At 51.5% G+C, this 46,829-nt stretch carries 39 protein-coding genes (1 of these 39 cut by a window edge); 6 read left to right on the top strand and 33 right to left on the bottom strand.

What is annotated here, in order from left to right; all coding sequences use genetic code 11:
• Positions 1–233: 233 nt before the first annotated feature.
• The 16 genes from ilvD to KM934_RS00585 all read right to left on the bottom strand — a co-directional run bounded on the left by ilvD (position 234) and on the right by KM934_RS00585 (position 22,170).
• A complete protein-coding gene (ilvD, locus tag KM934_RS00660) occupies positions 234–2,036 on the bottom strand; it encodes a dihydroxy-acid dehydratase (RefSeq protein WP_215758642.1) in 1,803 nt (600 codons plus the stop codon).
• 282 nt (positions 2,037–2,318) lie between these two features.
• Positions 2,319–3,413 (bottom strand): OmpA family protein, encoded by a 1,095-nt coding sequence (locus KM934_RS00655; protein ID WP_215758641.1) that lies wholly within the window; start codon positions 3,411–3,413, stop codon positions 2,319–2,321.
• A 1,095-nt stretch (positions 3,414–4,508) separates the two neighbouring features.
• Positions 4,509–7,043, bottom strand: coding sequence for an alpha-L-arabinofuranosidase C-terminal domain-containing protein (locus tag KM934_RS00650; protein ID WP_215758639.1), 2,535 nt, complete (start codon positions 7,041–7,043; stop codon positions 4,509–4,511).
• 299 nt (positions 7,044–7,342) lie between these two features.
• Positions 7,343–7,888: a 2-oxoacid:acceptor oxidoreductase family protein gene (locus KM934_RS00645; RefSeq protein WP_215758638.1), complete on the bottom strand. Its 546-nt coding sequence runs from the start codon at positions 7,886–7,888 to the stop codon at positions 7,343–7,345.
• Positions 7,885–8,652, bottom strand: coding sequence for a thiamine pyrophosphate-dependent enzyme (locus KM934_RS00640; RefSeq protein ID WP_215758636.1), 768 nt, complete (start codon positions 8,650–8,652; stop codon positions 7,885–7,887). Before KM934_RS00640 ends, KM934_RS00645 begins: the two co-directional genes overlap by 4 nt.
• Before the next feature lie 5 nt (positions 8,653–8,657).
• The gene (locus KM934_RS00635) at positions 8,658–9,743 is read right to left on the bottom strand and encodes a 3-methyl-2-oxobutanoate dehydrogenase subunit VorB (protein WP_215758635.1); all 1,086 of its coding nucleotides are present in this window, start codon (positions 9,741–9,743) and stop codon (positions 8,658–8,660) included.
• Positions 9,744–9,747: 4 nt separating this feature from the next.
• The gene (locus KM934_RS00630) at positions 9,748–9,981 is read right to left on the bottom strand and encodes a 4Fe-4S dicluster domain-containing protein (RefSeq protein ID WP_215758634.1); all 234 of its coding nucleotides are present in this window, start codon (positions 9,979–9,981) and stop codon (positions 9,748–9,750) included.
• A 67-nt stretch (positions 9,982–10,048) separates the two neighbouring features.
• Positions 10,049–10,228, bottom strand: coding sequence for a tetratricopeptide repeat protein (locus KM934_RS00625; protein WP_215758632.1), 180 nt, complete (start codon positions 10,226–10,228; stop codon positions 10,049–10,051).
• A gap of 5 nt (positions 10,229–10,233) precedes the next feature.
• A complete protein-coding gene (gene folD / locus KM934_RS00620) occupies positions 10,234–11,115 on the bottom strand; it encodes a bifunctional methylenetetrahydrofolate dehydrogenase/methenyltetrahydrofolate cyclohydrolase FolD (protein WP_215758631.1) in 882 nt (293 codons plus the stop codon).
• Between the two features lie 121 nt (positions 11,116–11,236).
• A complete protein-coding gene (gene ffh / locus KM934_RS00615) occupies positions 11,237–12,592 on the bottom strand; it encodes a signal recognition particle protein (protein WP_215758630.1) in 1,356 nt (451 codons plus the stop codon).
• Between the two features lie 775 nt (positions 12,593–13,367).
• On the bottom strand, positions 13,368–15,383 hold the full coding sequence (locus tag KM934_RS00610) for a CotH kinase family protein (RefSeq protein ID WP_215758629.1): 2,016 nt from the start codon (positions 15,381–15,383) through the stop codon (positions 13,368–13,370).
• An 83-nt stretch (positions 15,384–15,466) separates the two neighbouring features.
• Positions 15,467–16,243, bottom strand: a complete 777-nt coding sequence (locus KM934_RS00605; protein ID WP_215758627.1) for a prephenate dehydrogenase — start codon at positions 16,241–16,243, stop codon at positions 15,467–15,469.
• 12 nt (positions 16,244–16,255) lie between these two features.
• Positions 16,256–17,320, bottom strand: coding sequence for a bifunctional 3-deoxy-7-phosphoheptulonate synthase/chorismate mutase type II (locus KM934_RS00600; protein ID WP_215758658.1), 1,065 nt, complete (start codon positions 17,318–17,320; stop codon positions 16,256–16,258).
• 69 nt (positions 17,321–17,389) lie between these two features.
• Positions 17,390–18,556: a pyridoxal phosphate-dependent aminotransferase gene (locus KM934_RS00595; RefSeq protein ID WP_215758625.1), complete on the bottom strand. Its 1,167-nt coding sequence runs from the start codon at positions 18,554–18,556 to the stop codon at positions 17,390–17,392.
• Positions 18,553–19,398: a prephenate dehydratase gene (locus KM934_RS00590; protein ID WP_215758624.1), complete on the bottom strand. Its 846-nt coding sequence runs from the start codon at positions 19,396–19,398 to the stop codon at positions 18,553–18,555. The genes KM934_RS00595 and KM934_RS00590 overlap by 4 nt, the downstream gene beginning before the upstream one ends.
• A 972-nt stretch (positions 19,399–20,370) precedes the next feature.
• Positions 20,371–22,170: a leucine-rich repeat protein gene (locus tag KM934_RS00585; protein ID WP_215758622.1), complete on the bottom strand. Its 1,800-nt coding sequence runs from the start codon at positions 22,168–22,170 to the stop codon at positions 20,371–20,373.
• A gap of 291 nt (positions 22,171–22,461) precedes the next feature.
• On the opposite strand from KM934_RS00585, the gene KM934_RS00580 reads away from it, so the two are divergent.
• Positions 22,462–23,256 carry a hypothetical protein gene (locus KM934_RS00580; RefSeq protein WP_215758620.1) on the top strand — a complete coding sequence of 265 codons (795 nt, stop codon included), beginning with the start codon at positions 22,462–22,464 and terminating at the stop codon, positions 23,254–23,256.
• A gap of 33 nt (positions 23,257–23,289) precedes the next feature.
• Here KM934_RS00580 and KM934_RS00575 read toward each other — a convergent pair whose 3' ends face one another.
• The 7 genes from KM934_RS00575 to fldA form a co-directional block, all read right to left on the bottom strand.
• Positions 23,290–25,215, bottom strand: coding sequence for a heavy metal translocating P-type ATPase (locus KM934_RS00575; protein ID WP_215758618.1), 1,926 nt, complete (start codon positions 25,213–25,215; stop codon positions 23,290–23,292).
• Positions 25,216–25,221: 6 nt separating this feature from the next.
• The gene (locus KM934_RS00570) at positions 25,222–25,434 is read right to left on the bottom strand and encodes a heavy-metal-associated domain-containing protein (RefSeq protein WP_215758617.1); all 213 of its coding nucleotides are present in this window, start codon (positions 25,432–25,434) and stop codon (positions 25,222–25,224) included.
• A 379-nt stretch (positions 25,435–25,813) separates the two neighbouring features.
• Positions 25,814–26,383: an AraC family transcriptional regulator gene (locus tag KM934_RS00565; protein ID WP_215758614.1), complete on the bottom strand. Its 570-nt coding sequence runs from the start codon at positions 26,381–26,383 to the stop codon at positions 25,814–25,816.
• A 61-nt stretch (positions 26,384–26,444) separates the two neighbouring features.
• A complete protein-coding gene (locus KM934_RS00560) occupies positions 26,445–27,542 on the bottom strand; it encodes a UDP-N-acetyl glucosamine 2-epimerase (RefSeq protein WP_215758613.1) in 1,098 nt (365 codons plus the stop codon).
• Positions 27,543–27,573: 31 nt separating this feature from the next.
• The gene (locus KM934_RS00555; RefSeq protein WP_215758611.1) at positions 27,574–28,518 is read right to left on the bottom strand and encodes a M48 family metallopeptidase; all 945 of its coding nucleotides are present in this window, start codon (positions 28,516–28,518) and stop codon (positions 27,574–27,576) included.
• Between the two features lie 221 nt (positions 28,519–28,739).
• Complete coding sequence (locus KM934_RS00550; protein ID WP_215758610.1) at positions 28,740–29,099, bottom strand: DUF2023 family protein; 360 nt, start codon at positions 29,097–29,099, stop codon at positions 28,740–28,742.
• 56 nt (positions 29,100–29,155) lie between these two features.
• On the bottom strand, positions 29,156–29,644 hold the full coding sequence (gene fldA, locus KM934_RS00545) for a flavodoxin FldA (RefSeq protein ID WP_215758609.1): 489 nt from the start codon (positions 29,642–29,644) through the stop codon (positions 29,156–29,158).
• Positions 29,645–29,833: 189 nt separating this feature from the next.
• Here fldA and KM934_RS00540 point away from each other — a divergent pair, with 189 nt between their 5' ends.
• On the top strand, positions 29,834–30,517 hold the full coding sequence (locus KM934_RS00540; RefSeq protein ID WP_215758607.1) for an FKBP-type peptidyl-prolyl cis-trans isomerase: 684 nt from the start codon (positions 29,834–29,836) through the stop codon (positions 30,515–30,517).
• A 21-nt stretch (positions 30,518–30,538) separates the two neighbouring features.
• Positions 30,539–31,657: a chorismate synthase gene (gene aroC / locus KM934_RS00535; RefSeq protein WP_215758605.1), complete on the top strand. Its 1,119-nt coding sequence runs from the start codon at positions 30,539–30,541 to the stop codon at positions 31,655–31,657.
• Positions 31,658–32,247: 590 nt separating this feature from the next.
• Here the strand turns inward: aroC and KM934_RS00530 are convergent.
• Genes KM934_RS00530 through KM934_RS00520 form a run of 3 tightly spaced genes read right to left on the bottom strand, consistent with a single transcriptional unit; the run spans position 32,248 to position 34,657 of the window.
• Positions 32,248–32,976, bottom strand: a complete 729-nt coding sequence (locus KM934_RS00530) for an SDR family NAD(P)-dependent oxidoreductase (RefSeq protein ID WP_215758604.1) — start codon at positions 32,974–32,976, stop codon at positions 32,248–32,250.
• An 11-nt stretch (positions 32,977–32,987) separates the two neighbouring features.
• The gene (locus KM934_RS00525; RefSeq protein ID WP_215758603.1) at positions 32,988–33,893 is read right to left on the bottom strand and encodes a dihydroorotate dehydrogenase; all 906 of its coding nucleotides are present in this window, start codon (positions 33,891–33,893) and stop codon (positions 32,988–32,990) included.
• Positions 33,887–34,657 carry a dihydroorotate dehydrogenase electron transfer subunit gene (locus tag KM934_RS00520; protein WP_215758602.1) on the bottom strand — a complete coding sequence of 257 codons (771 nt, stop codon included), beginning with the start codon at positions 34,655–34,657 and terminating at the stop codon, positions 33,887–33,889. The genes KM934_RS00525 and KM934_RS00520 overlap by 7 nt, the downstream gene beginning before the upstream one ends.
• 1,211 nt (positions 34,658–35,868) lie before the next feature.
• On the opposite strand from KM934_RS00520, the gene KM934_RS00515 reads away from it, so the two are divergent.
• Positions 35,869–36,243, top strand: a complete 375-nt coding sequence (locus KM934_RS00515; protein ID WP_215758601.1) for a hypothetical protein — start codon at positions 35,869–35,871, stop codon at positions 36,241–36,243.
• Positions 36,244–36,294: 51 nt separating this feature from the next.
• Here the strand turns inward: KM934_RS00515 and KM934_RS00510 are convergent, their stop codons facing one another.
• Positions 36,295–36,747, bottom strand: a complete 453-nt coding sequence (locus KM934_RS00510; RefSeq protein WP_215758600.1) for a helix-turn-helix domain-containing protein — start codon at positions 36,745–36,747, stop codon at positions 36,295–36,297.
• Between the two features lie 788 nt (positions 36,748–37,535).
• Positions 37,536–38,564, bottom strand: a complete 1,029-nt coding sequence (gene holA / locus KM934_RS00505) for a DNA polymerase III subunit delta (protein WP_215758598.1) — start codon at positions 38,562–38,564, stop codon at positions 37,536–37,538.
• Between the two features lie 78 nt (positions 38,565–38,642).
• Here holA and KM934_RS00500 point away from each other — a divergent pair, with 78 nt between their 5' ends.
• A complete protein-coding gene (locus tag KM934_RS00500) occupies positions 38,643–39,092 on the top strand; it encodes a type I restriction enzyme HsdR N-terminal domain-containing protein (protein WP_215758597.1) in 450 nt (149 codons plus the stop codon).
• A gap of 1,018 nt (positions 39,093–40,110) precedes the next feature.
• Here KM934_RS00500 and KM934_RS00495 read toward each other — a convergent pair.
• A complete protein-coding gene (locus KM934_RS00495; protein ID WP_215758596.1) occupies positions 40,111–40,317 on the bottom strand; it encodes a hypothetical protein in 207 nt (68 codons plus the stop codon).
• Between the two features lie 545 nt (positions 40,318–40,862).
• Here KM934_RS00495 and KM934_RS00490 point away from each other — a divergent pair.
• A complete protein-coding gene (locus KM934_RS00490; RefSeq protein WP_215758595.1) occupies positions 40,863–41,690 on the top strand; it encodes a DnaJ domain-containing protein in 828 nt (275 codons plus the stop codon).
• Between the two features lie 1,677 nt (positions 41,691–43,367).
• Here the strand turns inward: KM934_RS00490 and KM934_RS00485 are convergent.
• From KM934_RS00485 to KM934_RS00470, 4 genes are all read right to left on the bottom strand, one after another.
• A complete protein-coding gene (locus KM934_RS00485; protein WP_215758593.1) occupies positions 43,368–44,219 on the bottom strand; it encodes a zinc ribbon domain-containing protein in 852 nt (283 codons plus the stop codon).
• A 5-nt stretch (positions 44,220–44,224) separates the two neighbouring features.
• Entirely contained in the window at positions 44,225–45,013 is a 789-nt protein-coding gene (locus KM934_RS00480; protein WP_215758592.1) for a Nif3-like dinuclear metal center hexameric protein, read from the bottom strand.
• Between the two features lie 819 nt (positions 45,014–45,832).
• Entirely contained in the window at positions 45,833–46,012 is a 180-nt protein-coding gene (locus KM934_RS00475; protein WP_252344822.1) for a hypothetical protein, read from the bottom strand.
• Between the two features lie 54 nt (positions 46,013–46,066).
• Positions 46,067–46,829, bottom strand: the 3' portion of a protein-coding gene (locus tag KM934_RS00470; protein ID WP_215758590.1) for a tetratricopeptide repeat protein. It continues 455 nt past the right edge of the window; only the last 763 of its 1,218 coding nucleotides appear in the window; its start codon lies off the right edge, out of view; it ends in the stop codon at positions 46,067–46,069.

The following is a 46,829-nucleotide window of genomic DNA, read 5'->3' as shown; positions in this document are numbered from 1 at the left end:
CACAGAATGTAGCAAAGGTGATGATGAAGGAAAACGGGATGTCGTATTCCATGGCTTCTTTCAAGGAGATCATGGCATGCACATACATCGCTAAATTAATTTTTGACAAGTGTCGGAGAATACCGAACCGAAAGTTAATTAGTCATACTATCAAAGAACTCTTTGGCTGGCAGCGTAAAACTGCTTAGCCTTTATCTCAAATTTTAACGAACTATTGGTCATAAGTAGTCTGCTTAATCTATGATTCTTACACCGCCCTTGTCGGCTGAGCTAACACTCTGCGCATAAGCCCTCAAGGCCTTGCTCACCTCACGGTGGCGGCGCAACGGCTGCTGCGGGCGAGCCGCCAATTCCTCATCGCTGAGTTTGACGTTGATGGTACGGCTGGGAATGTCGATGACGATGATGTCGCCATCCTTAATTTTTCCAATGTTGCCACCCGACGCCGCCTCGGGCGATATGTGTCCAACGCTCAAGCCGCTGGTGCCGCCCGAGAATCGTCCGTCGGTGATAAGGGCACACTCTTTGCCGAGATGGCGGCTTTTGATGTAGGAGGTGGGATAAAGCATTTCCTGCATGCCCGGACCGCCCTTGGGACCTTCGTGGGTGATGACGACGCAATCGCCCGACTTCACCTTACCTCCGAGAATGCCCTCACAAGCGTCGTCCTGAGAATCGAAGACCACGGCTGGACCTTCGAAATGCCACAGTTCGGGAGCCACACCGGCTGTTTTCACCACACAACCATCTTGGGCGATGTTGCCAAAGAGCACTGCCAAACCACCGTCTTTCGTATAGGCGTGTTCCATATCGCGTATGCATCCCGCAGCACGATCGGTGTCAAGACTGGGCCATTGCTCATTCTGACTGCCCATCTGGGTGGAGAAACGGCGACCGGGGGCACTGTGGTAGATGCGGTCGGCCTCAGCATCGACCGACGCACCAGTGATGTCGTAGCGAGCCATTGCCTCGTCGAGCGTCAGTCCATCAACGCGCTTGGCGTGGCCACGTATCAGTCCGCCCTTGTTCAGCTCGTTCAAAATGCCCAGGATGCCACCAGCTCGGTTGCACTCTTGGACTGAATATTTCTGGGTGTTGGGCGAAAGCTTGCACAGGCATGGCGTCTTTCGGCTCAGCTCATCGATGTCGTTCATATTGAAGTCGGCGCCGCCCTCTTGGGCCACAGCCAACAGATGGAGCACGGTATTGGTGGAACCTCCCATGGCGATATCGAGCGTCATGGCATTGAGGAATGCATCGCGCGTAGCGATGTTACGCGGCAGCACACTCTCGTCGCCATCTTCGTAATAAGCCAAAGCGTTCTTTACGATTTGGCGGGCGGCCTGCTTAAACAGTTCTATACGATTGGCATGTGTGGCAAGAATGGTGCCGTTGCCGGGAAGCGACAGGCCAATGGCTTCGGTAAGCGAGTTCATAGAGTTGGCCGTGAACATACCCGAGCAACTGCCACAACCGGGGCACGCGCATTGCTCAATCTGCTGCAACTCGTCGTCGCTCACCTCACTGTCGGCTCCAGCGATCATGGCCGTAATGAGGTCGGCGTTCTGACCACGCCAACGCCCGGCTTCCATGGGACCGCCCGAGCAGAACACCGTGGGGATGTTGAGGCGCATGGAAGCCATGAGCATACCCGGAGTTACTTTGTCGCAGTTTGAGATGCAAATCATGGCGTCAGCCTTGTGGGCGTTGACCATGTATTCCACTGAGTCGGCAATGATGTCGCGCGATGGTAGGGAGTAAAGCATACCATCGTGACCCATGGCGATTCCGTCGTCGATGGCGATGGTGTTGAATTCTGCTGCATAGCAACCCATCTTTTCGATTTCCTGCTTAACAATCTGTCCAATCTCATGCAAATGTGTGTGGCCGGGTACAAACTGTGTGAATGAGTTGACAACGGCAATAATGGGTTTTCCAAACTGCTCGTGCTTCATTCCTGTGGCAACCCAAAGGGCGCGAGCTCCTGCCATACGTCTGCCTTCCGTGCAGACGGCACTTCTCAATGGATGTTTCATAACTACTTGTTCTCTAAATACGGCTGCAAAGGTAACGACTTTAACTCAATTCTACAACAATCCGTTTTAAAAAAATCATGTTTTTTAATCAAACTGAAAGTAAAAAACACCATTTAAACACAAAATAATAACAAACCAACCTATCCTAACGACTACCATCCATCAACTTGCCTGACTGCAGAATTTGATGGGTTTACCAACAAAAATCCGCTGGCTTCCATGCGGGAAACCAGCGGATTTCATATTTTCAAGGCTCTCTATGCGAAGCCTTATGGGATGCGATTACTTTACGTAAACGATAGCCAGACGGTTAGAAGTGCTGCCCTGAACACCCTTACCTGTAGCCTCGTCAACAATAACGCCCTTGTTGCTCAGGTACTTGGCAACAACCTTGGCACGAGCCTCAGAGAGCTTCTGGTTGAACTTCTTGCTACCCTCAGGAGAAGCTGTAGCGATAACCTTCACGTGGCTACCCTCCTTAACAGCGTCGAGAGCTGCCTTAGAATCTCTGGTCAGAGCGCTCTTGCCCTGTGCGAAAGTAACGATAACAGTGTTGGCGGCGCAGTCGGCGTTAACCTCCTTGACAACCTCCTTGACAACCTCCTTAGGCTTCTTGGCGAGCTCGTTGCGCAGATCATTGATGGTCTGGTTCAGAGCGTCGATCTCGTTCTGGTCGCGGAGCTGGGCAACGGTGAAGTTGTGACGGCCGTCGTGGTTCTGGAACTTGTAAACAACACCAGCGTTGAGCTGGAAGAAAGCGTTGTTGATGTTATAAGCACCCTGGTTGGCGCTAGATGTGGCCTTGTAACCATAGTCGTTATAGTCGCTCTCGCCATTGCAGCCAGGCATACCGTTGAACACCCATGTCACTGCAGGCTCAACATAGAACTGCCACTGCTTCTTGCTGCCGAAGTTGAACTGGAAGTCCAAACCAGCCTTAGAAGTCATACGGTTGATGGCGCGGCCATCCTCCTGGTGCATGAACACGTGACCCCAGCCGATGCCATAAACAGCACCCAGCTCAAATGTGCGAGGGTCGCCCTTGTAACCAGCGAACAGGTTGCTGAGGTTCAGGGTTCCGAGCAAAGAGGTGTTCATTGCGCGAACAGCCAAACGGGTAGAGGCCCAAGGCTTGTTTGAGAAATAAGCGTTGCTCTCAATGGCCAAACCGAAGACCGGGGTGATGTTCTTACCAATGCGCAGGCCAGCGTTGGGGTTCAGACCCTTCATCCAGCTGTGGCCAGTCATCTTGGTGCTAACGCCACCGTTAACTCCAATGTACATGTTGTCAAAAACCTTGCTTCCCTCAACTGTAGTCTGAGCAGAAACAGAAGCGGCAACCAAAGCGGCTGCAAACAAAGTAAATAACTTTTTCATACTCTCTAAAATTTAAATTATTTATGTTTTATTCTATTATCTCTCGTCGTTTCAGAATGCAAAGAAAATGTTTTTTCTTGAAACTTCCAAATATTTCACCCACAAAAAGACACATTTTGCATCAAAAACGTATTTTACATCACTTTTCTACACTAAAAACAGAGAAAAACCAAAGGAAAGGCCACATATTGAATATATTATCCTTTGATTTACATGGTTTCAAAAGTCTGTGCCCGTTAACACACAAGAGGATAAAAGATGGCTATATCAATGGAACAATAGACCATAATCTATCAACGAAAACAGACGTCACCCCACAACCAAAATCACGAAACTTAATGACATTCAGGCAATTCAATAATTATGCGTTACAATTACAATGCTTTAAAACGGGGCTTACCCAATCGAATATCGCACAGGGACGGCCTGCCAACAAACGCAACTTTTTTCAGCAAAGAAACCCAAGGCAAAGACCAATCTATCACACGAGACCATGCTATCATGCCCGACAAAGAACACCCACCTGTAACCAGCAACCATCCTCCACCCCACACCTTATATTATATAGAGATACAATAGTCGGTTGGGTGCGTTTGTAAAAAGCGCGACAAACTATATTGAAAACTACACATTTATTATCCATCGCAGAAATATTTGGCGCAAATACGCCATTCTCAGCGCATTTACGCAATCGTCTGACTATCAGTATCTTATCGCACAAAAACTTCATTCAGCTCTCCACCTCCGTCCTTCAACCTTGCAAAACATGCCTAACCGCAGTGCGAAACATGGCTAACCGAGACTCGAAACATGGCCTTTCGCATCTCAGTTTGGCATGTCTCGCAACTCGAAAGATGCCTAACCGCAGGCGTTTCTGCTATTTCAGCCACCAGATTCTCGCAAAAATAACATTTTCGCACGTTAGTTCACAGGAAACACCCCACTAACTTTTTAGCCAAAAATCAAGACATCGCCCACAGATTCCACGTAGTTGCCAACCTTGCCGTTTGCCAAAGGGAGCTAAAAAAAAGAATGGGCGAGGTTGAAGTCGCCCATTCGTTTCATATCCAATCACTTGTTAGATTGAGGCTGTTTTTAGAATGTGATCACTTTCACAGAATAGGGTTCGAGTTCCACCTTTGGGCCAACCTCAACGCCAGTTGTCTCCACAACGGTACGCTCAAAAGGTTTTCCTGCAAAGCCTTCAACCTTTGCACCTGTGGGGATAGCGAGCCCCTGCAACGACACTGAGAGGCTGGCAGGCAGGGCATTAACCAACTTAACGATGGTCTTGCCCGTCTTGCTATCCCTCACCACGCTTGCTGCCACGCGGTGGCTCAGCTCAGGGCGTACGCTCATCTTCGAGCCCACATACACATCGCCACTATGGGTACCCCATAAACGCTGAGTGTGGTAACTCGGTGTCAGGCAGGTAATGGTGTCGTTGTTGAAGTAAATCATGTCGGGGTTCCAATTGGAATAGCCGTCCTTACACAACAATGGCGCGTAGCTTGTCATCGACACCACATCACCATTGCGCTCCAAGCCACAGAGATACATGGCCTCAGCGAGAGCACTCTCCACCGTGCGGGTGCGCGAGGCGTACTCACCCAAATACACCTTGGGCGCATTGCGGTCGTAGTGGTCGTAGTAGTCTTGATGATGCATAAACCATCCCGGCGACTCATAATAGTGCTCGTCAACAAGATCAAGAATGTCTTTGTGTTCCTTGGCAAACTTCCAGCCCTCCACATAGTCGGCCGACGGGTCATGGAAGGGGCCCACTGTACCTACGACTATCATATTGGGATACTTTGCCTTGATGGCCTTGCAGATCATCTCGTAACGCTCCTCAAACGTGGTGGAGATAATGTCCTCATTGCCGATACCCACATATTTGAGTCCAAATGGTTCGGGGTGGCCGGCCTCGGCGCGCATCTTGGCCCATTTCGACGTGGCGGGGTCGCCATTGGCCCACTCTATCATGTTGAGGATTTCTTGGCAATAGGCGGGCATGTCTTTCATAGGGATACCCCCCTGCTGCCCCCCAAGGCCTTCCTTGTTGGGAACGGAATTTTGACAGGGAACACCTGCTGCCAACACAGGCAACGGCTCAGCCCCAAGGTCTTCGCAAAACTGGAAATACTCGTAGAATCCCAAGCCGCGAGTCTGATGGTAGCCCCAAATGTTCTTATCGGGCTTACGGTCTTGCCAAGGTCCAACGGTATGGTTCCAATGGTAGATGTTGTCGAGGCCCTGTCCGTGACTCATGCAACCGCCTGGGAACCTCACAAACTTTGGATGGAGAGCGGCAATGGCCTCAGCCAAGTCCTTGCGGAGCCCATGCCCCTTGAAGGTCTCATGGGGGAAGAGGCTCACCATATCGATCGCCACATGACCTTCCTTGAGCGGTGTCAGAGCCAAGCGCACCTGTCCCTTCACCGCTTTCTTATCCACTACCAGCGGAAGGGAATAGCGATTCCAGCCTTGGCCCTCGGTCTTGATTTTCTCCTTGGCATACACCTCACCATTCTGACCGATGAGTTGCACCAACACCTGGTTCTTTTCACCATTCTCATTGCGCAGGTAAACAGAAAAGTCGAACGCTTGGTTAGCAGCTGCCGTGATGCCATCCCACCCTATATTATATAAGGTGTCTTTAGCAGCCACCACTGCATAGTGGGCGTTGTTCTTGCTCAGAGGCACATCAGTCTTCACAACAATGGGGCGGTTCGATTGCCATGCGGTGGTTGACGACCATTCGCGTCGATCGGCCGAGGTGTACTCAAAGTCGCGATTTTGCACCAACTCAGCGTACAATCCGCCATCGGCCGCACGACTGATGTCCTCAAAAAACACGCCAATGAGCTTATCGCTAATGGGTTTGGACTTCGAAGCGTCGACGCGGAGGGTGGCGTCGACATGGTTGCCAATGGAGGCAAAACGCTTGGCATCGTCGCGCATCGACTCGCTACTCAGCTCCGCATCGCGACGAACGGCATCGAAATACTGGCAGATGTAATCGAGATGCACCTTGGGCACATCAAACATATTGCCATGACGCAACACGCCATTCACCGTGGCCGTGTCCTTCATCCATGCCGCATCATCAATGGTACTGGGATCGGGCGACTCAGTAAACTTGCGGAAATCCTTCGATGCCTGCACATAATGCTTCGACCCATCCTTAGCCTTATAATAAATGTCGAACGTTCCGTCGTCCATCTGGAACATCACCGGACTGAGCGCTCCCTTCACTGTAGTCTGCGGATAATCTTGCGGACGCCATGTCACAAGATCCTCACTGTAAGCCGCGGCGAAACAAGGAGAATAGTTGTTCACGCTAAACACAAGTCGCCACGAGCCATCCTCCGCATGAATCACACAAGGGTCGTACATGCGTTTCTCGCTTCCCCACTGCGCATAATCAGACGAACACAACTGGCCAACATCCATCCAAGTCTCGTCATCAGTGAAATAAGCCAGGTGAAGACCTGCTTTCTCGCCAGGCGAATAGATAAAAACCTCGCACGTCGTATCATTGTCCAATATCTGATAAGCGGGCAACGTTTGTTGGGCTTTGGCCTGAACTGCCGCACAAGCAGCCAGGACAATCAGCATTTTCTTCATATTTTACGGTTCAAGTTGGTTTGTTTTTGAATTGAACGGATAGGAATAGCAAAAGCCATCAAATCATTCCTCTAAATGGCTGAGTGCAGCCTATCTTATGCAAAGATAGTGCAAACGAATGCCATGAGAACTTGTTATCAATTGGCTGAGTGCAGCCTATCTTATGCAAAGATAATGTTTTCCCAACACAATATGGCTTTGGAAAAGCGAAAAAATAGCCAAAAATAAAAAACAAAAAAGGCAGGTAACATCACTGCCACCTACCTTCCAAAACTAGAGAGTTATAAAAAAATCAAGTATCATACGGTTTGTTCTATAATCTTCATGCCCTCTTCCACAGCCTGCATATTCAGCGGGATGAGGCCATGATGACGTTCAGGCAAACTCTTGAAGAGCGCCTTGTTGAGACCGTCGGTGCTCACCACGGGAGCAACCTTCAGCAATCCACCCAGCACAATCATGTTGAAAACCTTGGAATTCTTCATTTCCGCAGCCTTGTCCATGGCGTTGATGCGATACACGTGGATATCCTTACGGTCTGTAGGGGTCATGATGCCATATCCATCATAGATGAGAATACCGCCAGGTTTCACCTTGGGCGCAAACTTATCCATCGACGGCTGGTTGAGGACGATGGCTACATCATATTTGCTCAGGATGGGCGACGAGATGCGCTCGTCGCTAACAATGACGGTCACATTAGCCGTTCCACCTCGCTGCTCAGGGCCGTAGGCAGGCATCCATGTCACTTCCTTGTTCTCCATCAGGCCCGAATAAGCTAAAATCTTACCCATCGAGAGAACGCCTTGTCCTCCGAAACCTGAAATTATGATTTCTGTTTTCATTCGTCCAACGTATTTTTTAAATCACCCTTGACATATTTCTCAAACATGTGCTCCTCCATCCATTGGTTGGCCTTCACAGGAGAAAGCTTCCAACCGCTGTTGCAGGTAGACACAATTTCCACGAGACTGGAGCCCTTACCCTCCATAGAAGCCGTGAAAGCTTTCTTGATGGCGGCCTTCGCCTTGCGAATAGCGCCTACGTTCTCCACGCTTTGGCGAGTTACGTAGCACGTTCCCTCAAGGTGAGAAGCAAGCTCAGTGATGTTGAGAGGATAGCCATGAATCTTCGGATCACGGCCATAAGGACAGGTGGCAGTCTTCTGACCAATGAGCGTTGTGGGCGCCATCTGTCCACCTGTCATGCCGTAAATGGCATTGTTGATGAAGATCATGGTCAGGTTCTCGCCACGGTTGAGCGCGTGAATGGTCTCGCAGGCTCCGATACAAGCCAAGTCGCCATCACCCTGATAGGTGAAAACGAGGCGGTCAGGCCACAGGCGCTTGATGGCCGTTGCCACGGCAGGTGCACGTCCATGGGCTGCCTCCTGCCAGTCGATGTCAAGATAACGATAGGCGAAAACTGCGCATCCCACAGGGCATACGCCCACCACTTTCTCCGACATGCCCATCTCCTCAATGACCTCAGCCACGAGTTTGTGGACCACTCCATGAGAACATCCCGGGCAATAATGCATGGGGGTGTCGTTCATCAGTTCCGGTTTCTTGTAAACAAGATTCTCCGGTGCAATTATATCGTTTGCCATCTTCCTTACCTCATTAATTTGTCCTTCAAAACGTTGACTATCTCCTCCGGGTCGGGCACGATGCCACCCAAACGACCGAAATGCTCAACTGGCAGAGCGCCATTGACCGCCAACTTGACGTCTTGGATCATCTGACCGGCGTTGATCTCGCTGACGAGAATGCCCTTCTTGCCCTTTGCAGCAGCGGCAATCTCCTTACTCGGGAACGGCCACAGCGTAATGGGGCGGAACAGGCCCACCTTGATGCCCTCTGCACGTGCCAGTTCAACAGCCTTCTCACCAATACGGGCCGCACTTCCGAACGAAACGATTATGTAATCGGCATCGTCGCACTGCTGCGCCTCGTAGCGCACCTCGTTGTCCCGAATAGTTTGGTACTTCTCCTGCAAGTGTATGTTGCGAAGCTCCATGACCTCAGGCTTCAACTCCAACGATGTCAAGATGTTGGGCTCACGGTCTTTCGTGCGTCCCATAGTTGCCCATGGGCACTCTTTCCTCACCTCTTCCTCAGTACGGCGAGGCTTGAATGGAGGCAACACCACCTTCTCCATCATCTGTCCGATGACGCCATCGGAGAGAATCATGGCCGGGTTACGATATTTGAAAGCCAACTCGAAAGCCAAGTCTACAAAGTCGGCCATCTCCTGAACGGAGTTCGGTGCCAGCACAATGACGTTGTAGTCACCATTGCCACCGCCACGTGTGGCCTGGAAATAGTCGCTCTGTGATGGCTGGATGGTTCCCAATCCAGGGCCACCGCGCTGCACATTGACTATGACGCCCGGTATCTCGGCGCCAGCCATATATGATATTCCCTCCTGCATGAGGGCAATTCCTGGCGACGAAGATGTGGTCAGCACACGCTTTCCTGCGCCTGCTCCGCCATACACCATATTGATGGACGACACCTCGCTCTCAGCCTGCACAACCACCATACCAGTGGTTTCCCAGGGCTTTAGCAGCGCCAGGGTTTCAATGATTTCACTCTGTGGGGTAATGGGATAGCCGAAAAAAGCATCGGCGCCACATCGGATGGCAGCGTTGGCAATAGCCTCGTTGCCTTTCATTAACACGACTTCTTGTTCTGCCATGGCTTTAGTCCTCCATCTTTTTCTTATAAACCGTAATGCACCCATCAGGACATACGACACCGCAACTGGCGCAGCCAATGCAGTCGTCTGGTCGAGCAGCCTCCACGTACGGATAACCGTGGACGTTCACCTTTTTCTGAGCCAGCGCGATAACATCCTTCGGGCAAGCCACTATGCACAATTGGCATCCCTTGCATCGATCTGTGTTAACGACAATGGCACCTTTAAATTTAGCCATAGGTATAAGATTTAAACAGGTTTGTTATTTCTTCATACTCTGCGTTTGGCCCACGCGGCTTATCCCATCATGGGTTATACGCATCTTTATTATAGAAATTCAAGATGTCCTCGAGCATCGCCTTTGCCTCCACAGCGGGCGACTCGGGGTCGAGTTCTATCGCCTCCATATAGCAATCGAGCGCATGTTTCCAGTCGCCCTGCTGCCTGTAGGCGTTGCCTTTTTGATACCAGTCGGTTGCGGTCATACCTCTTAATAGTAAGCTTTCTTGCCTGCTGCCAACGTATTCTTCATCAAGGAGCAAATGGTCATGGGCCCCACTCCGCCTGGCACGGGCGTGATAAACGAGCACTTCGGTGCCACCTCGTCGAATTTCACATCGCCATTGAGGCGGAATCCGCTCTTGCGTGTGGCATCGGGAACACGCGTTGTGCCCACATCGATGACTACTGCGCCCTCTTTCACCATGTCGGCCGTCACGAAGTCGGGACGTCCGATGGCAGCGATGATGATATCGGCCTCACGGCATTCCTCCTTCAAAGTCTTAGAGTGAGAGTGGCACACGGTCACTGTGGCGTCGCCATACTGCTTCTGCATCATGAGTTGCGCCATAGGCTTTCCTACGATATTGCTACGGCCAAGGATGACGCATTTCTTGCCAGAGGTCTCCACATGATAGTGTTGGAGCAAGGTCAGGATGCCAAGTGGCGTAGCCGAGATGAAGCACGGCAAGCCAATGCTCATGCGTCCCACATTGATGGGATGGAATCCATCGACATCTTTGCGATAGTCGATAGCCATGATAATTTTTTGCTCATCGATGTGCTTTGGCAGCGGCATCTGGACGATGAATCCGTCGACATCCTCGTCTTTGTTGAGACGGTCGACGCAAGCCAACAACTCCTCCTCCGTGACATCAGCCTCGTAGCGGATGAGTGATGACTTGAAACCGCACTGCTCGCAAGCAATCACCTTGTTCTTCACATAGGTCTCAGAGCCTCCATCATGCCCCACGAGCACGGCGGCCAGGTGCGGTTGCTTACCTCCGCGGGCCACTATGTCCTTCACCTCTTCGGCGATTTGCTGCTTAATGGCAGTAGCTGTCGCCTTTCCATCTATTAATGTGTAAGCCATTGTTCTCCTTATTTATATTTAGGCAAACGGAATTTAATATTCAGGCATGCAGAATCTGTCATTCCCGCATGCTGGGTTCCTTGTTGGAGCAAGTCAAACCAACAACTCCGAAATGCGTGTTTTACAGTTTCGGCATGCGTGGCATAGCGCCCTTCATGTCTTTCATTCGCGCCATCATTGACATGGCTTGGTTTCCCGTAACCATCTTCATCATCTTGCGCGTTTGGTCGAACTGCTTCACCAGTCGGTTCACTTCTTGTATGCTGGTGCCCGATCCCTTTGCGATACGCATCTTGCGGCTTTGGTTGAGCACCTCGGGATGCGTACGCTCCTGCGGTGTCATGCTTCTGATGATGGCCTCAATGCCGTTGAACGCATTGTCGTCGATATCGACATCCTTGATGGCCTTACCCACACCGGGAATCATAGAAGCCAGTTCTTTCAGGTTGCCCATCTTCTTGATTTGCTCTATTTGCTTGAGGAAATCGTCGAAATCGAATTTGTTCTTCTGAATCTTCTTTTGCAGGCGCTTGGCCTCTTCCTCATCGAACTGTTCCTGAGCGCGTTCCACCAATGAGACAACGTCACCCATACCGAGGATACGATCGGCCATACGCTCTGGGTGGAACACGTCGATTGCCTCCATCTTCTCGCCCGTTCCGATGAACTTGATGGGCTTTGTCACCACCGTTCTGATTGACAGGGCAGCACCGCCACGGGTGTCACCGTCGAGCTTTGTGAGCACCACTCCGTCGAAGTCGAGTCGGTCGTTGAACTCCTTGGCGGTGTTCACAGCGTCCTGACCGGTCATGGAGTCGACCACGAAGAGCGTCTCGTCGGGATGAATGGCATCCTTCAGCGATGCGATCTCGCGCATCATCGACTCATCGACAGCCAATCGACCTGCGGTATCCACGATCACAACGTCGTGGCCTTTGGCCTTTGCCTCTTGGATGGCATGGAGCGCTATCTCGTTGACATTCTTGTTTTCGTCCTCAGCGTACACCGGGACGCCGACCTGTGCTCCCACCACCTTCAGCTGCTCGATGGCAGCCGGGCGATAGACGTCGCACGCCACCAACATAGGGTTTTTGTGCTGCTTGGTCTTGAGCATATTGGCCAGCTTACCGCTGAACGTGGTCTTACCCGAACCTTGCAGTCCGGACATCAAGATAATGGAAGGTTTTCCCGACAGATGCAACTCGGTGGCTTCACCACCCATCAGCTTGGCCAGTTCATCGTGCACGATCTTAACCATGAGTTGCCCCGGCTTCACAGCCGTCAACACGTTCATACCCAGTGCCTTTGTCTTCACCGTGTCGGTGAAGTTCTTGGCCACTTTATAGTTGACGTCGGCGTCCAAAAGAGCGCGGCGAACATCCTTGAGGGTTTCCGCCACGTTGATCTCGGTGATCTTGCCTTCACCTTTCAGTATCTTGAAAGAGCGTTCCAGGCGTTCACTTAAGTTCTCAAACATTTCTTATCTATTACTTCTTAACTTGATTTTCTTTATTTCAAAAGACATTCCTACGGCTACACACGCACCGTATCTTGTTGCTTTTCGAATCATCGCCTGCTTTTCCACGAATTGCCAGCGTTGTGCAAACCATTTGTTTTACCAGCCTTTCCGCGACCTTCATCGTCCCCACCTTTTGCAAAAACGGAGCCTACGGGCGCCATGAGAACTATCTCTCAAAAGGCCAAATGCAAGCTATCTTCTGCAAAGATACATAATAAATGGTTGCGACGAAAATAAAAAAGCAAGTTTTTTAAGCCAAATTCGCCATTTGGCCCAAAAAGACAGGAGATGCCGGAAGCTACTTTCCCATCCTACTCATCCAAGCGTTCCTTTCGTGCTTTTGCCTCCGTCCGAGTTTCCACACAGCCCACTACGACTTCTATTGAACCCAAATCGGCATTAGACCGAAATGGGTGAGTTATTATGATTTTATGGTTTCTTTCCAACTCTTGTCAGCGTTTCTTTCGGCATCTTGCTTCCGGTTGCGTTTCGCCATAGCCCGCTATGGCTTCAACGCACCCGTTGCAATCTGCTCGAAACAAACGCAAACAAGAATTGAAATCTAATGACCGATTTAGGTTGAAAATGGCTTGAAACAGCCATAAGCCGTTCCAAGCCATCCTCTTGATATGATGCGATCTATTGAAGAATCTGACGCTTTTGGCCGAAAGGCGCAAAGCTATCAGTGGAAAATCCCGGCGCTTTCGCGCGAAGCCTCTGTTAGCGAGTGTTATTACTTGCTAAACTTAGCACTGCGACGATGCCCACCGACGGTCCAGCTCACGACATACACGCCAGAGGGCAGTGAGTTCACGTCCATTTTCTCTGAAGCCATGAACGAGCCCACCTTGCGTCCCGTAGCGTCGTAGACGTTAACTGTGAACCTCAGAGCGTCAGGCGTTTCACTACCGAAGTGCAGATAGCCCATGTCGCGATTGTAGGCCAGCGCATACTCATCGGGCTCCACGGCACCTATTCCCGTCACCTCAGGCGACAGCTTGTCGCCTTTCTTGAAGTACCACAGGCGGTTCTTGCTGGTACCATTGCGCGAGTCGTTTGTGTAGCTCAGGATGTTTGTGTACGCGTTAGAGCTTCCGCCAGACAAGTTGGCGATATGATTCGTGTAAACATTGCGCAGGTTATAATATCCTTCCGTGCCTTGCGGCATGATGTCCCACAGCTGGCGCGTGTCGGTGGTGTCCACCTCAGCCAGTCCCAGTTGGGTTCCCACGTTTGCCGTGGGCGAAGGATCGTTGAGCGCCTTGTTCAATGAGCGGTTGACCAATGAGAAATACTTGCCCACGGGCCGTATGATCCACTCCTCCGCCAAACGGTCGCTTTGGTTGAAATAGCTATAAATCTGATCTGGCGCTCCTCCCTCTATGGCCATGGAATTGCCCGCATTGAGCACCCTATAGTAATAGTTCTCTGCCACGAACGGTGGCGTGGCGTCCGATGGCGTGTCGGGCGTTACGGGCCCATTGGGTTGCTTGGCGGCAAACGCCGAGGAAAGGAATTCGGTGTGATCGCTTACAAACTGCTTGAGGTCGTTCACATATTCCTTGTAACTCGAATACAACACGATCTCATGGTACATACGCGTGTCGATGCCCCACTTGCGGTAGTTCAGCTTTTGCGAGGCGTCGAGCAGCGCGGCCACACTGTCGATCTTCTGATGTAAGAAATCTACCAGTCCATCGCTAAGCGCCTTTTGGTAACGGCGATAGACAAGGCGCGCAAACCAAGGGTCGGTCCACATACGCTGCACCCACACCTTCGAGCCATTGTAAGCCACGTTCACCATCAGCTGTCGTGTGGTGTTACTCCCTCCACGATCGGTTCGGTAATCGTTGTTGTAGGCAATATCGTAGTCCCACAGAGGTCCCCAATACAGCAGCGGATCGTTCTGATCCTTGTAGAAATACGTGCTGTAGAAGCCGTCGACATTGGCCGACACCTCCGTGGCAATGTACCAGTTGGCGAGCGACGTGGAGTCCACAAACCTGCGATAACCTTTATACTCATCGGTGTAATCGCCCGAAATCAAGGCCCACTCAAACTGATTCACATAATCATTGATCCACGCCGTCTGCTTGGCCACAATCTCATCGTCGTCGGGGCGATGGATTCTGATGGGCACCCCATAGTAAGAGGTTGCGAAGCAGTTGCCGTCTCTAAATCCGTCTACCTCCAACAGGTATCCTCCCGAGATGTCCGACGTCTCCGTAAGCGGGAAGTCTTGCTCCACCACATTCACACGATGGGGTCTCACATCCACCTGATCACTAATCTGATACGTGCCCAGGTAGACGCCATTGAGCTCAAGATCCACAAACTTGGCGGCTGGGTTGAACGCCATGCCAAGGAAATCACCCATATACGAAGTGATGGCGTTGCGCATCATGGTCTTATCTGCCGCGTTGGCCAGCAGCGTCCAGCTCTTGGCCTTGGCGTAACCTTTTCCCAAGAATTTCTGCTTCTCCTTGAATTTGATGCGATAAGGCTTCTTGCGCAGGCCCCACGTAGAGTTGCCTCGTCCGCGTATTTGCAGACTGTCGTATTGGGTCACTTGATCGTTCTCATCCACATACACCATCGTGGCATACATGTAAGTTTCTTTGCTCGACACGGCCTTGTTGCCTTCCGTATTGATATAGATGCAAGGCAGGTTGGTCTTACGCACATAAGTTTGTGCACATAAGGCCATTACCCAAAAAGTAAACAGCAGGGGGAGTAACAATCGTTTCATCACATAATCTTTATATTATATACGAAAAGAGGAGGGAATTTCCGCAGTTCCCACCTTTTTTTTATTCATAAAAATGCATAAAATCACTCGAACACATTCTTTCGAATGCGCGTCAAGTAAGCCTTCATGCCATCGGCGTCTTTGTTGTCGATGATGGCCAGCAGTTCCTTCAACTCCGTGCGTATCTGCGCCACCTGATCGTGGGTGTAGGGGTTGAAGAGCACCTCCTGCAGGAGATAGTCGTCCTCCGAGAGCACCCCACGCGCAATGTTCATGTGGCGTTTGAAGGTCGTTCCGGGCGCATCCTGATGCTTCATGACCGCCGAGAACACAAAGGTCGACACGAAGGGTATGCTCAGAGAGTAGGCCACCGTCTTGTCGTGCTCCTCGAAGGTGTACTCATAGATGTTGAGCCCCAACTTCTGATACAGGTCCTTGAAGAATATGCGGCCCATGTAGTCGCCTTCCTTGATGATGATTGCATTCTCTTCCGACAGTTGGTTGAGGTTGGCGAAAGTGGGTCCGAACATGGGATGCGTCGACACATAGGGATGCCCCGTCTTCTCATAGAAGGCTTTCAGGTCGGTCTTCACCGATGCGATGTCGGAGATGATGCAATGCTCGGGCAGGTAAGGCAACACCTCCTCGAAGGCCGACAAGGTGTACTTCACGGTCACGGCGTTGATGAGCAGCTCCGGCTCGAATGCCTTCACCTCGTCGAGCGAGGTAAACCGCTGGCAGTTATAGGTGAATCGCAATCGCTTGGCGTTGCGCTCGTAGACCGCCACCTCATGGTCGAAACTGAGCAGATCTATGAAGAACGAGCCCATCTTGCCCGCTCCCATGATAAGTATTTTCATTACGATGCTTGTTTATTGGTTGATGATTTCTATCTGTTGGCGCACGCTCTCCTGGTGGATGAGCTCAAAGATGTGGGCTGCACACTCGGGGTCGACGCCACACACGCTGGCCTGGGCGCCACGTTTCTCCAGAATCTCATTGTAGCGATTGCTCTGGAACACGGTCATGTTGTGCTCCTTCTTATACTGTCCGATCTCGCGGCACACACGCATACGCTTCGACAGCACCTCCATCATCTGGTTGTCGAGCTCGTCGATCTGTCGGCGCAACTGCTGTATACCCTCGGTGGTTACCTTCTCATCGCGGATGACAAGGAGGCTCAGAATATAGTCGAGCACATCGGGCGTCACCTGCTGCTTGGCGTCGCTCCACGCCTCATCGGGGTTGCAGTGGCTCTCCACGAGCAGTCCGTCGAAGCCCAGGTCCATGGCCTGCTGGCACAGGGGTGCGATGAGCTCGCGTCGACCGCCTATGTGGCTGGGGTCGCAAATGATAGGCAGGTTGGGTATGCGGCGATGGAGCTCCATGGGAATTTGCCACATCGGCAGGTTGCGGTAAATCTTCTTGTCGAAGCTCGAGAAGCCTCGGTGAATGGCTGCCATGCGCTTGATGCCGGCTTGGTTGATGCGCTCCATGGCACCGATCCACAGTTCCAGGTCGGGGTTGACAGGGTTCTTTACAAACACCGGCACATCCACGCCGCGCAGGGCGTCGGCCAGGTCTTGCATGGCAAAGGGGTTGGCCGATGTGCGCGCACCAACCCAAAGCACGTCGATGCCATACTTCAGGCAGAGCTCCACATGTTCGGGCTTGGCCACCTCTGTGGCGGTGAACATGCCTGTCTCCTCCTTCACGGCCTTCATCCAGGGCAGTGCCTTCTCGCCGTTGCCCTCGAAGCCTCCGGGCTTGGTGCGGGGCTTCCACACTCCGGCGCGGAACATGTGGCATCCTTTCTCACTCAACTGGCGGGCGGTGGTCATCACCTGCTCCTCGGTCTCGGCGCTGCAGGGACCTGCTATGACAAATGGGCGTTCGTTATCGCTCGGCAAGTGCAACGGCTCGAGCTCTAATTCCAAGTTATTATCCATAATGATTTGTTGTGTTATGCGGGTTGTTGTTATGTTAATGATGGGTGGGACGTGGCCTTACCATTGCAGCGCTTCCACGCGGTGAAGGGCCTCTTGCATCTTCTCGTCCTTGGCGCAGAGCGATATGCGGATGTATCTCCGACCATTGTTTCCGAAGATAAATCCTGGCGTGATAAACACTTTCGCCTCGTGCAGCACGCGTTCGGTGAGTTGCTCCACATCGGCATACTTGTCGGGAATGCGTCCCCAAAGGAACATGCCCACCTGCTCGGGGTCGAAGGTGCAGCCCAACCGTTGCATGATTTGCTCGGCCACCACACGGCGTCGACGGTAGTTGTCGATGTTGTTCACCCTATGCCACTCGGCGGTGTTGGTGTTGTAGGCCTCGGCTGCGGCCAACTGTATGCCTCGGAAGGTGCCGTTCTCTATGTTGCTCTGTATCTTGAACATCCACTGAATATACTCCTTGTTGCTTACCATCATGGCCACTCGCCATCCGGGCATGTTGTGGCTCTTCGACATGGAGTTGAGCTCAATGCAGCAATCCTTGGCTCCCGGCACCTGCATGATGCTCATGGGGTGCTCGTTGAGGATGAGCGAATAGGGGTTGTCGTTCACCACCACGATGTCGTGCCGGCGCGCAAAATCCACCAGTCGCTCCAGGGTCTCACGGCGTGCGTTGCCTCCGGTGGGCATGTTGGGATAGTTGGCCCACATCACCTTGACCTTGCTCAGGTCCATACGCTCCAGCTCTTCAAAGTCGGGCTGCCAGCCGTTGTCCTCCCTGAGGTTATAGTTCACGATCTTGGTGCCAAACAGTTTGTTGATGGCCGTATAGGTGGGGTATCCTGGGTCGGGCACGAGTACCTCGTCGCCGGGGTTGCAAAAGGCGAGGGTTACATACATAATGCCCTCCTTCGAACCGATGATGGGCTGCAGCTCGGTGGCGGGGTCCACCTCTACGCCATAGGTGCGTTGGTAGAATCCGGCCATGGCCTTTCGCAGCTCGGGCAGTCCGGCTGTGGGCTGGTAGCCGTGGGCGTCGGGGCGACGGGCTGCCTCACACAACTTCTCGACCGTTTGTTCCGATGGCGGCATGTCAGGACTGCCGATGGCCAGGGAGATGATGTCCTGGCCTTCCGCGTTGAGACGGGCCACCTCCTTCAACTTTCTACTGAAGTAGTACTCTTGTACGGTGTTTACTCTCTCTGCTGGTTTAATCATATCTGTTGGTTTTTTGCTTCTTGGTATTCGCCTATAATCTTGATGTCCTTGGTCAGCGGGGTGATGGCGTCGATCGATTGGCGGTAACGAACGAGGTCCTCAAAGGTGACGTCGACGTAGAACATATATTCCCACTCGTGGCCGATGACCGGCAGGCTCTGTATCTTCGTGAGGTTGATGTCGTAGAAGCTGAGTATGGTGAGCACCTTCGACAGCGATCCCTCGGCGTGGGGCAGCGAGAAGACGATGCTGGCCTTGTTCGACAGGCTCAGCGGGCGCAGGAAGTCGGCCTTGCGTGTGTCGCTCACCACGAGGAAGCGCGTAAAGTTGTGCTTGTTGTCCTCTATGTGGTCTTCGAGCACCTTCAGGCCATACAACCGGGCTGCGTCGGCGTGGCAGATGGCCGCCCACCCGTGGAAGTTGTGCTTGGCTATATACTCGGCACTGCCTGCGGTGTCGTCGGCCTCCACGGCCTTCAGCGTGGGATGGTTGGCGAGAAAAGCCCGGCACTGCATCAGGGCCACGGGGTGCGAGTGCACCTCCTGCAGCGTTGCCCAGTCGTCGTCGGGCAGACAGCAGATGCTATGCTGGATGTGGAGCTTATGCTCGCCCACAATGGTGGTGCCGCTGGCGCGCAGCAACTCGTAGTTGTGGAGGAGGCTGCCCGCAATGGTGTTTTCTATGGCCAGCATGCCGATGACCGTGGGGTCGCGCTTGATGTTCTCAAACACTTTCTCGAACGTGTCGCAGCAAATGAGCATGATCTGCTCGCCTTCGAAGTACTGGTGGGCGGCAATGTCGTGGAACGATCCCGGTACACCCTGTATGGCTATTCTCTTCATCTTTTCTTCGTTTGGAGGTGTCTACAAACAAAAATTCCCGCTTCACTACATGAAACGGGAATTGGATGTAAACCTCTTGTCGGTTTAATATCTTACTTAAGTTGAACTCTACACGCAACTTCCCGCTTCACATCGTAATGCAAAGTACCAATAATAGGCGTAAAAAGATGCGTATGACTTCATTGTATCTATCGTTTTTGTTGTTTACAATTGCAAAAGTATAGTTTTTGTTTGACACTTACAAACATTTTCTAAGAAAAATTCGATTTATCCTTTCTATATTTCACCTTTCCGCTCCTTTGCCCCACCCTTCTACGCGTACCTTATCTAATAGGGAACTGGCACGTCATCTGCATTTGTCTCGCCTCCGCCAATAACTTCCTGGGCTACCCTTACGGGCACCTTCCACAGGGCCCATACGGGGTGAAAAGGGTGCGACGACACACGCTGCACGGCATGGCGCACGGTGCATTGGTGGACGTTGTCAGGAGTTTTGGTTAGAAAGTTGTGCCGGGTTTTTGCGTAAACCAGCGAGCGAAATCGCCGTTTTTACGAGATTTTTGTTGCGAAAGTGAAGGAAGCGCACGCGGTTTGGCGTCTTTCGAGTTGCGATACATGCCAAAGCGTGATGCGATCGGCCATGTTTCGAGTCTCGGTTAGCCATGTTTCGCACTGCGGTTAGGCATGTTTCGCAGCGTAAAGGGCGGGATGTTGATCGCCCAAAAGGCCCTTCTCGTTGTAACTCGTTGGATATTAGAATATTATAAAAATCTTCTAAGAATCGCATATTTGCGCCAAATATTTCTGCGATGGAAAACAAATGTGTAGATTTCAATATAGTTTGTTGCGTATTTTACGCACCCAATCATTCTGCCACACGTTATTGCCCACGCCCTTCTGTCTCATTACTGACGTTCCGGCACTGCCAATCGGCACCATCAGCCTGCACTGGCTGATGGTGCCTCGCCTGTCTTATTGTGCGTTTGGGGCTTGCCAGAACCATGCGTCGTCGTGGGTAACCACACCTCCTACGGGGAACGATTGGCCCTTGGGCTGAATGGTGACATAGGTGTGGGTGCCATCCTCAGTGTTGGCTCCCGATTCCAAGTAACACGAGAGGTAATAGAGGTTCTTCGCCATGTAGTTGTCGAGGTAGTCTTCCTTGGTTTGCTTCACCTCATGGTTCCAATTGGCATCCTCGTTAAGCACCAGTGGCTTATCAGTGCGCAGACGCTCGCGCACCTCAGCAATACTGAGCAAATGGCCTTGCCCATCGCTCACAAAGGCGGCAAACGAGGGATCCATCCACAGCCACTTGCCAAGTTGCTGGCTCCACACCTCGCATATCACATGGCAGTCGGGATCGGTGTTGTAAGCTTTCGACTGGCAGGTCATGAAGCGCGCGGGATGGCCCAGGGCCATGTAAAGTTCCGACAACACAATGGCCATGCCACGGCAGTTGAGCCCGCGATTCTGCTGTTTGCAGGCATCATAGAGTTCGATGGCGCTACGCTTTACATTGGGAATGCCACTGCTTCCGTCGTGGCGAATCTGGTCGTGGAGCCAGTTCATGACGTTCTTCAACTGGCTCACCTCATCGCCCTTGCCCGCAATGCTGTCGAGGTTGAAGTAATGGCGTATGCGCATCAGTCGCTCGTCGGAAGCCGGCGCGTACGTGAAACGCTTGCCACTCGCCTCCTTGCCGGTTTCGTAGGCTGGCGCCTGGCGGAGGATATAGAGGTAGTCGGTCAGTTGGCGCACACGCTCGACATACTGGGCAAAACGGGCGGTATGGCGCACATTGTCGAGATCGGGGTCGCGCATGATGTGGGCGTATCCCTGGCTCATGGGACCCAACGCATACGAGAGGTCGAGGAACCGAAGGGCCGAGGCGGTGTCGCTCTTCAGCGAATAGAGGCAGGCCAAGTTATAGGCTACGCCTGCAAATCCAAAGCCATCGACCACTTCCTTGGACTGTTGCCTATCGCGCTCAAACACACGCGCCACCGAGTCGGCCATGGCTACGCCACCTTCTGGTAGCGAACGACCCACAAACAGGTTGCCACGCTGGTAACCCACATAGCCCTCCACGGCTATCTGGCTGAGTTGCGAGCACTCTTCCACTTGCTGGAAATGGGTGTCGAGAATCATGCCCTTGAACGACACTTGGCTCAACTGCGGACAGTTCTTGGCCAACAGGGGGCCGCCGGTGCGGACCACCGTACTGCCAAATGTTACGCGCTGCAACTTGGGGAGGTTCAGAAATGGGGTACCGTCGATGTGCCACACGCGTCCCTTGAACGTTACCGACTCCAGGGAGGGCAGGTCACGAAACAGCGTATAGGGCACATAGAAAACGTTGTGAAAGGTGATACGCTTGAGCGAGGTGCAACCTTCGAAACTGTTATAACCTATACTGAAAAGGCTATCGGGCAACGCCAGGTCGGTGAGCACATCGCAATGTGCCAGCAAACTGTCGGGCAGATTGCGGTAATCAACCTGAAGGCGCGCCTTCGAGAGGTCGAGACTTCTCAGGGTTCCGGGCTTGCCATCCTTGGCTTTCGTACTGGCCATCAGGCGAATCGCCTCAAAATCGTTGGCGTCGAGAGTGCCTTCCACCGTAAGCCTACTGATGCGTTTCAGGTGGTTGGCAGATAAACTTTGCAACAAGGTGCCGGGCTGTTTCACCACTACTTTTTTGGAAGCGGCATGAGCGGTCAACACGGCGAACAGGAGCAATAGGGTCAAGAGGCTCCACTGGGATTGTTTCATTACATTGGGGGCAACGCCACGGGGATGGTTAATGATCTGGACAAGCCGACGGTCGACCATCGGCCTTCGTTTTTCCACGTCCACGCAAAGGGCCTTCTCGGGCGTTGCGTTAGTATTGGGCCCACACGTGAACGTTCATAAACCTATACGTTATCATCGCGCTTTTGTGACAAACAACATTTATTGGAAGCCTTATTTTAAGGCTCTTTAACCAAAACAATAATAAAAATCCATAAGCAAGTGCGTCCTACGCCAAGACCTTTGTATATTTGCAGACAAAGAAGTAACCGCATGAAAAGAATCGCATCACTTGTCATGGTTTCCTGCATGGCCTCGGCCTTGATGGCGCAGACCGAGTTCTCGTCGTTTAAGACGCCATCGGCCATGAAGCCCATTGGAACTGCCTACCAACTGCAACCGCAGTCGATGCAGCCCCAACTGATGACGTCGCCCTCAACAAGCCTCGCCACCGCCGTGGGCGTGCCTGCCGCCACAAAGCGCAAGGCCGACCCCAAGCCTGCTGCTGAGGTGGAGGAAAACGACAGCACGGTGTGGTATCCCACGCCCTACTCCACCTATTACAATAATGCCCCCCTGCACGAGGGGCTCAACGTGAGCCTCGACCTCAGCGCCTTTGCCACCTTTGGCAAACACGCCCACGGAGGCGGCTTCGGCCAGCGGTTGGCCGCCTCATGGTTGCAACCGCTGGGTAAGCGAGGATGGGTAGCCGGTGGCGGTTACATCAACCACATCAACTGGAACGGCGACAGCTACACCAGCGGTGGACTGACGGCCGAGTTGGGCTATCAGTTCAACGACCATTGGGCGGCTTATGTCTACGGACAAAAGTCGCTGGTAAACCAAGGAGCCACATACATGGGCTACTCGCCCTATCATCGGGGACTCTACGGATGGGGCTGTTTGCCTTATCTAAACAATGAGATGGGCGATAAGCTGGGCGCCGCCGTGCGTTGGACGCCCAACAAAACCTTCTCGCTGGAAATATCGGTCGAGAAGAATTGGTATCCCAAAGGCTCCAATGGCTATTGGGACCAATACAATTACCCGACACCACACAACAACTAATGCGTCGCAGCCGCAGGGATGGCCAACCGTCAGTTATCGGTTGGCCACAAAGCGAAGACGCAGCGAATTGAGCACCACGCTGACACTTGAGAAGGCCATGAGCGCAGCGCCCCACATGGGTGTGAGCCGAATGGGGGGCTCGGCATAGAAGAGCCAGAGCACACCAGCGGCCAAGGGTATGTTGACGAGGTTATACACGAAGGCCCAAAAGAGGTTTTGCCATATCATGCTTACCGTCTTGCCACTCAGGCGCATGGCGTAAGGAAGGGCGCGAAGGTCGTCGGTCATGAGCGTCACTTGGGCCACATCCATGGCCACATCGGTGCCATCGGCCATGGCTATCGACACATCGGCCAACGCCAAGGCTTGCGCATCGTTGATGCCATCGCCTATCATCGCCACTCGTTTCCCTTCGGCTTGCAACCGCCTCACAAGGTCTTCCTTGTCCTGGGGCGTGCAGCCAGCCTTGTAATGGGCTACGCCAAGCTTGTCGGCCCAGTAGCGGGCGGCATCCTCACGGTCGCCACTCATCATCCAAACATCCACACCATGGCCTTGCAACGTTTGCATGGCCTCAAGGGCATGGGGTTTCAACGTTTCACGAACATCATACGGCAACGAGTCGGCCTGGGTGAAATCCACCTGCTGGTTGGCCTTGGTCAGCGTGCCGGTCTTATCGGTTACCACCACGTCGACCTTGCGCAAGCGCTCCAAGGCGGTGGCATCCTTGATCAGCACGTGGTGTTCGGCGGCCTTGCCCATGCCCACCATGAGGGCTGTGGGGGTGGCCAGGCCCATGGCACACGGACAGGCCACCACCAAAACGGTAACGGCACACACAAGGGCTTGGGGCAACACGGCCCATCCGCCCACAACCATCCACACCACAAACGTTAGCAGCGACAAGGTGGCCACCACGGGAACAAACACGCGGGCGGCCTTGTCGACGATGCGCTGCACGGGTGCCTTGGAACTCTCGGCGGCCTCCACCATGCTGATGATGCGCGCCAAGGCAGTATGCTCGCCCACCTGTCGGGCCCTCATGCGCAACTTTCCTTGCAAGGGAATGGTGCCGGCCAGCACGCGCGAGCCGCTACGTTTCTCCACAGGCAGCGGCTCGCCGGTTATCATGCTCTCATCGACGTAGGCGGCATCGGCCGTCATAAAGCTCTCGGCCGCAACCACTTCGCCATCGACGGGCACTCGCTCGCCTGGACGCACCTCCAACACATCGCCCACCTCAATGGTGGCCACGGGCACATCTTCGACCGTGGGCGCGTTGCCTGCCTCATCGTAACTAACCACGTGGGCGGTCTTGGGCGACAGGCCCATCAACTTGCGGATGCTCATGGCCGTGCCATCCTTGGCTTTCTCCTCCAACAAGCGGCCTGTGAGCACAAAGGTGATGATCATGCCACACGAGTCGAAATAGGTTTGGGAGGGGTCGCCCCAAAAGGTGTTGTAGGCCGAAAAGAGAAAGGCCACAAGGGTGGAAAGCGCCACAAGCACATCCATATTGGCCATGGCGTGGCGCAGTTCGCGAACGGCATTCGTGTAGAACGCACGCCCGCAAAACCACAGGTTGGCAAGCGCTATGAGCAACGACAACTGGTTGGAGACGGTCGGGCCGCCCACGTCTACCAAGCGCATGCCAACACACATGCCTGCCAACGACAGCAACCACGAGAGCATGGCGCGACGCAAAAGCAACACATACTCACGGCGACGGATGGCGTCGGCCGAACGGTCTTGCTCGATCACAAGGTCGAAACCAATGTCGTTGAGGGCTTGTTTCATAGCCTCCAACGTAACTTGGGCGGGATCGTAGTCGACGAGGGCGCTCCGCCCTACGAGGTTGACCGACGCGTTCGTCACGCCTTTCAGCGAGTTGAGCTTACGCTCCACGCTGCCCGCACAAGCGGCGCACGCCATGCCCACAACGGGAAGAGTCTGTTTCATGGCACGTCAAAGGGTCAGTTCATATCGGCCACAGGTGTCCACAGCGTCCTTGATCTGCTGAGGGCTCAGCCGGGTTGGGTCGTACTCCACAGCGACCGATGCCTCGGCAAGGTTGCCTTCGGCGCTCACCACGCCATCGAGGGCACGAATGGCTTCTTCCACACGGGCCTTACAGTGAACACATTTCATGCCGCTAACGGCAAAATTCTTCTTTTCCATAACTTTTATATTGTTTGAATGATAATAACAATGATAGGAATTGCCCCCACAAGCACTGGGATATTTTTTCTTCCCAAACGCCAAGGAGGGCCTCACCAATGCAAAGGTACACACTTCGCAAAGAATAATATTATGGAATAATGGACAAATGTTACAAGATTATTAAGGGCCAAGCAAGAGCGCATCCGAGGGTGAACGTTGGAACATCAGGGGGAGTAAGAACCAGGAAATGGGCAAGTTGGCGCCTCAAGAACGGAAGATTCCTGGAATCATAAGCATGCATAGGAACCATGAACCGTGGTACTGGCCATGGCGATAGAGGAAAAACGGCTACCGGGATGGCTGCGTTCGAGAACGAACACATGCCAAATGGTAGCGCCTAAATCTGGTCGAGGGCCTTCCGGTCCTTGCGCTGGAGTTTCTTATAAGCGGTGGGCGTAAGGCCCGTAACCATCTTAAACTGACTGGAGAGATAGGCCACGCTCGAATAATGAAGCCGATAGGCTATCTCGGTGAGCGTTAGCTCGTTGTAGGAAAGGAGTTCCTTGACACACTCTATACGTTGCTCAATGTAGTAACGTTCGATGGTCATGGAGGTGGCTTCGGAGAAGAGTTTGGATAGCGAAGAGTACTCCATGTGGAGCGCTTGCTGCAGATAATCGGAGAGGTTGAGCGCCGACGGGGTGTCGGGATAGCGCACAAGGCGTATCACGGCGGCCTTCACCTGCTCTACAAGCTGCAGCCGACGGTCGGCAAGGAGTTCGAAACCAAGCGAATGTAGGGTATCGGACAAGCGGGAACGGGCCTCATCGCTCACTTCGCCCTCAACTTTAGCCACGCCCAACTCCACCTCAACAGGACGCAAACCGTTGTCGCATAGCGCCTTTTCGACGCTCATACGACAACGGTCGCAAACCATGTTCTTAATATAAAATGTGGTGAATGTCATAGGGTAACATAGTGAAATCCACTGAATCAAACAATGGATTGCATGGCTTTCTGTTGGCCTCTTACTCGTGTTCCATCAATATCTGAACAATGCGCTCAGCCGAACGACCATCCCAACGGTCGGGAATGCCGGCCTCTTTCCATTGGCCTGAAACCATGCGGGTCACCTCGCTGGCCAACCGCTCGGCGTCTTCGCCCACCAGGACGTTGGTTCCCACCTTCACGGTCTCAATGTGCTCAGTGTAACTATTGAGGGTGATGCAAGGCACCTGGTAGAACGTTGCCTCCTCGGCCACATTGCCCGAGTCGGTGATAATGCCTGCGGCGCGGCGCAACATGTTCTCGAATGCCAAGTAAGGAACGGGGTCGATGAGGTGGAACGAGTGGTTGCCGCCAAGGGCAGAGAGGCATTCGCTAACAGCCTCGCGTGCCAAACCGTGCAGCGGAGCGTAGACTGGCACATCGCCTGCATGGGCCACAATGGCCTCGAGCAGTGAGCGCAACTTCGGACGGTCGGCAATGAGCAACTTGCGATTGAGCGTGAAAACAAAGTAGCGCTCGGGCAAATCGATGGGCAACGAAGCCTGACTGGGCTGACCGCGGTGGGTGGCAAAGAAGCGCAGATTATCGATCAGCACATTGCCTACCATGTAAACCTTCGACAGTTCGGCACCCTCGCGATTGGCAATGGAGTTGTTGCTAATGCCCGCCGTGAACAGGATGTCGCTCAGGCCGTCGATGACCAAACGGTTGATCTCCTTGGGCATGCTGATGTCGAAGCTACGGGTGCCAGCGGCAATATGGGCCAACCGAACGCCCTGCTTCTTCGCAACGATGGCTGTGGCCATAGTGGAAGCCAGATCGTCGACCACAATCACCGTGTCGGTGGGATGGGTCTGGAGATACTGTTCAAACTTCGACATGACCTGACCCGTGAGCTCATTGAGGTTGGAACAGGTGACACCAAGATACTCATCGGGCTTGGCAATCTGAAGGTCGGCAAAGATCGATGGCTCCACCGTGGGGTCGTCGGCACTGCCAGTGTAAACCAAGCGATAATCGATGTTATGGCCTTGCGCCTTGGCGCTTGCAATGGCCCGGATAACTGGAGCCACCTTGATGAAATTGGGGCGTGCTCCACAAACGATGCAAATATTCATAATTTACAAGGATTAGGGGTGGGTGAGATGATTACTTGCGACGGGTCGAAGATGATTTCTTGGCAGTTGACTTGCGCTTTGATGTGGTTTTCTTCGATCTGGTCTTAGTGGTTGTCTTCTTGGTGACGGGCTTAATGGCCTGGTTGCCTGCCGCTACAGCAGCGTCGTAATACTTCTTGGCCTCGGGCATGTGCTGCTCCAGGGCTGCGATACGCTTCTCGTCAGAGGGGTGATCACTGAAGAAATCGGAACTGTTGCTGCCCGACGACATGCGCTTCCAGAAGGGTATGGCCTCCTCAGGATTGTAACCGGCCATAGCGGCGAAGATAAGTCCCATGTAGTCGGCCTCGGTCTCGTTGGAGCGACTGTACTTGAGGTTCATCAGAGGGAAGGCGTATTTGCCTGCCACCGATGCGCCTGCCTGGACTATTGTGCCCGCGGTGCCACCCATCATCTGACCAGCCGTGCCAACCACCTGGGTGAGAACGTTCTGGTTGCTCTGCTTGGTGAGCTGCTCAGCCGAGTGCTTTGCCACAGCGTGGGCTATCTCATGGCCCAGCACAATGGCCAGGGCCGTCTCGTTCTTGGTATAGGGAAGCAGGCCCTCGTAGACAACGATCTTACCACCAGGCAAGCACCATGCATTGGCCTCCTTGCTCTGAACGAGGTTGAACTCCCACTGGAAGCTGCTGGCATCGGAGGCGTATCCGTGGCTGTTCAGGTAAGAAGTGACGGCCTTCGAAAGGCGTTCGCCCACGCGCTGCACCATGGCCGAGTTGGCAACATCGGTGCTCTTTTGGGCCGTTGACATAAATTTGGTGTACTCCTGACTGCCGAGACTCAGCATCTGGGCATTGGAATAATTGGAAGACACTTGATGTTTGCGACCTGTGAGAGGCACGGTCTCTGTCGTGCCACAGGCTGAGACGAGCAACAAGCTCGCCACGCTCAACAAGAACAACTTGATTTTCTTCATTTTTATAACCTTTTCGTTGACTCATGCAAAGATACTATTATTTTCGCAAAAGGTGCTTCATCAACAATTACAAATTGTGGCTTCGAATAAAAAAACAGGCGAAAATAAAAGGCCCGCTTCACAGCGAGCCCTTCACTTGTTATACAAAAACATTACAAATTCTATTTATATAGCGAACAAGAATATCGTTTCATGTCGTTGGCTGACGAACCATCCAACATTCAACACCCATTGCAAGGGCATCCGTTGCACTTGCGCTGGCAATAGCGTTCACACTGACGGCGGATGTCGTAGCCCAAGAGAGCGCCAAGGATGAAGTCCTCCTCGGGCGACAATTCGTTGAGCGGGCGCGTCACCATCAGCCGGATGGCATCCATGCACTCACTGCTGCCAAAGAAAAGATTGACCGTTCCCCGACCAGCTGGTTGCACCACATACTGTATTTGTTGGCGCTGCAGGCGTTGCTCGGCAAACTCCAAGTAACGACGGTTAAAGGTGTAGAGCACCATTTGGCGAACTCCTTTTTGATACTCATAGATATGGTTCATGAGAACCTTCATTTCGATGGGCAGTGTGGTCATGGGTTTATGGGATCGATATCTACGACTGAACGACGAGGGGGGAATGGTTAATGGGATTAGAACCCAAGAGCGGGAAGCCAAGCGGAAATGCGCTCCGAAGTCTTGTCGTCTTCGTTGACATCATCGAGAGCCAACCCTACGAACTGGCCATCGACCACGGCATCGGAGTCGTCGAACGTGTAACCGTCGGTGGGAACGGCACCCACCACTGTAGCTCCAGCCGCCACGGCCGCATCGTACAGTTCCTTCATGCCTCCACAGAACGTGTCGGAATAACTGGCTGAGTCGCCACAACCAAAGAGGGCCACACGCTTACCCGACAGGTTGGCCGACTTCACGACATTAACGCCGTCGTACCAATCGTCCTGCAGCTCACCAGCGCCCCAAGTGGAGGTGCCCAGCACGATATTGTCGGCCTCAGCCAACTGGTTGGCCGTAAGGTCGGAAACGTTGATAACTTCGGCGCCCAACTGGTCGCCAAGGGTCTGTGCGATGCTCTCGCATGTTCCGGTTGTGGAACCGTAAACAACTATAGTCTTACTCATGATCGTTTTGTTTTTTATTTGAATGACGATTGCAAAGGTAGTGGGTTTCGGGCGTGATTGCAATACCTAAAAATTATGGTTTTGGCGCAATACTTAGAAATTGGTATGTTCTTTTGCGCCCCATCAAGGCTGAATTGGGGAAAAAAGTAGTACCTTTGCATCTATATATTAAATAAGGTATTAATGACAATGGACAACAAAACCAATCGGCTGATTAGCCTTGCTTACCAACTTTACGACACCACAGACGGCGAACACACACTCGTGGAGCAAACTGCTGATGGTCGCCCATTCACCTTCATCAGCGGCATGGGCATTGCGCTCGACGCCTTCGAAAAGCAGATGGAGAACCTTTCCACAGGCGACAACTTCGACTTTACGCTTGCTCCTGAGGATGCTTACGGTGCTTACGAGGACTGCCATGTCATCGATCTGGACAAGGAGATGTTTGTGATCGATGGTCGTTTCGACGCTGAACATGTTAGAAAGGGCGCCATCATCCCCTTGCAAAACGAGGATGGCAACCGTTTCAACGGCGTGGTGATGGAAGTGACAGCCGACAAGGTGAAAGTGGATCTGAACCATCCCCTGGCTGGACGCACACTGACCTTCAAGGGATCGATACTCGAAGCCCACGAAGCTACGAACGAAGAGATTCAGGCTTTCGTGGAGTCACTGCAAGGAAACGGCGACGGAGAAGGTTGCGGGCACTGCAACCACGAGGGCGGATGCCATAACCACGAGGGTGGATGCAACCATGAGGGCGGATGCCACAACCATGAGGGTGGATGCAAGAACCACGGACATGGCGACAAGTGCCACAACCATGAGCATGGTGGCGACGGACATTGCCACTGCCATCACAACGACTAACAAACCAAAGAAAGCTGCCCCATGAGGAATGTTTTTGGCAACATATTCACATTAACCACCTTTGGCGAGAGCCACGGCGAAGCGGTTGGCGGTGTGGTAGACGGCATGCCGGCTGGCATAGACTTGGACATGGACTTCATACAGCATGAGCTGGACAGAAGGAAACCAGGACAAAGCCGCATCACCACACAGCGCAACGAGGCCGACAGGGTGCAATTGCTCAGTGGCGTGTTTGAGGGGAAGACGACAGGTACACCCATCGGATTCGTGGTGAAGAACACCAACCAGCACTCGAACGACTACGACAACATGCGCCAGCTGTTCCGTCCCTCACATGCCGATTACACCTATTATAATAAATATGGTGTGCGCGACCATCGTGGTGGTGGCCGTTCGTCGGCCCGCGTTACCATCAGCCGTTGTGTGGGTGGAGCGCTCGCCAAACTGGCCTTGCGCCCTCTGGGAATCAGCATACAGGCTTACGTGTCGCAAGTGGGCAACATTGCCATCGACCGCGACTACCGACGCTACGACTTGGCGAAGGCGGAAGACAACATCGTTAGGTGTCCCGACCCAGCAAAAGCCAAGGAGATGGAGGAACTGATCATGAAGGTGAAAGCTGAGGGCGACACCATCGGGGGTGTGGTTACATGTGTCATCAAAGGCTGTCCGGTGGGACTGGGCGAGCCGGAATTTGACAAACTCCATGCCCAACTCGGGGCTGCCATGTTGGGTATCAATGCCGTGAAAGGTTTCGAATATGGCGACGGGTTCGACATTGTGGAGCATCGCGGATCGGAGGTGAACGACATCTTTCTGCCCGAAAGCCACCAACAGGACAGTGACACGAATGCCAAACAGTTGGAAAAACACGCTGCCAACACACCGACGAACCACAGCGGAGGCATTCAGGGCGGCATCAGCAATGGACAGGACATCTATTTCCGCGTGGCGTTTAAGCCCGTAGCCACCCTGCTGAGACCACAACCCACCATCGACCTCAACGGTAACGCCACCACCATCGACGCACGAGGACGACACGACCCATGCGTAACGCCAAGGGCGGTGCCCATCGTGGAGGACATGGCGGCCATGGTTATATTGGACAACTGGCTATTGAACAAGACGGTGAGGATGTAAAGATCCCACCCCATCGGGCTGCAAAGCGCACCACAAACGCTACGCAACCCACATAAAGCAACTTGGTATGGTTTGAGCTTTCATGAAGAATGTTCAAACCATACCAAGTTGTTTTTGATTCGTTACCCCTTATCGGATAACAGGCTTCCATTATCCCCAATCGGTCATTAGACCGAAATAGGAAAAATAGCAGAATGTTATTGTTTCTTTCCTACTCTTGCCAGCGTTTCTTTCGGCATCTTGCTTCCATTTGCGTTTCGACATAGTCAGCTATGCCTTCACTGCGCCTGTCGCAACCTGCTCGAAACAAACACTAACAAGAATTGAAATCTAATGACCTATTTGGGATTATGATTCTCCATTGTTTCGTTTAGGCTCTATCGACCGCCTTGAAGTCATAGCAAGTTTTGCGACGTCCACCCTCTCAACGAGGTGACATAAGAAAGGGTGGACGAAGCTTGACGAAGTAATAAGCATCAAATATTATTACAGCACCAAAACTACCAGCGGGCTGGAGGGTATCTGCCAAAACAAGCCATCAGCAGGGACAGACCACCACAACCTTTAGCGCTTAGCCAACCATCAGTGGACTACGTGTGAACGCTGACGCGGCGCCACAAGGCGTCGGGGATCAGTTGCCAGAAGAAGGTGAGCACACGATAGCGCCAATCGATGACGCACACATGGCGCCGCCGATCGATGGCGCGCACAATGGCGCGAGCCACCAGGCGTGGCTCCATCAACATGGGATAGGACTGACCATCGCCCAACAAATCGGTGCGCACAAAGCCTGGACGGATGTCGGTAAAGCGAATGGGCAGATGGCGCATGTGGGCCTGCTGCTCCAGGGCTTGCACATAAACATTCTGAAAAGCCTTGGTTCCACTGTATGCCGGGGCGGCTCCCAAACCCTTGGTGCCAGCAATGGAGGATATGACGGCTATATGGCCGCCTCCACATTCGGCAAAGTAGCGATAGGCCTCACCCACCATTCGCGTGAACCCCACCCCATTGGTGAGGAGCGTGCGCATCTCCTTGGTGGCATCGAGGGCAGCATTTTGCCATCCCACACCAGCGGCGTGGAAATAGAGATCGATGCCGCCCATCTGACCTATCAGCGCCATGAGGGCTTGCGGGGCGTCGTCGCGGGTAACATCGATGGCCTGCACCCACGCCCGGTCCGGATAATCGTGGGCCAACGCATGAAGGGGTTCCACACGACGAGCGGCCAACCCAACCGACCAACCTTGCTGCAACAACAGGCGGGCCACCTCGCGACCAATGCCCGACGACGCGCCAACAACAACTGCCTTCTTCATCGCCTATGGCCTTAAACTACACCCACGATCTCCCTAACGCTCTTGCAACCGTGGCGCTCAAGCCAGTCGGTCATGCCTTGCTTCACTTTCATGGTGACTGTAGGGTCAACAAAATTAGCGGTGCCAATCTCAATGGCCGACGCGCCAGCCATCATAAACTCGATGGCGTCCTCGGCAGTCATGATGCCTCCAAGACCAATGACGGGGATTTTCACGGCATGGAACACTTCATTGACCATACGCACAGCCACGGGCTTGACAGCCGGACCACTGAGTCCACCAGTGCGGATGCTCAACTTGGGGCGACGACGCTCAATGTCGATGGCCATACCCATCAGCGTATTGATAAGCGACACAGCATCGGCTCCCTCACTCTCGCAGGCGCGTGCAATGTCGGCAATGTGGGTAACGTTGGGTGAGAGTTTTACGATGAGCGTCTTGTGATAAACCTGTCGAACGGCACGCACCACGCTGGCCGCCCCCTCGCACGTTACACCGAAAGCCATGCCTCCGTCCTTCACATTGGGGCACGAGATATTAAGTTCAATGGCGGGAATATGGTCGAGCGCGTCGACACGAGCGGCACAGGCAGCATAGTTGTCGGGCGACGAACCACTGACATTGACGATGAAGTTCGTATTGATATCCTTAATCTGTGGATAGATGTGCTCACAGAAATAGTCTACGCCCTTATTCTGCAATCCCACACAATTAAGCATTCCCTGCGCTGTTTCGACCATACGGGGATAATCGTTGCCCTGTCGAGGCGCCTGTGTGGTTCCCTTTACGATGATGGCGCCTATCTCTTCCAACGGCACCAAGTCTTGGAACTCCAAGCCGTAACCGAACGTTCCACTGGCGGTCATCACGGGGTTGGAGAGTTGCAATTGATTTATTCTTACATTTAAGTCTACCATAACAATCTCTTAATATTAAACACAGGACCCTCTTTACACACACACAAATTGCCCTCGTCGGTCTTCTCCACGCAGCAGAGACAAGCTCCCAAGCCACAGGCCATCATGTTCTCGAGCGAAGCCTCGCACTCGATGGCATGCTCGTTGGCATAACGGGCCACCGACAACATCATGGGCTTAGGGCCGCAGGTCTGGATAAGGTCGAATTGCCCGCCCTCAAGAACGGAGTGATTCGTGACGAATCCTTTCTCGCCCAACGAGCCATCCTCGGTAGTGACATACACCTCGCCCACCTCTTTATATAGGTCGAGCTCGAGCAGGTCGCTTGCGGTGCGACCTCCCAATAGGAACACGGGATTGTGACCGGCCTTGCGGAGCGCCTCACCCTGATAGAGCAGCGGAGCAATGCCTACACCACCGCCCACCAACAGCACGCGGTTAGATGCCTTTGGGGGCATGGAGAAGCCGTTGCCCAAAGGCAGCAGGCAGCTCACCTCATCACCAGGTTGCAGGCGCCCCAACTGGCGGGTGCCGTCGCCAATGGTGGCCACCAAGAGCCACAACTCATTGTGGGCGACATCAACATAATGGATAGAAATGGGACGACGAAGGAAGGTAGAGGGAGAATGGTCGACCCTGACTTCAACAAACTGACCTGGTTGCATGGCTGGCAACGGCGCCTCCTGGGTGAGCTTGAGCAACACATGCTTCACGCTCAAACGTTCCACAGCACTGACGCGCAGGTCGAGACAATATTTCTTCATAAGTAATCTATATGGAATTTACATTCAGGAAAGGATGCGGCGAGCGCCAACCGTGTTCGCTATCGGATGGGCAGGCTCATATCTATCTTATGCAAAGATAGTGGAAATCGAAGACAATACAAAACAAGCAGGCGTGTTTTTACAATCGAAAAGCCGCCTACCGCATCTTGAGATTGTGCAAAGTGCGGTCTGGAAAAGCCTGACCTGTGGAACTTGATGGGTAAAACGCTTCCCTCCTTATATAATAATAGGTGGCGGAAGGCTAAAGCATTGCCTTGCTTGAAGGAACGAAGAGCAGCCCACCTTATATAATAACGGCCAGCAAGGAGGGCAGAAATAGCTGCCAAGCGAACGGAAGGGGGTGTAGACGCCAAGCATGGAACATACGAAAACAAGGGGCATGACTCCAAGAGGAAAACGAGAAATGAGGGAGACTCCTAATGCCAAGAATCGCTAACGCCCCCTATACAACAAAGGAGCAGAAGCACCTATAGGCACGGAAAATAGCAGACAAGCCTCTCCCATTTTTAACTCTTATTCGTCACCATAACTACATTTGGTCGCAAATACGCGATTCTTAGCAGCTTTCTTAACAACCTGTCATACAGCTACTTACAACCAACAAAGCACTACGCCCTCCTCACACACTACGCCCTACACTGCAAAACATGCCTAATCGAGCCTCAATACATGCCTTTACGCAACTCGAAACACGCCCGATCGAGTCTCGAAACATGCCTTTTCGCAACACGATACATGCCTTTTGGTAAAGGCTCGTCTCAGTCGAGCCACCAAAATCTCTACTAAACGGCTGGAACAATCTCTAGTTTAACGGAAATCCCGACACAACTTTTTAGCCAAAAAACGCAACGACAACTATTATCACCAATAGCTTCGATACCCGAACCAGAGATTATACAATAACAACTAAAGGTGTTCTGCAATACAACTTAAAGTCTACACCGCATCTTCTGGGAATATCTTTGGCGAGAAAAGCAATGGGACTGAGGCATACTACCAAGTACTCATAAAAGCCGATTAGCAAACTCCTGAATACACGCAATAGGACCAAACGCCAAACAAACCCCAAACCTTGAATTGACTTTATGGAAAACCGAGAGAAGAAGAATGACGACAAGAGTTCAACAAAAAGGAAATAGGAGGAGAGAGAAACGACAAACGAACACAAACGGTTTGGAGATGGTGGAAGAGTGAAACGAAAATGGAAGGACAACGAAACGGGAAAACAGAACGAACGGGACGAGAAAGATGAGGAGCTGGAACGGAAATGGAAGGACAACGAAACAGGAAAACAGAACGAACGGAACGAGAAAGATGAGAAGCTGGAACAAAAATGGAAGGACGACGAAACGGGAAAACAGAACGAACGGAACGAGAAAGATGAGAAGCTGGAACGGAAATGGAAGGACGACAAAACGGGAAAACAGAACGAACGGGACGAGAAAAATGAGAAGCTGGAACGGAAATGGAAGGACGACGAAACGGGAAAACAGAACGAACGGGACGAGAAAGAAGAGAAGTTGGAACGGAAATGGAAGGACGACGAAACGGGATTGAGCGGATAAAAAAACAGGCCAAAACCACTTGGGCCTGACCTGATTTTGAACCTGCACAACTTACTTCTTGGGGGTGAAAGTCTCCCAAGTTTGATCATCATAGAAGATGCGTATCTCCGTGATCTTGCGTTGCGGCCTGTCAATATATTTGACTTGGTTTTGGGGAAGCCCAGAAGGGTCGCCTACATAACGTGGCTCAGCAGGCTGCTGAGACATGTCAAAAAGGAGAGGGGAGGAGGAAGACGGATCGCCTGGAATTCCCGAAGGACGAGCCTCGCTGATATCATCGTCTAAGGTGGCCGAGCCACTCTCCATCGAACCAACACCATACAGCAGCCACTCCAACGAGACTTGGGGGAAATGCTTGTGAATGGCGTCAACCATCTGAAGGGTGGGACGAGTCTTGTTATTGAGCACACCGCTCAACGATCCCTCGGAGATTCCGGTGAACTGCGAGAAGATTTTTTGAGTCATGTGATTCGACTCCATGATTTTCTTGATTCGATCTTTCATACCAGACAAATTGTACTTAACGAGGCTTTAGGGCCTAAAAAGGGGCTCTCGCCTACGATTTGCAAAGTTAAAACATAAATTTGAAATATCCAACTTTATCGAAAGGAATTTAAAAACATAAAGTTTTACTTTGTGATTTGATATTTCGAACACACAAATCTTCAACTTATGCCACAATGGATTCAAATATTAAAATCCGAATTACCTGCTAATTGTAGACTATAAGGCTTTTTAGAGCAATTTTTGGTAACTAACTGGTTAAAATAGGGATATATGGAACGGTTTGACATCTAAAATGGCATTTATGCATGTTTCGCAAGAAAAAACTTTATCGTTTGTGCCAATTATAGTTATTCGAAAAGTTGTATCCTGCTAATAATAAGGCTTTTACAAACAACATAACACGTGTGTATAATTATTAATACGAATTTTGAAATGCGATAATTCGCTATTTAGAATCTTTCGATATTTTGCATCCCCGAAGCACTTTCTTTGAATTTCGAAATCCGAAATATCAAATTAACAACCGCGCGATTTGGGTTTAATATTTCGTATTTCGTTCTATTAAATGCAAACGAGTGTTAACAATGAATCCGCGGGGGCAAAAATAACAAAGAATCGAAATAGAGAAGATATTCCTAACAACGGTACGAATCGCTTTCAAATACGCGATTCTCAAGAGCATAAAAATAGGCCAAACTCCCCTATTCTCACGGAGTTAGGCCTAAAAAACGAGGTCGTGGAGCTTCACCATTCTAGAGCGAAAATCCACGTTTTTGGGATAAAAATCAGTGCAAAATGAAGAAAATTAGCTCCTTCATAAGGTCGCCTGCATCGGTATTTGGGTTGTCCAAACCCTTACTTTTGGCATCAATCTCGCGTAGTTTCTCCAAAATTTGAAGAGTTTTTCTTCCCGAGTAATTTCTCATGCCAGCAAGATAGTCTTTCGTACCCCATGTGGAACGCAAATCGAGATACCCTGCGAGGCTCTGCGGATCGCTAGAATTGGGGGCGTAAAAAGCTACCATCAAGTTCTGGAAAAAACTAAAAAGGAATGGGAGGAGCGAATACAACGAACCAGCTTTCGGATTGCTGTTAAAATATTTGATTATCTGATTTGCCTTAAAAACATCCTTGTTGATGATGGCATTGCGAAACTCAAAGGCGTTGAAGTCTTTGCTCACGCCAACATTCTTCTCGACAACACTCGGCGTCACTCGCCTATCCTCCTCAGGCAGCGAGATAAGCAATTTGTCGAGTTCCGACATCATGCGATTCAGGTCGGAGCCGATATGGTCAGCGAGCATACTTGCACTCTTGTCATCGATCGACGCGTTTTTCTTTTTCAGGTAATCGCGGATGAAAGTGGGCAACTGGTAATCCTTGAGCTTTTTGCTCTCGAACACCACTCCCGCCCGTTCGGCCGCAGACACAAATTTCAGCCGACGGTTAATGGAACCATTCTTGTAACAGATGACCAAGATGGTCGAGGCCAACGGCTTCTCTACATATTTCTCCAATCGTACGAACGATCGCAGAGCCTGCGCCTCTTTCACAATCACCACCCGATGACTGGCCATCATCGGATAAGACATGGCCATGTCGGCGATGCCCGCAGCATTGACATCTGCTCCGAAAACCACGGTTTGGTTAAAAGCCTGCTCATCGGGAGTCAGCACATGTTCCTGGATGTAGTCGCTTATCCGGTCGATGTAATACGATTCATCACCCATTAATATATAAATAGGTGCGTAATGACCCTCCTTCAGGTCCTGCATAATGGCGTCGAAGGTGACGCTCGGCCTCTTTTCCGGCATATTTCTTCTTGTTGATTATTGCAAAATCTCGTGCCAATTGACTATCTTTGCACAAGAACTACATGCAAAGATAATAAAATGATTCCGTTAAACCTTCCCTCCTTCGACATAAAATTGCAGGGCACGCGCGAGCATCCGCGAGTCCTCGACGTGCTGCGCCGACGCTATGTGGCATTGACCCCGGAAGAGTGGGTGCGCCAAAGTTTCATTCATTATCTCATCGAACACTTGGGGTACCCACAGACATTGTTGGCCAACGAGGTGCCTTTGCGGGTGGGCGACAAGCAACTTCGCGCCGACAGCGTGCTATACGACCGTCACCTTCGGCCCAAGATGATCATCGAATACAAGGCCCCAACGATTCCCATTACACAACGAGTTTTCGAGCAAATCGCAGCTTACAACATTCTGCTTCACGTGGACTATCTCATCGTTTCAAACGGCTTGAACCACTATTGCTGCAAAGTGAATTATAATAATAAAGAATGTTTATACTTGGATCACATCCCAAGATACGAAGAAATCTGACAAAAGCCACAAAAGAAATGCATTTCAGGAGGCAACTAACAGCAGTAACGCCCGAGACCGCATGCGTTTCGTTGAACAAAGGAAAAAGCTGTTTTTACGTTCAAAAAACGCATTTTGGAGCAGTTTCTAGCCACTCCATACGTTCCTCTGGCGTGTTCCAACAAGTGATTTTATACCGTCCAACAGGTGATTTATGCCGTCCAATGGGGGGGGCTTTATGCCGTCCAACGGGAGGCTTTATGCCCTACGCCTGGCACTTTTCTGGCGTTTTTAGAGCGTTTTTGCGCCCAAACACGTAAGCTTCGCGGTTTTATGTGCTTGCAAAGCGGTTTTAACCGCACTTCCAGCGCGGCTTAGATGCATCGTCAGAGTGGTTTAGACGCATCAACGGAACCGTCTTAATGCGCTTACAGAGCTTTTCAAGCATTACAAACGGTATACATCCACACAAATTCACAAAACACCACTTAAAATCTCAAAAAACGGCCTCAGAACACTCGCAGGACAGCCCTCCTACCCCAAATCATCGCACTTAATGAGTCCATCCCTTCCATTTCACATAAAAATCGAGGCTATACACGGCAATAACGAACACTCTTACTACAGGAAACACATACTTACAAAACACTCAGAAGTCGACTTTTGAACGTATAAAAACCACATTTTGAACGTATAAAAGCCACATTTTGAACGCACAAAAACCACATTTCGAACGCACATAAAACCATATTTCGAACGCACATAAAACCATATTTCGAACGCACAAAAGCCACCCGGCGAACGCGCAGAGGAAACTTTATGAGACGCCAGCAAATCCCTCTGAACATCTTAGCGACACAGCCCGATCGAGCCAAAGACACTTTCCGGAAGCATTGATAGCACAACAAAAATATCCAAAAGGAGCCAATCACACCATTCGTAACCACTTAATTATCAGCGCTATAACGCGAAAAGCCACCTTTACCCGAAGGTGAAGGTGGCTTTTCGCGAACCAAGAAGTCGACGGATCGGTATGGTTCTACCCTACTGCGTTGTACCCGCTAGTGCTGTTGTCGCGCATAATGTCGCGGATGTTCAGCTCCTTGTGAGGACCCTTTTGAGCTGTAGGATCTGGGTGGTGAGGCTTGTCCTCCTCATAGTGGAAATCCTTATAATGAGCCTCTGCAATGCCCCAAATCAACAAGGCTGCCACCAAAAACACGATTAAAGCAAGTGCTATATTCATTGTGATTGCTTGTATAATAATGATTAATTTGCCGCAAAGGTAGTGAATTTCCATCAAACAGATGCCCTTAGGCAAGGTTTTTTTGTTAAATTTGCAACGTTAACAGCTAAGCCTAACATGCCCAACGACCTGCGAGAGCCTCAGATTTTCCCGTCATTTGGGGCAAGACGCCTGCTAATCAGGCAAAAAGTGTCTGAAAACAGGGACGAAAACAACCGTAGACAGGACCAAAAGTGACAGAAAAGAGGGCTGAAAGCGAACCTCGATCCGTACTGGAGACGTCGACAAACGACAACAAATGCAACTGCAGAAGGAGTATCTTGTCTCCGTAGAAACTTGGAAGCGGGTCTCACAGAAGGTCCAATTTCCATAAAAATCCAAAGGAAAAGCAGCCAAAAGGCTCAGGAAAGAGCCAGAAAGTCACAGGAAAGGGCCTTATAAATCACAGAAAAGGGCCTTAAAAGACACAGGAAACGGGCACAAAAGAGCTCAAAAGCGAGACAAAGGCAAGGCAATCATTCAATAACCCTACAAAAACAGACATTATGGCTTTAGGCAAATGGATAGGAGGCTTTATTGGCCTTCAAATGGGCGGACCGCTCGGTGCGCTGGCTGGTTTTGCGCTTGGCGCCCTCCTCGATCGCAGTTTCCAATCGGACAACAACGGAGGTGGCGTGTTTGATGGCGACGGCACTTACGGCGATGGCAGGTCACAACAAGACCAATATCAAAGGCATCAGGAACGAACCGCAGAGAGCGAGCGCAACACATTTCGCTTTTCATTGCTCGTTTTAGCTTCGTATATCATCAGCTCAGATGGCAAGATCATGCATTCGGAGATGAATCTCGTGAGACAATGGTTGCGCTCAAACTTCGGAGAAACTGCCGTTCGCGAGGGCGAGCAAATCCTTCTGCGGCTCTTCGAACAGCAAAAGATCATGGGCGCTACAGAATATGGAAACACTGTTATGAAGTGCTGCCAACAATTGCAAGGCACCATGGTTTACGAACAGCGTTTGCAGCTTCTCCACTTCCTTTCGATGATTGCCCAAGCCGACGGAGTGGTCACAACAGAAGAAGTAGACGCACTAAAAAGATGCGCCATCGGTCTTGGATTGAGCGCAGTGGAAGTTGACCGCATGCTCAACCTTCACGACGCAAGCACAAGCGTCGACGCCGCCTACAAAGTGCTGGGCATGAGCCCCAACGCCACAGAGGAGGAACTAAAGAAAGCCTACCGAAAGTTGGCCCTGGAAAACCATCCCGACCGCGTCGCTTCACTCGGCGAAGACGTAAGAAAAGCAGCCGAAAAGAAACTGCAAGAAATCAACGCCGCAAAGGAAACTATCTGGAAATCAAGAGGTTTCAGATAATTACCACAACAAGATTCCACACCCAACCAAATCCACACAATACACCACGTTATACCTCATCATGAGGCAACGTGGTGTTTTTTATTGTCTCCCGAAGTATATTACGGGGTATAACGTCACGCAAAATACGCCACCTTGCACGGCGATTACGATATATAACACAAGGTATCTATAAGATACGCCGTAACCTAATCATAAGATATATCATAACACAGAAATGAACACACCGCTATACCTTATGTTATATGTTATGACATAACTACGCAATACAACATTGTCGGCTCACAAGATATAACATACCAAGACTACAACGCATAACGTAATACCACCACAACATACATCGTAACATCATTACAGGATATAACATAATATGAACAAGGGATAGCGTATTATATATCATAAACGACCGTATGATATAGGAACAACATATAGTATATTCCTCTTACGACACTGTTCGCATATCAACAACATGGTATAACATCACCAAACCACGGAATATAACGTAGTAATCACACAAGATATAACGTTTCGTCCCGATAGGATATAACGTATTCTATACACAAAGAACGTTTCAACAGTTGCACGAAACGGCACCTTCCACCCTATTCAAAACAACGATATGGTTCACAAGATATATCATACAATCGCAAGCCGCACAACGGTATAACTCATGAGATACACCGAAATGCCGCACAACGCTTCATGTAGTAGTTCATGGGATATACTGTATTCACCCTCTATCTCCCATCCAACGCTCCAGGAGATATACCACAACAAGTCGCCGCACACGACATGATACCTTACAGGATATACCATGATAAAACACGGCGCACGTCACGAAAACGGACGAAGTATAACATAACACATAACGTAATGCGCAAGCGCAAATTACTTTATATAATATAAGAAACACAAGCGCAGGCATAAACACTACGCATCGCCAAGCCCATCGCATGACACAACCACAAGCCACAACATCCAGGCGTATATAGTACGTTATACAACACATAATATCTCATGGAGCATTGCGCCCCCAACCGCGTTCTCCTACACTCCGCAGACAATCACCACTACACCTACCAGCACCCCCCTACCCCTCACATCCTATATCCCTCATAATGGGCAGGCGAAGACCATCGCTCTTTGCCTGTTGCCCCCAACCTTCGCAACCGCCACGCCATTCGGCCAGAAGCCATGCGCCACAACATGCATAAGCAACTCTACACACGAAGAGTCCAAACTCTACACACGAAGAGCCCCAAACTCTACACACGAAGAAACCAAGCTCCACACACGAAGAAACCGTTCGAACCCTACAGAACCAACCTTTTTCGCAAGCAAATATATGTTCAAAAATTCGGACACAAGAACCACATACGGAAGCCAAGCGTCGCAACGCGAAAGGGCCCCGGTCGCTTATCATCAAGCAACCGGGGCCCTTCTTATAAAATATCCATCGAGCACTTTCGGTAGGCTATTCAAGTCTAATGCGTATGGCTCACAAGTGGGTCATCGACAAATATCGACTAACCCACAGACACTCGCCAAACTCCCATTGACAGTACAACGGAAAACGCTGAAGGTTCAAAAACCAAGCCACAGAGAACCCATGGAGCAGTCCATGGCGCATTCCTACATTCTCCGTTCAACCTTACGAAGCATCCGACGATGGTCTCATTACTCAGCGGCAGCGTCGTCGGCCTTCTTGGTGCGACGTGTGGTGCGCGTCTTACGCTTGGGCTTTTCGTCCTCAGCCACCTCCATCTTCACACCAGCCAACTCAGGATCGATGAGAATACGACCGCAGTACTCGCACACGATGATCTTCTTGTGCATCTTGATATCGAGCTGACGCTGTGGCGGAATCTTGTTGAAGCAACCACCGCAAGCATCACGCTGCACATACACGATACCCAAACCATTGCGAGCACCCTTGCGGATACGCTTGAAGCTGCTGAGCAGACGAGCGTCGACAGTCGAAATCTGGCTCTCGAGTTCCTTAGCCTTCTCCTTCAGCTTCTCCTCCACGTCACGAGTCTCCTGCATGATCTCGTCGAGCTCATTGCGCTTCATCTCGAGATCTTTCTGACGCTCGCTGATAGTCTCCTGCGTCTTCTTCAGGTCCTCTTGGCGCTCAGCCACCTTCTGACTGGCCTCACGTATCTTCTTGTTGCAAAGCTCAATCTCGAGCTCCTGGAACTCAATCTCCTTGCTCAGCGTATCATATTCGCGGTTGTTGCGCACCTCGTCGAGCTGCTTCTTGTAGCGCTCCACGCTCACCTGTGCCTGCTCAATCTCGTTGCGCTTTTGCGCCACGGCAGCCTGGAAGTCGGTAATTTCGCCCTCAATCTTGGTCAGGCGGGTTTTAAGACCTGCAATCTCATCTTCCAAGTCGCTCACTTCGAGAGGCAACTCACCTCTGAGCGCACGCTTCTCGTCGATACCCGACAGGGTGGTCTGCAACTGGAACAAAGCCTTAATTTTCTCCTCCACCGTCATTTCTGTGGAGTGTTCTTTCTTTACAGTCATAATAATTAGAGGTATATGATTGGATTTGTATTCATTCTTGTGAGGTAGCATTTCACACCAGGGCACTCCTTATTGATGATGTCGCGGAAGATTTCGTTGGTGAATTGCTCACTCTGGTAATGGCCGATGACCGCGATCTGTATCTGCTGCTCATGGCCAAAATACTGATGGTAGTGCATCTCGCCCGTCACAAACGCGTCGGCCCCTTGGCGTATGGCCTCATCGAGCAGGAAGTCGCCAGCGCCACCGCAGAGCGCCACCGTACGTATGGGGCGGCGCAGCAATTGGTTGGCCATAACGCTCTCCACGTCGAACGCGCGTTTGAGCATGATAACCAGGTCATCGGCTGCAATAGCCTCCGGCAATTCGCCGATGACACCCTCGCCACCTTCAACGCCGTCGACCGTCTGCTGTTTGCCGAAGAAGCGCAACCCATCGAGCCCCATCTTCTCCGCAATCTTATAGTTGACCCCTCCGCGTGCACTGTCCATATTGGTGTGCATGGAGACGATGCAGATATGGTTTTCTATGGCTTTCATCACCGTGCGCTGCACACAGTCCTCGCCAGTGATATGGCTGAGCTTATGGAATATCAGCGGATGGTGCGACACAATGAGGTTACAGCCCAAGGCGATAGCCTCATCAACGATGGCCTCGGTAACGTCAAGACACAATAAAGCCCCTGAGACTTCCGCTTCTGTTAATCCGATCTGCAAGCCGGCATTATCGAAGCCTTCTTGCAGGGGCAGAGGCGCGAATTGTTCAAGGGCATTAACCACTTTTACTATTTTCACGCTAATAATACGTTTTAGATTGCAAAAATACAAAGATTTCGCCGAATACAGCCTTGCAATCTGCAAGATTTTAGAAGATTTAACGATTATTTCGCGTAACCAACGGCTTACGCCTCACAGATTTTCATATAACGGCCCACATTGGGGTTTCATGCAAAAAATCCGCAACAAACTACATTGGAATCTACACATTTCTTTTCCACGACCAAACAATTTGGTGCAAATACGCGATTCTTAGGCAATTTCTATAACCCACTAACGCTCAACACGTTACAGAGATTACAATCTTATCAACATCCATTATTCCCCCTTCTACTCCGCGAAACATGCCTAACCGCACTGCGAAACATGGCTAACCGAGACTCGAAACATGGCCTTTCGCATCTCGGTTAGGCATGTATTGCAACTCGAAAGACGCCCAACCGCAAATTCTTCTATCACTTCCGCAACTAAAATCTCGCAAAAACGGCTTTTTGGCTCGCTAGTTCACCGGAAAAGCCTAACAAACTTTTTAGCCATAATCCCTTACAATACATGCCTCGCCTGTTTCCATTCGCTCATCCGCGCCACCGCCAACACCAAGCCATCTCCCCCCCCAGGCGCCCTCACCTCATGGAGATTGGGGCTGGCCATAGCAGGTCCAGCAAACCATTTCCCATGGCAGGAAAACAAAAAGGGTTGGGGCTCGGAGCTTGGGAAACCAACCGGAATCGGTTTCCCCAAAAGTCCGAAGCCCAACCCATTGGCGCTTGCCATTACGCAGTTCAACACTCTTTGTCGATGCCCTTAGGCTCAACATCAATGTCGTCAGACAGTTCCTTAAAGAAATCTCGATGCAAGATGCGCGAGATGTTCGCAACGACCTCCGTGTCCAAACTGTTGTTCGCAACACAATCGGTATACCACCGACCGGCTTCGTCCCAACTGCTTGGCCAACCAGCCCACCGACCGTCCTTGTCGGTCGAGCTCTTCTCTGATGAGTTGTCCTATGTGTATCATGTTGGCTTACGTTATTGATATGATGGCCTAATGCGTTGTGTTAGGCTGCTTAAGTTAGAAACTCACACCCACACCCACCGAGAATGCCTGTTGTCCGATGAAATCCTTCAGGTTCGTGTCCATGGCAAATCGGTACTGGTAAGTGAGGCGCAGGGCGAAATAGGAATACTTCACAGCGATACCGGCCACAGGCGATATAGCCCACGCAGCATTGGCCTTGGTGTCGTTGTTGGTATAAACGCTACCCTCTTTCTGGTCGCTGCCCACGACGAGCTTGTTGTCGGGGTCGTTGGGGAATCCGTCCTTATTGGGATAGATCTTATCCTTCAGTCCAATGGGCTTATAGTCGCCGTAGTAGCACTTCACGGTAGCGCCCGGTCCGAAGAACACCCACACGGGGCTCGCAATCTTGATGGTCCAACCGAAGTTCACGTTTACCTCAGGCATATCGCCCACCGTGCAGTCGTTGCGCATCATGTCGAACACGTTCTTGTTGACGCTCATGCCGAAGAAGCCACCCACCTTGTGCATGTTGTATTTACCATACGAGAATCCGATAGGCGTATCCTTGGTATACTCGTAGGTAAACACGCGCGAATGATTCTTGCGCTGGTTGAGCAACAGCTCGATGCGGTTGATCTGCTGCTGGGCCAACAGCCGCGACGGGCAGTCGTTCTCCACGATCTGTCGGTAAAGGGGCAATGCCTGCTGATACTGTTTTTCGCTGTCATAATATTGCGCCTGCTCCATCATCATGCTGCACTCGTCCACATACTTCAGCATGCATTCCGCCTGGCGGTCGTTGGCATACGAGTCG

Origin of the sequence: Hallella faecis (assembly GCF_018789675.1) — a bacterium.
GTDB classification, from domain to species: Bacteria; Bacteroidota; Bacteroidia; order Bacteroidales; family Bacteroidaceae; genus Prevotella; species Prevotella faecis.
Note: the sequence above shows the minus strand (reverse complement) of the source record. Positions and strands in the feature narration are given on the sequence as shown.

What these genes read in the sequence shown, in the direction of transcription:
- ilvD (WP_215758642.1), bottom strand. Translation starts at nt 2,036, where the DNA reads ATGAAACATCCATTGAGAAGTGCCGTCTGCACGGAAGGCAGACGTATG.
- KM934_RS00655 (WP_215758641.1), bottom strand. Translation starts at nt 3,413, where the DNA reads ATGAAAAAGTTATTTACTTTGTTTGCAGCCGCTTTGGTTGCCGCTTCT.
- KM934_RS00650 (WP_215758639.1), bottom strand. Translation starts at nt 7,043, where the DNA reads ATGAAGAAAATGCTGATTGTCCTGGCTGCTTGTGCGGCAGTTCAGGCC.
- KM934_RS00645 (WP_215758638.1), bottom strand. Translation starts at nt 7,888, where the DNA reads ATGAAAACAGAAATCATAATTTCAGGTTTCGGAGGACAAGGCGTTCTC.
- KM934_RS00640 (WP_215758636.1), bottom strand. Translation starts at nt 8,652, where the DNA reads ATGGCAAACGATATAATTGCACCGGAGAATCTTGTTTACAAGAAACCG.
- KM934_RS00635 (WP_215758635.1), bottom strand. Translation starts at nt 9,743, where the DNA reads ATGGCAGAACAAGAAGTCGTGTTAATGAAAGGCAACGAGGCTATTGCC.
- KM934_RS00630 (WP_215758634.1), bottom strand. Translation starts at nt 9,981, where the DNA reads ATGGCTAAATTTAAAGGTGCCATTGTCGTTAACACAGATCGATGCAAG.
- KM934_RS00625 (WP_215758632.1), bottom strand. Translation starts at nt 10,228, where the DNA reads ATGACCGCAACCGACTGGTATCAAAAAGGCAACGCCTACAGGCAGCAG.
- folD (WP_215758631.1), bottom strand. Translation starts at nt 11,115, where the DNA reads ATGGCTTACACATTAATAGATGGAAAGGCGACAGCTACTGCCATTAAG.
- ffh (WP_215758630.1), bottom strand. Translation starts at nt 12,592, where the DNA reads ATGTTTGAGAACTTAAGTGAACGCCTGGAACGCTCTTTCAAGATACTG.
- KM934_RS00610 (WP_215758629.1), bottom strand. Translation starts at nt 15,383, where the DNA reads ATGAAACGATTGTTACTCCCCCTGCTGTTTACTTTTTGGGTAATGGCC.
- KM934_RS00605 (WP_215758627.1), bottom strand. Translation starts at nt 16,243, where the DNA reads ATGAAAATACTTATCATGGGAGCGGGCAAGATGGGCTCGTTCTTCATA.
- KM934_RS00595 (WP_215758625.1), bottom strand. Translation starts at nt 18,556, where the DNA reads ATGATTAAACCAGCAGAGAGAGTAAACACCGTACAAGAGTACTACTTC.
- KM934_RS00590 (WP_215758624.1), bottom strand. Translation starts at nt 19,398, where the DNA reads ATGAAGAGAATAGCCATACAGGGTGTACCGGGATCGTTCCACGACATT.
- KM934_RS00585 (WP_215758622.1), bottom strand. Translation starts at nt 22,170, where the DNA reads ATGAAACAATCCCAGTGGAGCCTCTTGACCCTATTGCTCCTGTTCGCC.
- KM934_RS00580 (WP_215758620.1), top strand. Translation starts at nt 22,462, where the DNA reads ATGAAAAGAATCGCATCACTTGTCATGGTTTCCTGCATGGCCTCGGCC.
- KM934_RS00575 (WP_215758618.1), bottom strand. Translation starts at nt 25,215, where the DNA reads ATGAAACAGACTCTTCCCGTTGTGGGCATGGCGTGCGCCGCTTGTGCG.
- KM934_RS00570 (WP_215758617.1), bottom strand. Translation starts at nt 25,434, where the DNA reads ATGGAAAAGAAGAATTTTGCCGTTAGCGGCATGAAATGTGTTCACTGT.
- KM934_RS00565 (WP_215758614.1), bottom strand. Translation starts at nt 26,383, where the DNA reads ATGACATTCACCACATTTTATATTAAGAACATGGTTTGCGACCGTTGT.
- KM934_RS00560 (WP_215758613.1), bottom strand. Translation starts at nt 27,542, where the DNA reads ATGAATATTTGCATCGTTTGTGGAGCACGCCCCAATTTCATCAAGGTG.
- KM934_RS00555 (WP_215758611.1), bottom strand. Translation starts at nt 28,518, where the DNA reads ATGAAGAAAATCAAGTTGTTCTTGTTGAGCGTGGCGAGCTTGTTGCTC.
- KM934_RS00550 (WP_215758610.1), bottom strand. Translation starts at nt 29,099, where the DNA reads ATGACCACACTGCCCATCGAAATGAAGGTTCTCATGAACCATATCTAT.
- fldA (WP_215758609.1), bottom strand. Translation starts at nt 29,644, where the DNA reads ATGAGTAAGACTATAGTTGTTTACGGTTCCACAACCGGAACATGCGAG.
- KM934_RS00540 (WP_215758607.1), top strand. Translation starts at nt 29,834, where the DNA reads ATGGACAACAAAACCAATCGGCTGATTAGCCTTGCTTACCAACTTTAC.
- aroC (WP_215758605.1), top strand. Translation starts at nt 30,539, where the DNA reads ATGAGGAATGTTTTTGGCAACATATTCACATTAACCACCTTTGGCGAG.
- KM934_RS00530 (WP_215758604.1), bottom strand. Translation starts at nt 32,976, where the DNA reads ATGAAGAAGGCAGTTGTTGTTGGCGCGTCGTCGGGCATTGGTCGCGAG.
- KM934_RS00525 (WP_215758603.1), bottom strand. Translation starts at nt 33,893, where the DNA reads ATGGTAGACTTAAATGTAAGAATAAATCAATTGCAACTCTCCAACCCC.
- KM934_RS00520 (WP_215758602.1), bottom strand. Translation starts at nt 34,657, where the DNA reads ATGAAGAAATATTGTCTCGACCTGCGCGTCAGTGCTGTGGAACGTTTG.
- KM934_RS00510 (WP_215758600.1), bottom strand. Translation starts at nt 36,747, where the DNA reads ATGAAAGATCGAATCAAGAAAATCATGGAGTCGAATCACATGACTCAA.
- holA (WP_215758598.1), bottom strand. Translation starts at nt 38,564, where the DNA reads ATGCCGGAAAAGAGGCCGAGCGTCACCTTCGACGCCATTATGCAGGAC.
- KM934_RS00500 (WP_215758597.1), top strand. Translation starts at nt 38,643, where the DNA reads ATGATTCCGTTAAACCTTCCCTCCTTCGACATAAAATTGCAGGGCACG.
- KM934_RS00495 (WP_215758596.1), bottom strand. Translation starts at nt 40,317, where the DNA reads ATGAATATAGCACTTGCTTTAATCGTGTTTTTGGTGGCAGCCTTGTTG.
- KM934_RS00490 (WP_215758595.1), top strand. Translation starts at nt 40,863, where the DNA reads ATGGCTTTAGGCAAATGGATAGGAGGCTTTATTGGCCTTCAAATGGGC.
- KM934_RS00485 (WP_215758593.1), bottom strand. Translation starts at nt 44,219, where the DNA reads ATGACTGTAAAGAAAGAACACTCCACAGAAATGACGGTGGAGGAGAAA.
- KM934_RS00475 (WP_252344822.1), bottom strand. Translation starts at nt 46,012, where the DNA reads ATGATACACATAGGACAACTCATCAGAGAAGAGCTCGACCGACAAGGA.